Origin of the sequence: Flavobacterium micromati (genome assembly GCF_900129585.1) — a bacterium.
GTDB classification, from domain to species: domain Bacteria; phylum Bacteroidota; class Bacteroidia; order Flavobacteriales; family Flavobacteriaceae; genus Flavobacterium; species Flavobacterium micromati.
The window spans coordinates 1-42,378 of sequence record NZ_FQWF01000018.1; the positions used below are offsets into that span (position 1 = coordinate 1).

The following is a 42,378-nucleotide window of genomic DNA, read 5'->3' on the forward strand; positions in this document are numbered from 1 at the left end:
TCTTATAATTTACAAAACATCGGTCTTTTTTCCTAATATAATGTCGTTTATTTTACTGGTAATCAGTAAAATATATTTTTGTCATGTACTAAAAAGATTTACTATAAAAGTATTTTTGTAATTTTATTGCAATAAGAAACGATTGTATAGGACGGAAACCAATTTATCTGTAGTTGGTTATAAACATCATCTCAACCATATAAATCATTTCTCATTAAAAAATAAATGCAACTACATGAAATTAAAGAAATTCGCAGGTTTGAGTTGGAACTTAATAAAGCAAACTTATTTCGAATTTGAGAAAGATAATGCTATTAAACTAAGTGCTTCCTTATCTTACTATACCATATTTTCATTGCCGCCACTATTGATTATTATTTTATCGATTTTCAGCTTTTTCTTTGGTAGAGATGCTGTAACAGGGCGTTTTTTTGGACAAATAAATGGGATGGTTGGCAATAAAGCGGCAATCCAAATTCAAGAAACGATTAAAAATATTGAGCTGTCAGATAGTAATACTTTTGCTGCGATATTTGGAGGAATTATGTTGCTGATTGGAGCTTCAGGTGTTTTCGCTGAAATACAAAGTTCGATAAATTTTATATGGGGTTTAAAAGCAAAACCTAATAAAGGAATAATGAAATTTATAACAAATCGACTGATGTCATTTTCGATGATCGCTTCCGTAGGCTTCTTGCTCATGGTAAGTTTAATGGTCAACACAGTAATGGATATTATCAATGCAAGGTTGTTATTGTATTTTCCTGACATTGCTATCTATATTTTTTATATCCTTAATATAATCCTGTTATTTGCCACGACTACAATTTTGTTTGCTATTATATTTAAAACCTTGCCAGATGGAGAAATAGCTTGGAAAGATGCTTTTATAGGATCTAGTTTTACTTCCTTCTTTTTTATGTTTGGTAAATTTGCAATCGGATTCTATTTAGGAAGTTCAACTGTGGCATCGGTTTATGGAGCTGCGGGATCAGTAATTATAATTCTAATTTGGGTGTACTATTCAGCTATAATTTTGTATTTCGGAGCGGAGTTTACTAAAGTATATTCTAATGAAAAAGGAAGTAAAATTATTCCAAATTCTTACGCTGTGGGAATAGAGACACAGGTTGTAGAAATAAAGGACAAAAAATAGCTTTATTTTGCTATTATCTACTTAGGTGTATGGAATTACCAATTAACGTATTTTATATCTAAAGACACTCTCAATATTCCCTGTAAAATAGAAGTACTTAAAAACAGTCACAAAAATATTCTTATCGCAAATACAGATTTGGGTGTTATCATTTTATAAAAAAAGCCGTCTCGTTTTGACACGACACGGCTTTTATTTTTAAAATGTTTATTGATGATTAAAAACAATAATCATTTTCTGCAACTAATTTTGATGTTATTGTTTCACGAAGCGCTACGACATTTGGCATATTAGTATATTTTGTAAAACGACGTAAGCCCATCAGCATCATTCGTTGTTCATCACCTTCAGCAAAAGAAATTATACTTTCTTTTCCTTTTTGATTAACAATATCTACTGCTTTATAAAGATATAATTTTGCCATCGCTATTTGCTCCTGTACTTTGTCTTCACCTTCTCTTTTAGCTAATTTTTCAGTTCTTAATATAGTGCTTTCTGCCATATAAACTTCAATTAGCATATCTGCCGCAGCCATCAGTAATTGTTGGTGGCTGTCTAAATCCGGGCCAAATTTTTGTACTGCTCCGCCAGCAACCATAAGAAACGCTTTTTTCAAGTTTATTACTATAGCTTTTTCTTCTGCGAACAATTCGGTAAAATCAGGTGTGTCAAATGATGGAATTCCCATCAATTCCTCTTGAACTTTCGAAGCCGGTCCGAGCAAATCTACATGACCTTTCATTGCTTTTTTGATCAACATTCCTACCGATAGCATTCTATTAATTTCATTTGTACCTTCATAAATTCTTGCAATACGTGCATCACGCCAAGCCGATTCCATTGGGGTATCTTCTGAAAATCCCATTCCACCAAAGATTTGAATACCTTCATCAGCACAATTTTGTACATCTTCGGAAACAGCAACTTTTAATATAGAACATTCTATTGCAAATTCTTCAACACCTTTTAATTCTGCTTCTTGGTGCGAATTTCCTTCTGCAAATCGAGCATTTATTCTATCTTCAATAGCCTTTGCAGCACGATATGTAGCGCTTTCACCAGCATAAGTAGAAGTAGCCATTTCAGCTAATTTATATCTAACAGCTCCAAATTGTGCAATTGCAGTATTAAATTGAACTCTCTCATTAGCGTATTTAACAGCTCCCGAAGTTACTCTACGTTGTGCGTCTAAACATGCTGCTGCAAGTTTAATACGACCAACATTTAAAGAATTCATCGCAATTTTAAATCCGTTTCCTCTTTCAGAAAGCATATTTCCAACTGGAACTTTTGTTTCGTTGAAAAAAACTTGACGAGTAGATGAAGCGCGAATTCCTAATTTGTGCTCTTCTTCGCCCATTGAAATTCCGTTTGCAGAATCATTTTCAACGATGAAACCTGTGATATTTTTATCATCTCCTATTCTAGCAAAAACTATAAATACCGAGCAAAATCCAGCGTTAGAAATCCACATTTTTTGTCCAGTAATCAAATAGGTTTTTCCATCTTCTGTTAATACTGCTTTTGTCTTTCCAGAATTTGCATCCGATCCTGCACCTGGTTCTGTTAAGCAATAAGCACCAAACCATTCGCCTGAAGCTAATTTTGGAACGTACTTTAATTTTTGTTCTTCATTTCCATATAAAGTAATTGGCATAGTTCCAATTCCAGTATGTGCTCCAAAAGCGGTTGAAAATGAACCTGTAGCACCAGAAATATAGTCGCAAACTAGGCAAGTATCTACAAATCCCATTCCTAAACCGCCATAAGCTTCAGGTACTGCAATTCCTAAAAATCCCATTTCTCCTGCTTTGCGCATTGAAGCTTCGGTGTAAGCATAATCTTTTTTCTCGAATTTATCCTTGTGTGCCCACAATTCTTTATCTGCAAATTCCTTTACAGAGTCACGCATCATTAATTGCTCTTCTGTGAAATCTTCTGGTGTGAAAATATCCTCACATTTTGTTTCTTTAACTAGGAATTGACCTCCTCTTATTATTTCGCTCATTTTTTTATTTTTTAATAGTTGGTTGTTATAGTAATTCGAATACTCCTGCAGATCCTTGCCCAGTTCCTACGCACATTGAAACAATTCCGTATTTACTTCCTCTTCGCTTCATCTCGTCAAATAATTGAACCGATAATTTTGCTCCAGTACATCCTAAAGGATGTCCTAATGCTATTGCACCACCGTTCACGTTTATAATTTCAGGATTTAAGTCTAATTCACGGGTAACCGCTAGTGCCTGAGATGCAAACGCCTCGTTTAATTCAATTAGGTCTATATCTTTTAATTGCAATCCTGCTTGTTTTAGCACTTTTGGGATAGCTTTCACTGGACCAATTCCCATTATTCTTGGTTCTACACCCGCCGATGCAAAGTTTACCAAACGCGCGATAGGAGTAAGGTTTAATTCTTTTACCATATCTTCACTCATGATCAAAACAAAGGCTGCTCCGTCACTCATTTGAGAAGAATTTCCTGCTGTAACGCTGCCATTGGCTTCAAAAACAGGTCTTAAACCGGCTAAAGCTTCTTTTGATGTTCCTGCTCTCGGCCCTTCATCTTTATTAACAATATAGGATTTAGTTTCTTTTTTACCGTTTTCGTTTATAAAGGTTTGTTCAACTGTAATAGGAACAATTTGTTTATCAAATTTACCTTCCGCTTGAGCTTTCAATGCTTTCATGTGAGAGTGATAAGCAAACTCATCTTGATCTTCTCTTGAAACCTTGAATTGTTGTGCAACTGCTTCAGCTGTTAGTCCCATTCCCCAGTAATAATCTTCGTTTCCAGCTTTTGCGACAGCGTAATCTGGAGTGGGTTTATAGCCGCCCATTGGAATAAAACTCATGCTTTCGGCGCCACCTGCTATGATACAATCTGCCATTCCTGATTGGATTTTGGCTGTTGCCATACCAATTGTTTCTAATCCTGAAGCGCAATATCTATTAACAGTAACCCCAGGAACATCCTCCACTTTTAATCCCATTAACGAGATTAACCGAGCCACATTTAATCCTTGTTCCGCCTCAGGCATTGCATTTCCTACCATAACGTCGTCAATACGTGTTTTGTCAAAATCTGGCAACTCATTCATCATAAACTGAATAGTCTCCGCTGCCAGTTCATCAGGACGCTTAAATCTAAAAACTCCCTTAGGCGCTTTACCCACGGCTGTTCTGTATGCTTTTACTATATAGGCTGTTTTAATCATCGTTTTTGTTTTTTATGTTATCAAGTTCAAATCGAACTCTGTCTTGGTCAATAATTTGTTTTAGTTCTTCTTCCCTTGGTAAATACAAAACATATTTGGAGGCAAAAAGATTATTTTTGTCATTTAAAACGGAATATTTTACAATCGTTTCATCTTTTTCGGTACATAATAATAATCCAATTGTTGGATTGTCATCATCAGATTTTTTTAAATCATCATACATTCTAACATACATATCAATTTGCCCAATATCCTGATGCGAAAGTGCTGTTGTTTTTAAGTCGATAATTACAAAGCATTTCAAGATGTAATTATAAAAAACCAAATCAACATAAAAGTCAGAGGTGTCAGTTACAATATGTTGTTGTCTTGCAACAAAAGCAAAGCCGTTTCCAAATTCTAGGAGAAATTTCTGAATGTGTTCTAAAATTGAGGATTCAATTTTGTTTTCAGTATTTGTTATATTGCTTTCCAATCCTAAAAATTCAAAAATATAGGGATCTTTGATAATATTTTTTATACTGATTTTTTTAGAAGCATCCTCCTTAGTTTGTAAAACCCTATCAAAACTTAATGTAGTTATCTGTCTCTGTAAGGTTCTACTATTCCAACTTCCAGATACACTTTCGTTTAAATAAAACATTCGTCTTTCCTCGGAATCAACTCTTGAAAGTAATCTATAAGGTGTCCAACTCAATTCGGTACGCATTGCGTTCCAAATTGGAAAAGCCCTATAAAAAGCTCTCATGTTATTCAAATTCCTTTCGTCAAAACCTTTTCCAAATTCTAAAGACAATTCTTTGGAGAGATTCTTCAACATAGCTTTTCCGTAAATAGCTCTCGCACTCCCGTTTTGCTCATCTTCGATAATTAATCTTCCAATGTTCCAATACGTCTCCAATAAAACTGAATTTACCATTTTATACACTCGTTGTCGAGATAGGATGATAATTTCTTTGACAGAAAGTAAAAGATCTGGATTATTAATTTCCATAACTAGTTTCTCAACGGTTTCCCCTTAGTCAACATAAACTGTATTCTTTCTAATGTTTTTCTCTCTGTACAAAGGGATAAGAATGCTTCCCTTTCAATGTCTAATAAGTATTGCTCGCTCACTAATGTTGGTTCGGATAAATCACCACCTGCCATTACGTATGCCAATTTATTTGCAATTTTCTTATCATGTTCAGAGATGTATTTACCTGCTTCCATTTGGTCTGTTCCTACTAAGAACATTCCTAAAGCTTGCTTTCCTAATACTTTTACATCGGTTCTGCGAATGGGTTGCGTGTATCCCGCTTCGGCCATGATTAAAGCATGTTTCTTTGCCTCAGCAATTTGACGGTCTTTGTTTACAACCACAATATCTTTACCGTGTTGTAACAATCCAGTGTCAAATGCTTCGTAAGCCGAAGTCGAAACTTTTGCCATAGCAATTGTCAAGAAGTACTCTTGCAAAACATTCAGCTCAACATCATTTTTGTGGAACAAATCTGAGGCACGCATGGCTAGTTCTTTAGAGCCACCACCACCTGGAATTACGCCAACTCCAAATTCTACTAATCCCATATAGGTTTCAGCCGCAGCAACAACTTTATCAGCATGTAAGCTCATTTCACAACCACCACCAAATGTCATACCGTGTGGTGCAACAATTACAGGAATTCCAGAGTAACGCACACGCATCATTGTGTCTTGAAACATCTTGATTGCCATATTCAACTCATCATATTCTTGCTCTACAGCCATCATGAATATCATTCCAATATTAGCACCTACGGAGAAATTCGCTGCTTGGTTTCCAATAACTAATCCTTGGTATTCTTTTTCAGATAAGTCAATTGCCTTATTAAGTGCAGCTAAAACATCACCACCAATGGTATTCATTTTAGATTGAAATTCTAAATTCAAAATTCCATCACCTAAATCTTGTATAATTGCACCGCTATTACTCCAAACTTTTTTGCTTTCGCGAATGTTATTCAGAATGATAAATGCATCTTGACCCGGAACTTTAGTTTGCGCTTTTGTTGGAATATTGTAGAAAAAAGTGGCGCCCTCTTTTACTGCGTAAAAACTTGTTGTTCCTGAAGCAATCATTTCATTCACCCAGACCGCTGGCTCAAGACCTTCGGCTTTCATGATTTCAATTCCTTTTTCGATACCAATTGCATCCCAAATTTCAAATGGGCCATTTTCCCATCCGAAACCAGCTTTCATTGCATCATCAATCTTGTATAATTCGTCAGAGATTTCAGGAATTCGATTAGAAACATAAGCAAACATTCCAGCAAAACTTTTTCTGTAGAATTCACCTGCTTTGTCTTTTCCGTTTACCAGAACTTTGAAACGATTAATTGGCTTATCAATAGTTTTTGTTAATTCTAAAGTGGCAAAAGAAGCGCGTTTAGCCGCTCTATATTCTAGCGTATCAAGATCTAAAGTCAAGATTTCTTTTCCTTCTTTTTTATAAAAACCTTGTCCTGTTTTACTTCCCAACCATTTATTTTCCATCATTTTGTTGACGAATTCGGGAAGCTTAAACAAATCATGTTGTTCATCATTTGGACAATTTTCATAGATTCCATTCGCAACATGTACTAAAGTGTCTAATCCAACAACGTCAACCGTTCTAAAAGTAGCTGATTTTGGACGACCAATAACTGGTCCAGTTAATTTATCTACTTCTTCGATAGTAAGTCCCATTTCTTTTACCAAATGAAATAAACTCTGAATTCCAAAAATTCCAATTCGGTTTCCAATAAACGCCGGAGTATCTTTGGCAACAACCGAAGTTTTTCCTAAAAATTTCTCTCCATATATAGTAAGGAAGTTCAATACTTCAGTTGAAGTTTTTGGACCAGGAATTATTTCGAATAATTTTAAGTAACGTGCAGGGTTAAAAAAGTGTGTTCCGCAAAAGTGTTTTTGGAAATCGTCGCTTCTTCCTTCGCTCATAAAATGAATTGGAATACCAGAAGTGTTTGATGTAACAAGCGTCCCTGATCTTCTAAATTTTTCAATTTGTTCGAAAACTATTTTTTTAATGTCTAGTCGCTCTACAACAACTTCGATAATCCAATCAACATTAGCGATTTTTGCCATATCATCTGTTGTATTTCCAGTTGAAATTCTGGAAGCAAATTTTTGACTGTAAATAGGCGAGGGCTTTGATTTTAATGAATTGGCTAAGTGCTCATTCACTAATCTGTTTCTCACAACTTTGCTTTCTAAAGTAAGGCCTTTTTTGGTCTCCACCTCAGTTAGTTCCGTTGGGACAATGTCTAACAGTAAGACCTCAACCCCGATATTAGCAAAATGACAAGCAATTCCTGAACCCATAATTCCGGATCCAATTACCGCGACTTTTTTAATGGTGCGTTTCATATATAAGTTCTGTTTGATTTTTGAGTTTTTTATAATTAATCTTTAAGGGTGATTTCCTATTTATTATCTAAACTTTGTATTTGTTCCAATATTTCACTACCAATTGTTGGAACAAAAATGTTTTTATCTAAAATTAATTCATTTATTATTTCGGCTACTTCAACAAAATGCTGTAATTTTTCTTCGGAAATATTTTTCTTTACACTTTCATTAAATCTTAAAACGGTATTTTTTGATAGTTCTCTTTTTTCTTTACCAAATTCAGTTAGATAAATCAAGACACCGCGACCATCTTCAGGATTTTTTTTACGAATAATTAATCCCTTTTCTTCCATTGATTTTAAAGTCCGAGTTAGACTTGTAGCTTCCATTCCCATTTTGGGTCCTAATGATGTTGATGGAGTTCCTTTTTCCTTATCAATACTTAGCAATGCAAATCCTGTTGCCATGGTTGCACCATATTTAGACGCTTCCTCGTTGTACATTCTGGAAACGGCTTGCCATGTTGCACGTAAAATATAATCTATTGTTTTATCTTTCATAAGTAACTATAACGATTTCAAATATAAGACAAAATACTATGCACGCATAATAAATCGTATTATTTTTTTGTTAATAAATAATAAAAATAAAAAAACTCCTCTGAAATGGAGGAGTTTAAGGGAAAAAATTATTTTATGTATTTTAATACAATGACTTGTGTGAATCTATCCATAGATTTTTTGAAATAAATCTTTATATTTTTCCATTATTGGTTTTCTTCGCAATTTTAAAGTTGGAGTTAATTCACCGCCTTCAATAGACCAAATTTCAGGTGTTAATTCAAATCGTTTTAGCTGTTCCCAATGTCCAAATTTCTCATTGTATAAAGTAATTTCTTCTTGAATTCTAGCAATTACTTTTTCATTTGCGATCATAGCCTTATTAGTTTCACCAATATCTATTTTATGAATATTGGCCCATTCTTTAATAAAATCAAAATTAGCTTGAACAAACGCAGCTGGCATTTTTTGTCCATCACCTATTACCATTATTTGGTCAATAAAACGCGATTGCTTCATTGTATTCTCAATAATTTGCGGTGCAATATATTTTCCACCTGAGGTTTTAAACATTTCCTTTTTGCGATCGGTAATCTTTAAAAAACCATCTTTGTCAAATTCGCCAATGTCTCCTGTGTGAAAGTAACCGTCAACAATAGCCTCGTTGGTTAGTTTTTCGTCCTTGTAGTATCCCATCATTACATTAGGACCTTTACACAAGATTTCTCCATCACTAGCAATTTTTACATCGACTCCAGAGATTGTTTTACCTACGGTTCCTACTCTGAAACCTTTATTTCGCATATCATTTACCGAAACTACTGGCGACGTTTCCGTCAATCCATAACCTTCCATCACCGGAATTTCAGCTGCTGCAAAAATTCTTGCTAATCGCGGTTGTAATGCAGCACTTCCTGAAACCATTAGATCTAAGTTCCCGCCTAAACCTTCTTTCCATTTGCTAAAAATAAGTTTACGAGCAATTTTTAGTTGGAATTCGTACCAAAAACCATTTGCCCCGTAGGGCTGATATTCTAAACCTAAATCAATCGCCCAAAAGAATAGATTTTTTTTAATACCTGTTAATTCAGTTCCTTTAGCATAGATTTTGTCATACACTTTTTCTAATAAACGCGGAACAGCAGTTATTACAGTTGGTTTAACTTCTTTTAAGTTGTCGCTAATTTTATCGATTGCCTCACCAAAGTAAACTGAAACACCATAGTATTGATAAAGATATAATATCATTCGCTCGAAAATATGGCAAATAGGTAAAAAGCTCAATGCTCTAGTTGCACCAGCTTGAAACGGTATTCTTGGCGCGCTGTTAATTACATTTGAAACAATATTATTGTGAGAAAGCATTACACCCTTTGGTTTCCCTGTCGTTCCTGAAGTATATATAATAGTGGCTAAGTCAAATGTATCCACTGAATTTTTTCGGTTTTCGACCTCGTCTTGGTTTGCGTTATCTTCACCAAGCTCGAGCAACTCTTTCCAGTTTTTACAACCTTCAATAACATTAAAACAGTAAACTTCTTTCAGTAACGGAACTTTGTGCCTAATTAAATTTATTTTCCTCAGTACTTCTGCATCCGAAACAAAACAGTATGTAGATTCAGAATGATTTAAAATATACTCATAATCATCCTCAGAGATCGTTGGATAAATTGGAACTGTTTGTGCAGCCGTTTGCAAAATTCCAATATCCATTATATGCCATTCGGTTCTATTATTAGTAGATATTATTGCTATTTTATCGTTTTTTTGAATTCCCATCCGTAGCAATGCTCTGGAAATACTGTTGGCTTTCGCCAAATAGTCTTGGGTAGAAGTTTTCTCCCAAATACCGTTTTGCTTTGTCACCAGCGCATCAGGAATATTTGAATATTTTTCCTGCTGATAATATGGGAAATCAAAAAGTCTGGTTACTGAAATCATGTTAGAAAGATTAAATTTTTTCGCAAATTAATTAAAAATAAAATATTTTATTTACTTTTTGTTAATTAAATCTTTTTTTCTTCTATGTTTTACGAAATCGATTTCTTTAAATGGTACTTAATAGGCTGATTATGTATTAATTGTTAATATTTCACAGTGTTTTAATCGGCATTAGATTTTGTGTTTTATAACAGAGACTACTAATTAAAATTTAACTCAATTTTATAATGTATTATACTTAAAAGTGAAATAAAATAAGATCAACAAAAGCGTTATTTATGTTTAAAAAAACCTGCATTTTAAACTTTAGTATTTTTTGAATGATCTTTTTATACTAGGCACGCACAGTAAATTAAGTTACATTTGCTTAAAATAAATTTTAAATTGTTATGATTAAACCGTCGCTGACTTCACTTTTAAAAATTGATAAGCCGCTTATAATTGCTCCGATGTTTCTTGTTTCAAATACAAACATGGTAATCGAGGCAATGAGATCAGGTGTAGCAGGTTGCATTCCAGCTCTAAATTATCGAACATTAGAAGAATTGCGGGCTTCAATTAATGAGCTTAAATCAGCGAAGGTGACTGGAGGTAGTTTTGGATATAATTTAATTGTGAGTAAATCCAATACAAAATATAAAGATCAGCTTGCTGTTTTGTGCGAAGAAAAAGTTGATTTTATAATTACTTCCTTAGGTTCACCTGAAGAAACCATTAGATTAGCTCATAAAGTTGGTATTAAAGTTTTTTGTGATGTGACCGACTTGGCCTTCGCCAAAAAAGTGGAGTCTTTGGGCGCTGATGCTTTGATTGCAGTTAATAATTTAGCTGGAGGTCATCGCGGCAATTTTGCTCCAGCCGAATTAATTAAGGAATTGGATTTAAATACAACTTTGCCTGTAATTTCTGCTGGTGGTGTAAGTACTAAGTCTGATTTAGATAAAATGATAAGTTATGGAGCAATTGGAGTTTCCGTCGGCAGTCCTTTTATAGCTTCATTTGAATCGGGTGTTTCTGATGATTATAAACAAGCGTGCGTTGATTATGGCGCAAAAGACATTGTACTAACTGAAAAAATTTCTGGTACGCCATGCACAGTGATTAATACTCCTTATGTTCAAAAAGTAGGAACTAAGCAATCGTGGATCGAAAGGACTTTAAGCAAAAATAAAAAGTTAAAGAAATGGGTTAAAATGATTCGGTATTTATTAGGGTCAAATGCAGTCACTAAAGCTGCAACAGAAGTTACTTACAAAACGGTTTGGGTTGCTGGACCTACCATTGAAAATACAACGTCAATTCGATCTGTTGCAGAAATTGTTGGTATTATCACAGAATAATTTTTACCTGAGGAAGTAAAGTTAAAATCTGATAAAAAAATCTTGTGACACATCACTTTTTTAAAAAGATGTAATCTCACGAAAACTTTTGTGTTTTTGAACAAAAAAAATAATTAAAAATTTTTAAAGAGGAAGCAAATAGTTTTTTTAGGGTCTAACCTTTGAAAAAACTTATTTGATTGTTATTTAAATGTCCAAAAAAGTAGTTCATTCAGACCCGATTGTAATTCAATTATAAGGTTAAAATTCTATCTCTATCCAAAAAAGATCATTTTAAATGCAACTCATGAGCGTAATTTTTTACTTTAAAAGTTAATAAAGTCATTTCGCCTGCAGTGTGGTCTAGGTCAATAGGAAATTTATGGAATCAGACATCAATTTTTATTTTTTTTGTATTTTCCATGCTTTCCATGATCCTGCTGACCACAAGGCCCATGCAATCAAAACGGGCTGAAAAAATAGTCGAATAAAGCGCGCTTTGTCAGAGTTTAAAGCCCCAAAAGCATCTTTACCGTCTAAATATTGCGCAATGTTACCTGGAAATACTAAAACAAAAAAGAGAGCTAATGCCCAGCCAAATTCTATTCGATATTTTGCCCATGTAGCTAATCCTAAACCTAAAATTAGCTCTACAATACCAGATAGTATTCCTACAATATCTTTGCTAATTGACATCCAATTTGGTACTTGCGCCTGAAATTCAACTCTGTTAAAAGTTAGGTGACTAAATCCTGCAAACATCATAAAAATTGCCAAGAAAATGCGGAAAATATTTTGCGTAGTTGTGGTTTTTGTGTGGTTTGTCATAATTTTAAATATTTTTAAACTGCTTACAATATTCATAAATGTAAAAATATTTTGTAAAAGAGACAACTTTTTAAAACTCCAAACCAACGATAATCGTCAATCTATACATGCATATTTGCAAAAAAGTACTGGTTTAAATGGAGTTGAAATGAGTTTTGAATTTCAAAGTGAATTATTAATAATATAACATCTGATTAAACGTTAAGTAATTTTTTCTATCCAAATAAGAATATAAACTGACATATTTCTATAATTATGAACAGTGTAAACTTGGGAATTATGTCATAATATTCAACTGTTATCCTACGCTTTTTTATAAATTTGAAAGTTTACAAGATTTTTGTACTGCAAATAATTCAATGTTTTAAAAAAATTTCTCAAGTTGATCATAAGTCAAATAATTTGAGTCGTTCGATTTGTCTATCTATTTAATGCTAATAATCGTTAATGATGTGCAAGCAAATATAATTAGTTTAAAAAAAAACTTAAAATTGATATAGTATCGACGTTGACACTGAGGAAATAATTTTTTGTCAAATTGATAAATAATTAGTAAAGTAAGATTGAGGAGAAAATCAAAGTAATAATCTAATTGCAGAAGATTTTAAATGGTAGTAAAAGTTTTACTATTGTAATTTTAAAAAAATAGTAACCTTTTTTTGTTTTTATAAAAGGGAATTACTTCGCTTAATTTTAATATTCTAAAATTAAGCGAATGTAATTAGCTTATAAAAATACTATTAAATTAATATTTGGTTACTAATTCAAAATATCATAAAATGTAAATTTTAGTGCAAATTCCAATGCATTTTGCAACGCGGCAATTCCTCTTTGATAAATTTAAGATTTATTTACATTATTCAACACGCATTATGTTAAAAAAATGTAAATAAATATATTCTACTTACAAAAGTGCATTAAAATTTTAAAATATTTTTATTTACATTTGTTATGATAATCATTAAATAAATTTATGAACTATACTTTACATCAACTTCAGATATTCCTCAAAGTTGTCAAAACGCAAAGTGTCACCAAAGCGGCGGAGGAGTTACATTTAACTCAGCCAGCAGTATCTATACAGCTTAAAAATCTTCAAGATCAATTTGATATTCCTCTCACTGAAGTAGTAGGTAGAAGATTATATATCACTGATTTTGGCAACGAAATTGCAGAGGTTGCAGAAAAAATAATTAGTCAAGTTGAAGCTATTAATTATAAAACAATGGCTTACAAAGGACAATTAACTGGTCGATTAAAAATTTCAATTGTTTCTACTGGAAAGTACGTTATGCCTTATTTCCTAACTGATTTTTTGAAACAGCACCCCGGAATTGAATTACTGATGGATGTAACTAACAAAAGCAAAGTAATTAGCTCTTTAGAAAAAAATGAAGTTGATATTGCCTTAGTATCCGTTATACCAACTACATTGAATATAGAAAAATTAGATTTGCTTCAAAATAAATTATATTTAGTCACTAACTCTAATATAGAATTTAAAAACATTGGAAATTCTAACGAAATATTCAAAGAAATCCCATTAATTTTTAGGGAAAAAGGATCAGGTACCCGTCAAACTATGGAAAACTTTATCGATCGAAACGCTGTGGTAATTCGGAAAAAATTAGAGCTTACATCTAATGAAGCTGTTAAACAAGCAGTAATTGCAGGATTAGGATGTTCTATTATGCCATTAATTGGAATCAAAAACGAGTTGCATAATCACGAATTACAAATCATACCTTACAAGGGGTTACCAATAAAAACTACTTGGAGTTTAATATGGTTAAAGGGAAAAAAACATGCGCCCGCCGCATCTTCTCTTTTAGAATATTTGACAAAAGAAAAAGATAATATCGTAGCAGATAAATTCAGCTGGTATGAGCAATATTAGTTTATTTTCGAAAAAACGATTTACAGGACTGTTTTTTAATTGTAGTGATAAAAGTAATTTATAGAAAATAATAAAAGCACTCTCATTTGAGAATGCTTTTATTATTTTAAGAGAAATAAATTAAGAGTTTTTGATCCATTTCTTAGCATTTACAAAAGCTTCATGCCAAGGCGAAACTTCATCATTTCTATCGTTTGGATAGTGCGCCCAATTCCATTGAAATGTAGAACGCTCAATGTGTGGCATCATTACCAGGTGTCTGCCGGTTCTATCGCACAACATTGCTGTATTGTAATCAGAACCATTTGGATTAGCGGGATAACTTTCGTATCCGTATTTTGCAACGATATTATATTGTTCTTCAGATAATGGTAAATTGAATTTTCCTTCACCATGCGAAACCCAAACTCCTAATGTTGATCCAGCAAGGCTTGACAACATAACCGATTTATTTTCTTGTATAACTACCGATGTAAATATACTTTCGTGCTTATGACTGTCGTTATGCAGCATTTTTCCATGTACTTGATGTTCTGGATTAACCAATTCTAATTCCATAAACAACTGGCAGCCGTTGCAAATCCCCACAGAAAGCGTGTCTTCTCTTTTGAAGAAGTTTTTCAAGGCTGTATTCGCTTTTTCATTGTATTTGAAAGCTCCTGCCCAGCCTTTAGCAGAACCTAAAACATCAGAGTTAGAGAATCCTCCAACAGCTCCTATGAATTTTATATCCTCTAGATTTTCTCTTCCTGAAATCAGATCAGTCATGTGAATGTCTTTGACATCAAAACCAGCTAAATACATCGCATTTGCCATTTCACGCTCTGAATTACTTCCTTTTTCACGGATAATAGCTGCCCTTGGTCTTGCTACCCTCTCCTTTGGAGTGGGGCTGGGGGAGAGGATTCCCATGAAATGTTTTGGAAAAACAAATTTTAATGGTTGGTTTTTATAGTTATCGAAACGCTCTTGAGCCATCCCGTTTTTAGATTGTTTTTGGTCTAATAAAAAGGAAGTTTTAAACCAAATGTCTCTGTATTTTGCAATATCAAACTTTAATTCTTCAATTTTTAGAGTACCAGATTCATTAACAGTTCCAATTTTAAAAAATTCAACTCCTTTTGTATTTAACTTATTTTCAAAAATAAAATCATCTTTAGACTGAATTACAAGTCCGATATTTTCCGAAAATAAAATTTTGACTAAATCTTTTTCTTCAAAATTATTGAAGGAAACTGACATTCCAGTTTCTACAAAAATTGAGTTTGAAAAACTATTTTTCTCCTCTTCTTTGAAGGGGCTTACTGAGGAAGGGCTAAAACACATTTCCAATAATGTTGTGATTAAACCACCGCTGCCAATATCGTGTCCCGCAAGAATTTGATTGTCTAAAATCAACTCTTGAATAGTATTAAAAGCATTTTTAAAGAAAGCTGCGTCTTTGATCGTTGGTGTTTCATTTCCTATAGCATTCATAGTTTGTGCAAATGACGAACCACCTAATTTGAATTCGTCTTGCGACAAATTGATATAATATATTGAACCACCATCAATTTGAAGGACTGGTTCTACTACTTTTCTAATATCAGTACAGTTACCACCAGCTGAAATAATTACCGTTCCTGGCGCAATCACTTCGTCATTTGGGTATTTTTGTTTCATCGAAAGCGAATCTTTTCCAGTTGGAATATTGATTCCCAATTCTATTGCAAAATCCGAGCAACCTTCTACAGCTGCGTACAAACGAGCGTCTTCACCTTCATTTTTACAAGCCCACATCCAGTTAGCCGAAAGTGAAATACCACTCAAACCACCTTTTATCGGTGCCCAAACAATATTCGATAATGATTCGGCTATCGCATTTCTACTCCCTGCAACAGGGTCAATTAAAGCCGAAATAGGGGCGTGACCTATAGAAGTCGCAATGCCTTCAATTCCTTGATAATCCAAAGCCATTACACCGCAATTGTTCAAAGGCAATTGCAAGGGTCCAGCTGTTTGTTGTTTGGCTACTTTTCCGCCCACACAACGATCTACTTTATTGGTCAACCAGTCTTTACAGGCTACGGCTTCTAATAGCAATACTTGCTCTAAATAGGTAGAAATATTTTTTACATCATATTTTAAAGCAGGATAATTGTAAGTAATTGTTTTATCATTCATTACCGTTTTTGGAGAACTTCCAAAGAAATCTTCCAAAGCATAATCCATCGGTTTAGCAGCAGTAGATTTTGAAGCGAAAGTAAAACGGTGGTCACCTGTTACATCGCCTACTTGGTACATCGGAGAACGCTCTCTATCGGCCACTCTTTGTAACAAAGCAATGTCTTTTTGACCAATAACTAATCCCATTCTTTCTTGAGATTCGTTACCGATGATTTCTTTTGCCGAAAGGGTTGGATCACCCACAGGCAATTTATCTAAATCAATTAATCCACCTGTTTCTTCCACTAATTCCGAAAGGCAGTTTAAATGTCCACCAGCGCCGTGATCGTGAATGGAAACAATTGGGTTATAGTCGCTTTCTACCAAACCGCGAATAGCATTTGCAGCACGTTTTTGCATTTCTGGATTCGAACGCTGAATCGCATTTAACTCAATTCCTGAACCAAAAGCACCAGTATCTGCAGATGAAACCGCAGCACCACCCATTCCGATTCTATAATTTTCTCCGCCTAGAATAACGATTTTATCGCCTTCTTGTGGTTTTTTCTTAATTGCTTGATCTAATTTTCCGTATCCAATTCCTCCCGCTTGCATGATTACTTTATCGTAACCAATTTTGCGATTGTTTTCTTGATGTTCGAAAGTTAAAACAGAACCCGTAATAAGTGGTTGTCCAAATTTGTTTCCAAAATCAGAAGCTCCATTTGAGGCTTTGATCAAAATATCCATAGGAGTTTGATAGAGCCATTTTCTTTCTTCCATTCCATTTTCCCATGGTTTATTATCCTGAGCGGAGTCGAAGGATTCTAATCTAGAGTAGGAAGTCATATAAACTGCAGTTCCCGCTAATGGTAACGAACCTTGCCCACCTGCTAAACGGTCGCGAATTTCTCCGCCAGAACCTGTTGCAGCTCCATTAAACGGTTCTACAGTTGTAGGGAAATTGTGTGTTTCTGCTTTTAACGAAATAACCGAATCAAATTCCTTGATTTCGTAAAAATCAGCTTTATCTGCTGATTTTGGAGCAAATTGTTGGACTCGTGGCCCTTTTACAAAAGCCACATTATCTTTGTATGCCGAAACAATATCGTTAGGATTCTCTTGAGATGTTTTTTTGATTAATTTGAAAAGAGACGTTTCTTTTTCTTCGCCATCAATTACAAATGTTCCATTGAAAATTTTATGACGACAGTGTTCTGAATTGGCTTGGGAGAAGCCAAATATCTCAGAATCCGTTAGTTTTCTTTTTAATTTTATAGATAGATTATCTAAGTATTCCACTTCCTCCAGACTTAAAGCAAGACCTTCTTTTTTGTTATAGCCATCAATATCTTCAATTTCCAGAATAGATTCCGGTTGAACATGGATGGTAAAAATTTCCTGATTTAATTCGGAATATTTTTGCGAAAGCATTGGGTCAAAATCCGTAAAATCTTCAGTTACTCTGTGAAATTCTTCAATTCTAATGATTCCAGAAATACCCATATTTTGCGTTATTTCAACAGCATTAGTACTCCAAGGAGTAATCATTGCGGCTCGTGCACCAACAAAAAAATCCGTCAATACGGATTTTTCTATTTTATTTGAGTCTGCAAAAAGCCAGTTGAGTTTTGAAATATCTTGAGCTGACATTTCGATTTCGCTCAATACGTTTTGTGTTTGCTTCAACAGTTCGCTGTCGCTCGTCTGTACTGCAAAAACAGTTTTGCTTTGGTTTTCAAAGTAATGGATCATTGTTGTGTAGTTTGTTGTATTGCGGTGCAAATTTAGTCTAAAAAAGTAGTAAGAGCAAGGATTTAAAATCCAATTTTAAAATTCCAAATTCCAATAGTTTAAATTTTCAGTTCTATTTTTTTTAATTTCAAAATTGGCGGCTGAGTACGTTTTTTACTGGACTTTGGTTGGCATTTTAAATAACTGTGTCTCGGCGTTAGTAAAAGGAAATTATTTATAATTTACAACTTAAATGTAAATTAGCATATCGATTAAATGAAAAGAGCGACAATACTTGCCGCTCTTTATGAATAATTGTATTAAAAAATTAATTTACAATTAATTTTTTGGTTTCGGATTTATTATCCTTTGTTATCTTAACGATGTAAACTCCCGTTGAAAGTGAATTGATAACGGCCGTCGAGCTGTTAGAATATTCTTTTTCAAATACTTTTTGTCCTAAAACCGAAAATATTTGCACTTGATGTTTCTCATTTGAATCCGTAAAATTTATCTTAACATTTCCATTTGATGGATTGGGATAAATTGTAAAGTCATTGGAATTAAAATCAGTAGTAGATAGTGAATTTTCGCATGTCCATGATAGATCATCAAATCGCACACGATTTGATGTGCTACTATTTCCGGTGATAGTTACAATAACGTTTCCTGTTACATTAATTCCAGAGATAGTTGTTGTAGTTAAAGCAGAGCTATATGGTATGGTTCCTACTTCAATTCCATTTACATTTAGTTTAAAGGTTCCTGCACTTCCCGCAAAAATAAGTTGCGTAGTTACTGTTAAATTTTTTATACCATTAGGAACGGTAGAAGATGTTAGTGAACCATTTCGAATTGTTAACGCTCTTAAATTTAAAGTTTGATCTGTGCGCGCATCAGTTGCAGTCCATGTTATGCCGCTATTACTCCAAGTTTGATTAGTATAGGAAGTAGCGTTGCCTGGAATAGTTTGAAAATCCTCAAAAGCGCAAGTTGTAGTGCCTCCCGGAATGGCTGTTGTAGTTCCTGTAGCTGTAGCTGTTGCCACCGATGAGTTTCTTTCGTCGTCTCTCGTAATAATTGAAAAGCCATAAGTTGTCGATGGTAATAAGCCCGTCACTGTCGCTGTTAAACCTGTGTGGGTCGATTTAAAAACACCATCAACATAAAGATCATAACCAGTTACCCCAATATTGTCTGTCGCTGCCGTCCAAGTTAAGGTAGCCGAATTTGAAGTTGTGGTTGTAACTAATAAGTTTGTTGCAGCCGTTGGTGCTTCTGTATCTGCTGGCTCTGTAGTCCAAACCGCAGCAACATAAAGAGGATTATCAATATATGGATTTCTATTATTTTGACGCGCATAAATTGCATTATTGCGTGCTATTTCTCTCGCACTTACTGGGTCTTGATTGTGCCAGGCTATTAACTGACTCAAAAATGCATTAGTAAAAACTTTATTCGTAGAATTGTTGAACATTGGGAAATTGTATCCAGCAACAGTATTTTGATAGCGAGTAGCAAAGTAGAAGTACATTCTTGCAATGTCTCCTTTGAACTCATCTATTGGTTCAAAAACTAAACCTGTGTAACCAGCAGTTGTGCTTGCGCCAAGTTTACTTCCATTTAAAGTAGTTTGAGTTGCTATAGCTACAACAGAGTGCGGGAAGTTAGACCGAATTCCGTTTACTTCTCCATCTGTTGGTGTAATGAAATGAGCATCTGATACCATTGGAGAAGCTTCATTAAATATAGATTGTGGAATAATATGCTCTCTATTGTAACAATCTCCTTCAGCATTGTATCCAGCGTTTCCGCAACGTTGCGCTGGAGCTATACTGTAATTATAAGGATCTGCTCCAGCTGGATTCTCAGAATACATGTCTAATACTGAGCCATCATTTTCAAAGAAATTATCAATATCTGATGTTTCATAAGTTACGTACAAGCCAGCATAACTTTGTACAGTATGGTCTTTAATAATATTGTGCAATTGTGTTTTTAACGTGTAACCACTTCCTGTTGCTGTTGAATAATAATTAGCTGGCGCTTGTGCAAAACCTGCCGTGAAAAGAAATAAAAAGAATAAAGAGTAAATTTGTTTCATGGTTTATTAATAGATTAATATTGGTTAAAGAATTTATTTTGTCAAACTTATCACATATAATTATCAATTAAGTTATTAAATGTTTAATTTTTAACATTAAATGTTACTTTAATCAGTATAATTTAATTTAGTGGAAAAATCATATTTTGATAACCTCCCAAATCCGGCGGCAGCGTTCTCGCTCTTCCTAAAATATCTAGCGGAATGAGAAATGCCGAATTCCCTTTTGCGAAAGCGGCAGAAGTGTCATCGATGTTCAATTTATTATCTGCAATCTTGAAAAATTTAGGGTCTTTATTTAAAATTATTGCATTGTAATGAACTAGATCTGTGGTAAATTGATAATCTGGATTAGTAGCAAATCTCGCGGATGAGTTGTCGAACTTGATTAAGCAATTGTTGAATTGATAATTAAAAATAGCGCCAGTTTTTCTATTTAAACTCATCTCATTCGAATACGAGCCATAAATAATGCAATTATTAAATGTTGCTCTAGTCAAATCTTTTGACTCAGGAACTGCTCCACTAATAAAATTACTAATGAAGACCGCGACCTGATTAGAACTATTCCAATTATTGTTAAAGGTAGAATGCGTAAATTGATAATTGCCGCCATAAGTACAAGCTAAACTTGCTTGTCCTGCGTTATTAATCACCACATTTTCGCCATTTATTTTTGCGGTCTGCGCCAAAATACCGTAGTTCGATGAATTATAAATTTGTGTGTTTTTGATGGAAACTGTTGTTTGATCGTTGTTTTGAATTAAAATTCCTATCGTAGCATTTTTAATTGTTAAATGATTAAAACTATTATTTGTACTTCCGTCTGTAAGCCAAATAGTTCCCCATTGCCCCGGAACATTTGAAAAGTCGGGCTCTAATCGATCACCTTCAAAAACAACTTCGTTCTCAAGTTTTTCTGTTGTAGATAGCGAACCATTAACTTGTATTGAAGCATTGTTACCGACAATGATTCCAGAATTAGCATGAAAATGAACTTTGGTTCCTGCTTCAAAAGTGGCTATTTTATTCGAAGGAACTGCTGCATAACCATAAATTACGTAGGGCTTTGTATTGGTAAACTGTAATTCATTTCCATTGATAGCATCATTTTCATCAAGAAAAAAACCCTCAATTGTTTCGTTTCCAACTGGTAGAATTTCTTTAGTTCCATCGGCAAAACGCTGCGGAAAGAGAAAAACAGCATCTTGGATTAAAGTAACCAATTCTACAGTTTGAAGATTTTGACCACTGTCAAACTGAATTTGATCGGTGTATAAAAAATCGGTCGCGTTAGCATCAGCTATATTTGCGGTGGTTTCGATAAAAATGTACAAACTGTCCTTGGCCAGTAAATCTACATTATTGAAAATCTTACCATTGTTGCCTTGCATACCGTCAACGGTCATTCGGTACTTAGATGTCAAGCCTCTGGCGAGTTGTATTGTGGGAATAGTGATATCATTCTTGCTTTTATTATAAACTTTTAGGCGGTATGTGCTAGAACCAATATTTGTAAAAACAGTATCTAAATAAATGGTGTCTCGAGAAAATTTTAACGTACCGTTGCTTGCTATTGTTTCAAAATCAGAACGACATGAGCTGATAGAAAGTATTATTCCAATTAATAACAATAGTATTTTGGCGCGCATTTGAATGTTTTTTTTGTAAAAATAACAAAAATCTATTTTGAAATTAGAATAACAAATTTAATTACCAACTTCCCCGGTATCTTTTCTTTAATTTTGCGGACTAAAAGCCATTTATATGACATTCGATAAAGATAAAATTTTACAGTATTGCAATCAAGCTTCCGAAAACACTTTGATGCGCACCCTCAATATTACTTACACTGACGCTGGCGAAGACTTTCTAGTTGCAACTATGCCTGTTAATAGTGCGGTGCATCAACCTATGGGATTGTTGCATGGTGGCGCAACAGTTGCATTAGCGGAAAGCGTAGGAAGCGCGGCGTCGATGATTTTCATAAATTCAGAGGTGAGTGAAGTGAGAGGAATAGAAATTTCAGCTAATCATTTGAAAGCCAAACGTAGCGGAATGGTAACAGCAACTGCAAGAATTATTCATAAAGGAGCAAGCATTCACTTATGGGAAATACGAATTGCAGATGAAAACGATAATTTGATTTCGCTTTGCAAACTAACAAATATGATTTTGCCAAAAAGAAAAAGTGAAGACAAGTAATGGAAACTATTGAAACTAAAGTTAAGAATCATATTCACCGCAATCTTCCCTTTGTGTTGTATAGTAAACCAAATTCCGAGGAGATAGTTGGTTTTTTTCAACATAACGACTCTTTATTTGAAGTAAATGATTTTACTGAAAAGGGATTTGTCATGGCGAGTTTTGATGGTTTAAAAACATATCTAATTCCCGAAAGTGAGTCGGAGGTGGTTCATTTTACTTTAGTTAAAAAAGAAGTTAACCTTTCTCAGAAAGAATTGGCGAACTTAAATTCTGCAGCTCAAAATAATTTTGAACGTTTAGTTGCAAAAGGAATAGCAGCAATCCAAAACAACGAATTTAAGAAGGTTGTTTTATCGCGCACTGAATGTGTTGAGGTGCCTGCTTTTGATATGATGGACACTTTTCAGAAATTAGTGCAACTTTATCCATCAACTTTTGTGTACTGTTTTTTTCATCCAAAGTTAGGTAACTGGTTAGGTGCAACACCAGAACAGCTATTAAAGGTTAAAGAATTGAATTTTGAAACCATTTCATTAGCCGGCACCCAAAAGGATACAGGTTCCACAGAAATTATCTGGGGCGATAAAGAAAGAGAAGAGCAACAATTTGTCACTGATTATCTGGTTTCAAAACTAGAAAATGTAGCTTCGCAAGTTCAATTTACAAAACCATATAGCGTAAAAGCGGGAAGTATTTGGCATATCAAAACGGATGTTTCAGGTGTCTTAAATTTAGATTCAAGTTTAAAAAAAGTAATTCAGTTATTGCATCCAACACCGGCAGTTTGCGGGCTTCCAAAAGAAATAGCTAAATTTTTTATATTAGAAAATGAGAATTACGATAGGAGTTTTTACACTGGTTTTCTAGGAGAATTAAATTGCAATTTTACAAATAGCGTTGTTAGTTCTGACTTATTTGTAAATTTACGCTGTATGCAAATAAAGGATTTGCAAGCACATTTATACATGGGTTGCGGTATTACTAAAGATAGTGATCCTAAAAAAGAGTGGGAGGAAAGCGTCAATAAATCCATGACAATGAAAAAGGTATTGTAAGTTTTCGAAATTTATTTTAAGAGCTAGCAAGAAAATAAAATATAGATATTAAAAACATAAAATATTTAGAATACAAATTACATCAAGTTAGCAATCTAAACTTTATAAAATATCGTTTTTTTATTTGTGAAAATTTGTGCAATCGGTGTTGAAAAATAATATAGTTCAAGAAGCGGATAATTATAAAATAAAGATTAAAATATGAAATTAGATATACTCGCTTTTGGTGCACATCCTGACGATGTTGAATTAGGTTGCGCGGGAACAATTTTAAAAGAAGTTTCATTAGGAAAAAAAGTTGGAATTGTCGATTTGACTCGGGGCGAATTAGGAACTCGAGGTTCAGCTGAAATAAGAGATCAAGAAGCGAATGCTGCCGCAAAAATTTTAGGAGTTGTTGCACGCGAAAATTTAGAAATGCGGGACGGTTTTTTTATCAATGATGAAAAACACCAATTGGAGATTATAAAAATGATCAGGAAATACCAACCAGAAATCGTTTTATGCAACGCAATTGATGATCGTCATATAGATCATGCAAAAGGAAGTAAGCTAGTTTCTGATGCTTGTTTTTTATCGGGACTGATGAAGATAGAAACTCAATTAGATGGAATTCAGCAAAATGCTTGGCGACCAAAAATAGTGTATCATTATATTCAATGGAAAAACATCGCGCCTGATTTTGTAGTTGATATCACGGGTTTTACAGATAAAAAGACAGAATCAATATTAGCGTATAGTTCGCAGTTTTATGATCCAAACTCCACTGAGCCCGAATCGCCAATTAGCAGTAAAAACTTCTTAGAAAGTTTAAATTATCGATCTAGAGATTTTGGTAGGTTAGTAGGTGTGGAACACGCTGAAGGTTTTACAGCAGAAAGATATTTGGCAGTCAATAGCTTAGGGGATTTGATCTAATATTGTGCTATTTTTTTAAAAATATTATTTGCAAAAGTAACTTTATATTGTATCTTTGCCACCGCTAAGCAGTATGGTGGTTGTAGCTCAGTTGGTTAGAGCATCGGTTTGTGGTACCGAGGGTCGCGGGTTCGAGCCCCGTCTTCCACCCAGAAAGTCAAAAGCCTCTCAGAAATGAGAGGCTTTTTTTGTGGAGTGAAGATTCAGTAATAAAAAAAGCCTTAAATTTCTTCAAAGCTTGATTTCAACTCTATTTTTTTTGCACAAGGGATAGCAGTGAAAATCCTTTTTATGCGCAGGAACGGAGCATAAAAAGATTGTAACGAATAGCCCGACCACGCCGCTGTAACGTCTCGACCAATCGGGAGTGACAGCGTGGATGTGCCCAAATATTTAATCTCTATTTTTATCGACAATAGGTCTTTCGGCGCGGTTTGCTAGTTCCCAGGCGGTCACGAACGCAAATTGAGCTCTTTTTTCTAAAGCGTCATACTCAATTTTGTCAGCCGTATCGGTGGGTTTATGGTAATCAGCGTGAACACCATTGAAAAAGAAAACAGAAGGTATTCCGTTTTTTGCGAAATTATAGTGATCAGAGCGCTGGTAAAAACGATTGGGATCTTTTGGATCATTGTATTTATAATCTAAATTTAGTTGTGTGTATTTAGCATTAGCCTCTGTACAAATAGTGTCTAAGTCACTCGATAAACGATTTGCACCTATGACGTATACGTAATTATTACTTTCAGCATGAGCAACATCTCGGCGACCAATCATGTCGATGTTAATATTAGCGATTGTATTAGCTAAAGGAAATAAAGGATTTTCAGAATAGAATCTTGAACCGTATAAACCGTGCTCTTCGCCAGTTACATGTAGAAATAAAATAGAACGTTTTGGTCCGTGGCCTGCTTTCTTGGCGATTTGAAAGGCTTGTGCAATTTCTAGAAGTGCTACCGTTCCAGAACCATCATCATCAGCTCCGTTGTAAATTTCTCCGTCTGACATCCCCACGTGGTCGTAATGAGCCGATATTACTAAGACTTCATCAGGTTTCTCAGATCCTTCTATGTAAGCCCAAATGTTTTCTGAATCAGCTAAGTTCTCGTTGCTTTTTGCGTTAAGATAGTTTGCTGAGATTTTTTGATAAAAATCGGTTGCACCATTTGGAAACGGAATTGTGTTTTTCTTGTATTGATTGATGAGGTAAAGACCTGCTTTTTTCTGACCTTCGGAGCCTGTTTCACGACCCTCCATTTCATCTGACGCCACGATGTAAAGGTGCGTTTTTAATTCATCCGCAGTGATTGTTTTCATGTAATTTATAGGGTCAGCGGTACTCGTACTAATTTTTTGAGAAGTACAGCTGCTTGTTAAAACGATCAACAAACCTAATAAAGGGATTTTTTTCATTATTTTAATGTAGATTGATAAAGGTGTAAATAACATATAATGATAAAAGTAATGCAATTATGATGATGTTTATCATAAAAAGCAGGCTACTTTTGATAAAGGAGATGAATCGTGTTTCACCATAAAAACGATGGTGCGCCGGATAGAAATAATATAGCATCCAGCCAATGCCGACGAAGTTGAGTATTATTTGAACAAAGCTAAGTAAAGCAGACTCTATTAAAGCGTCAATACCTTTGTTGATAAGGAATAACAGCAAAAAAAGCAATAATAAAAAGGAGAAATAATGGAGCGTAAAGATACCATGATCAAAGTAATACCATCTTTTTTTACTGTGAAATAACCACAGAAAAAAAGCAAATAGTGGCATGAAAATAAATAAAACTTTGGGTAAGTTATTGTAAAAGGAATTGATGAATTTCTCAATAATTTCGCTTTGTGTATTGTTTTCTACAACGATTTGTATTTTTCTATTTACCCAATAATTCAAATCGGATAACTTATCAGACGCTGGCGCATTTTTTTGAATGGAGTCCAATTGCGCAACAGAGGTGTAGCCAAAATTTAAGATGTTGTCTTGCTCGTTTAAATCCTTTGCATCCTGCTCTTTTTTTTGCGTATTAGATTGCAAAGATTTGTTTTTTGTGGTTATAGTGGTCTCTTTTTTGCTTGTATTTTTAAATAGATTTGTGTCACTCGGGAAAAGGGCAAGCAGTAAAAATGTAATAAAGCTGATAAAGATATACAGTCGAACTGGTGCCAGATAAGACAATCTTTTTCCAGACAGGTATTCTTTAGTTAAGGCAGCTGGTTTGGATAATAAATTTTTTATCGTTCTCCAAAAAGCGTTTTCATAATGGGTGAGATCCTCGAAAAAATGGATAAAAAGATGCTGAAACGTCTTTCGGGTATCGGAGTTTTCTTGGCCACAATTAGGGCAGAACTTATTTTCGACGACAAACCTACAATTCAGGCAGGTTTTATCGCTTCGGATTTTACTTTTAGACATAAAAAACAGTATAAATTCTAGATGTTTTATTAGATCGTAAAATATAAAACTAACAAAAAAACCGCACTTATCCTGTTTTATGAAAATGTTTTTAAAATATTATTTCAATACCTCTATTAGTAACCCATTCATACGTTCCCAAGAACGCTTATCTGCTTTTGCATTGTATGCAGCTCCTTTAGAATTATCATTTCCAGCTTCTGGTTCTGTAAAAGCATGGACAGCATCAGCATAATAAATCATTTCCCAATCCGCTTTTGTATCGCGCATTTCTTGTTGGAATGCAGTAATTTCAGTTACTGGAACATAAGGATCGTCAGCACCATGTAAGACTAAAATTCTCGCATTAATGGGATTGTTAACTCTAGAAGCATCACGACCTAAACCACCATGAAAGGAAACTGCTCCTTGAATTTTCATTCCTGCTCGAGCGGCTTCTAAGACTCCAGTTCCGCCAAAACAGTAGCCAATTACAACAATATTGTCAGGATTTGCGCCAGCTTTGATTAACTGATCTAATGCAAGTTGGATTCGTCTCTGATAATCAACGACATTGTTTTTGTAAAAACCGGCTTGTTTTCCTGCTTCTTGTGTGTTAGTAGGATAATTTCCTTCTCCATAAATATCAGCGATAAACGCATAATATCCCATTTTAGAAAGCTTATTCGCTGATTCTTTTGAATGATTGTCAATGCCTTTCCAAGCAGGAAGAATGAGTATTCCTGGTTTTGTTTTCGATACTTGTAATGGCGCAATTGTTAAACCATTTAATTTTTGATTTCCATCTGAATATTTCACTTCTTTTAATTGTGCGTTTGCAGCAGCGGAGAATAGTAGAAGACCTAAAAAGAGAATAAGTATATTTTTCATTTTTTTAAATTTGTATAAAGATCTCAAATTTTGTGTTACTACAATTTGGTTCTGATTTTTTTATTTTATTGCTGTATTTTTATTATGTACCGAAAGAAAATAAATTACTATTTGCCGGGATGATACGTTCGTTCGGCATTTTTTTGAACATCTTCTTTGTAAAATAGTACGTCTTTGAATTCCCCTTTTTGGTACATTTCTGCTTGATCAGAGAAATGTTTTGAGGAGGGATCACCACTGTTTCCTCCAGCCAGTAAGGATTTGGCTTTTATTTTGGGTCCAAATTCAACTGCACACACAAAACTATTTCCGTTGAATCCATAACGCTTTTTAGTATCTTTTTGATAACTGCTCTTGTACGCAGGTAAACTTCCCCATAATGCTGGTCCTAAACCAATAGGTAAACTTTCGAGTTTGTCACTGTAAGTTAAATTTATGTCACCCGAAGTTCTTTGAAAACGATTAATATCACCCCACGGAATTTTCCACGTTCCAAATTTTGTTTCTAGTTCCTTGATAACCATTTCTAGTTGTGGAAGTAATTGCTCCTGTTTTGCATTTTTAACAAAATTCTGAGTATTTTCTATTTGATCTAGTTCACCCTCGTTCGTATACACTTTTTGGATTATTGGGTCTAATTTATAAGCCCATTCAATGGCTAATGTGGTGGCAATTGAATTTTCCTTTGCGTAATAATTCCAGTTTTTTAATTCTTTTATTGGTTCAAGTAATTCTTTATAATTTGGATTGTCAGCAGTAGTATTGTTCTCAAAACTAGAAATTAAAGCTGGAATAAGAAATTCAAAAGCAGTTAGTTTTGTATCGTATCCATCAGCAATTACTTTGTCTAAGGTGTAATTAGTTCCTTTAGTTAAAAGCCGAACCGCATTTAATCCTCTAAAACTTTCTCCATCAGGAGCCATATATGGTAAATAATTTTCTTCTTTAGGACTGTTTTCACCAGCGACAGAGTAAGGAGTCGCATTGCAGTTTTGTAGCCAGCCGTTTTTAGGATTGTACGAATGTACCGTTTCTGAAACGTTGTGCAAGCCTTTCCATTGCGTTGCTGCAAGTGTGCCATCCATCACTTTTGACCAATTTAAATTTTTGTCCCGAATTGGGATAAAGTTCCCGTGCCAATATGCAATATTTCCTTCTTTATCCGCGTAAACAGTATTATTTGAGGTGTTTGCTTTCAAGTCCATCGCTTTTTTATAGTCTTCAAATCCCGCTGATTTTGTTCGAATCCAACTCTGCTCTAAGCTTTTCATCGAGCGATTATTAGATTTTAAGCTAATCCATTTCCCATCTCTTTTTGCCATTATTGGGCCGTTATGCGTATAATATGTTTTGAAAATTTTAGGAATTAGTTTGCCGTTTTCTAGATATTTGATTGTGATCATTTTTTCGATTAAGGGTAACAATTTTTTATCGTACTCGTAAAACAATTTGTTGTTTTTAGTACTAATTTTTTCTGAATACATATCGGCTACATCTACATTTGACGAAGTGTGCATCCAGCCACAGTTTTCATTGAAACCTTGATAAATAAAAAATTGTCCCCAAGTTACAGCTCCATAAGCGTTTAATCCTTCTTCACTGTTCACTTGTATTTCTGGACGGAAATAAAAAGTAGTATGTGGATTTATATACAAAATGGCATTTCCAGATGCTGTTTTTGACGGAGCAATTGCAAATCCATTAGAGCCAGTTTGCACGTCCTTTTCACGTTCGATATAGGCTACTTTGTCATTGTTCCCAGAATAGAATGCTTTTAATTCTCCAGTTGTAAGATCAGCTGTACTGATGGCACCAATACTGCCATCTGTCCAAAGCAGCGGAAACCAAGGTTCAAAATGAGTGAGTAAAGCGGGTTTTACCTTGGGATTATTATGCAAATAGAAATTGATACCGTCAGCATAGCTATTGAGTAATTTTTTTAACCAAGGAGCTGCTTTTTTGTAATCCGCTTTTGCTTCTTCTACATCAATCAACAATTTAATTTCTAAATCGTTATACAAAACGGCTTGTCCTTTAATTTCTGAAAGACGTCCCAGCTTTTCAATGTAATTCATTTCTACCCTTTTGAAATCATCTTCGCATTGCGCGTACAGCATCCCAAAAACGGCATCAGCATCTGTTTTACCATATACATGAGCAATTCCCCAATTGTCTCTAATAATAGTAACTTGTTGTGCAAGTTTTTCCAGCCTTGTAATTTCTTTTGGCGTTATTTTTTGGGAAAACATTGGAATACTAAAGCAAAAAGCGAAAATAAGCAATGGTAAATAATTCTTGAAATTCTTCATTTTATTTAATTTTAAATTTTTGACCTTCTATGTAAACTGCGATTTGTAGACTTTTAATGCTGGCTAGATTGTCTATTTTGGATTTTTTTATTCCTTTTGGTTTTTTTAAAACAATTACAGCACTTTCGCCGGTAATTTCGATTTCTTTATTTCGCACAATCAAAGCGGTACTTTCGTCAATTCCAATTCCGATGTGATCTGGAAACTCAACCATTGCCGATAATAATCTATTGTATCGACTTCTTTTGAGAAAATGTTGATCAATAATAACATTTTTTACTAACCCTAAACCTTGATTAGTTTCAAGATTTCCGAATCTAATATTATCGAAAGTATTTTGATATTTAGATTCTAATTTTTGATTACCTGTAATCATGTGCTCGCACATCACTGCAGCTCCAGCACTAGTTCCCGCAATCGTGCTACCGTTTTCATAAGCTGTGTGAATCGAGTTGAATAAGGGAGTATTATTGACTATATTCATAAACCGCGTTTGGTCGCCACCACTTATGAATATTAATTTAGCTTTTTGTAAAGAATCATTTAGTACTTTGCTATTTGCAGTATTCGAGTTGAAATTTAGCATAACAATTGGATTCTTAGTTAGTTTTTCCATTTGATTTTTAAAATAGATGTAAGCACTATCTGGCTCTTCACTAGACATAGGTAAAACTACTATGTAGTCCTTTTTAGTTAAATCAGCAACAGTGATTAATTGCGTCATTAATTTATCTGACCTATTTCCGCCACCTATTATAAAGAGTTTACCATTATTTTTTTGTGCTTGTAGAGAGTTATTGCTAAGTACAGTAAAAACAGCAATTATAAAACAACTAAAGATTTTTTTTGAAAATTTCATTGAAAATAGGATTGAAATAATAAATAGTGTAACTGATAAATATTTTTGTAAATCGAATGTACTTTATTTGACTAAATTATATTATTCGAATAAAGCTAAAAAATATTTCATTTTTAAAATTATCTTGAAATACGAATGTTAAGTACAAAGTAATATAATCTTTCACCGTTGTTTAAAAATTATTTTATTCAATTTTAAGTTCACCATTACTTATGTACTGCTACAAGCTAGTAAACTAAAAATTAAAATAAAAGAGGTAGTAATCATTAGGGTATTTAATTTTGGTTTTTTCAAAGAGGTAAATAGCATAGTTTTCAATTTATAAGGTTACATTTCTTTTAAAGGCACATCCTAACTCAATTATTGAATCGGTTTTTGCAATACCCGCAATAGTATCGATTTTTTCATAAAGTACTTTTCGCATGTGCTCGTGGTCTTTAGCAATGATTTTTATATAGAGAGTAAAAGATCCAGTGATGTAGTAGCATTCTGTTATTTCAGGAATTTTTTTGAGCTCTTCAATAATTCGATTTGAATCCTGATCTTTATTTAAAGTGATTCCAGTGAAAGATCCCCAATCGTAGCCTACTTTTTTTTCATTAATAACGGGTTTAATTCCAGTTAGAATTCCTTGCTCCATTAATCTATTGATCCGCTGATGCACCATTGTATTTGATATTTTCAAATTGGATGCAATAGCTGAATAGGCCATTCTCCCGTCTTTTTCCAGTTCTTTGATGATACTGATATCGAATTCGTCAACTATATCCATGTTTTTTAAATAAATGAAACTTTTGCGTTCTTATAAAGTACTTATTTTTAATTTTTTCTAAAGCTAATTTTTTTGATGTAATAAAAAATAAATTGACTTAAAGTGAATCAAATCTAAGTAAAGTTATTCAATATTTGTCTTTTTTAAAGTCAAAATTATAATTTTTATTGGAAAATTAAAAAAAAGAGGTAGTTTTGTATCTTGTAATTTAAATAAAACAATCATGACACATACAGAACCAATCCTTTCTTTAAAATCCGAAGCTTTAATAGCAAAAGAAGATCAATACGGCGCTCACAATTACCATCCTTTGCCAGTAGTGTTAGAAAGGGGAGAAGGTGTTCATGTTTGGGATGTTGATGGAAAAAAATATTATGATTTTTTATCGGCTTATTCAGCTGTGAATCAAGGTCATTGTCATCCAAAAATTGTAGGTGCAATGATCAAACAAGCGCAAACGCTAACGTTGACTTCGCGTGCTTTTCACAATGATCAACTGGGACCTTTTGAAGAATATGTGACAAAATATTTTGATTTTGACAAAGTATTACCAATGAATACTGGTGCAGAGGCTGTAGAAACAGCTTTAAAACTTTGTAGAAAATGGGCGTATGAGGTAAAAGGAATTCCTGAAAATCAGGCGCAAATCATTGTGTGTGAAAACAATTTTCACGGAAGAACAACAACTATTATTTCGTTTTCAAATGATGAAAGTGCCCGTAAAAGCTTTGGTCCTTTTACTGCTGGATTTATCAAAATACCGTATGATGATGTTAAGGCTTTAGAGGACGTATTGAAATCTTCTAAAAATATCGCAGGATTTTTAGTAGAACCTATTCAAGGAGAAGCAGGTGTTTATGTTCCAGCTGAAGGATATTTATCAAAGGCAAAGGCACTTTGTGAACAACATAATGTTTTATTTATTGCCGATGAAGTGCAAACAGGAATTGCTCGCACAGGTAGATTGTTAGCAACTTGTGGAAACTGTGATTGTAAAAAAGGTTGTGAAAATAAACCAGAAGTAAAGCCGGATATTCTAATATTAGGGAAAGCAATTTCAGGTGGCGTTTATCCAGTTTCGGCAGTATTAGCTGATAATCACATCATGAACGTAATTAAACCAGGTCAACATGGATCTACTTTTGGAGGTAATCCCATTGCAGCCGCTGTTGCAATAGCCGCATTAGAAGTTGTACAAGAAGAGAATTTAGCACAAAATGCAGCTTATTTGGGAGAAATATTGCGAACAGGACTAAACGAGATTGCTTCGAGAAATCCTATTATCACTTTAGTTCGCGGAAAAGGATTATTGAATGCTATTGTGATCAACAGTGATGAGGAATCTGACTTAGCTTGGGAAATTTGTATGAAATTTAGAGATTATGGTCTGTTGGCAAAGCCAACGCACGGTAATAAAATTAGATTTGCACCACCATTAGTAATAACCGAATCACAAATTCACGAATGTTTGGCTATTATCGAAAGAGCTTTAAACGACTTTAAATAGATTATTTTAAATGGAGAAATTTATAAAGCTAATAAAAAATCGATCTGACATAGGTGCTGGAACTCGTGGCTCTGATTTAGGAATAGATGCTATCGAAATTGCTGCAATTAATCAAAACAGTGATTATTTCAATCAATTTGAGTTTGAAGATGTCAAAACACATAATGAATCTATCTACGATAAAAACCGAAGTTCCTCTGCCAAAAGAATTGAGCACGTTGTAGAACAGTGTACTCGAGTGTGTAATGCGGTTAAAAAAAACTTAGAAGGAAATTATTTCCCTATTGTTTTATCTGGAGATCATTCATCAGCATTAGGGACATTAAGTGGTGTGAAAGCAGCATTTCCGGAACAAAATATTGGAGTGTTTTGGATTGATGCTCATGCCGATTTGCACTCGCCTTACACATCTCCTTCCGGAAATATTCACGGAATGCCATTGTCAGCTGCTCTTGGAGATGACAATTTGAGTTGTCAAAATAATGATCTTGCTCCAGAAACGCAACAGCATTGGGAGGATATGAAAAATATTGGTTTTAAAGGAGCGAAGGTTTTAGCTGAAAACTTAATCTATTTTGGTGTTCGGGACACCGAAGAGCAGGAGGACAAGCAAATTGAAAAACTAGAAATAAAAAATTATAAAGTTGACGAAGTGCGTTATCGAGGAATGCAAACTTGTGTTTCTGAGGCCTTGGCGAAAGTAGCACATTGCGAAGTACTTTATATTTCATTTGACGTAGATTCAATGGATTGCGATATGATATCGTATGGAACAGGTACTCCAGTTTCTAAAGGGTTTGATCAATATGAAATCATTGCAATTATCAACCAAATTATAATGTCAAAAAAAGTTGTTTGTATCGAATTTGTTGAGATTAATCCATTGTTAGATACCAAAGGCAATAAAATGGCAGAAACGGCTTTTGAAGTATTAGAATCGATTACAGCAACGTTGATTCTTCCGATAGAATAATTTTTTTAATTAAAATAGAAAAGCCCGAAATCAAATTAAGATTTCGGGCTTTTACGTTTAACACTGTTTTTTAACTACTTTTAATAGGTAGGATTTGGGGTTATTTTTTTATTAGTATTTAATTCTCTTAACGGAATAGGAAATACTAACTTTGGATCAGTGAACAGAAAAGTTCGCGATTGTCCAACAATACTAGTTTTATTTCTTTTTAAATCGTGAATCCAAAATCCTTCGAAAGCTAATTCTAATTGTCTTTCGTTTAAAATTTGCGCTAGCGTTACAGTGATAAAATTGCTTGCACCAGCTCTAGTTCTTATTCTGTTGATATCAGTGGCCGGTGTGGCACCAAGCGTGCTAGTTAATCTTGTATTGGCTTCTGCACGGATTAATAATAATTCAGCAAAACGTATCACAGGTACATCGGCAAATTGATTGGTATATTTTAGCGTTAAAGCGTCTCCTAAATTATTTTCATAGAAGAATTTACTTCGCTGATCATTTGGATCTATAAATCTTGAAAAATAACCACTTCCTATTGCAATATCACCACCGCGACCACCTAAAGTAGTTGATGCGTGTGAATTATTTACTTGATTATCTCCTGTTTGCGAGGTAATCGCAATCGAAAAAACATCTTCGGGTTGTTTAGTGTCATGATTGTAGGCACTTAATAAAGTTGATGATAGAGAATACCCACCAAAAGTTATCGCATCATTAGCCGCGGTTAAAGCTGCGGGATAGTTTTGCTGTTGCAAATAAACACGCGCTAGTAAAGCTTGCGCTGCATACTTATCAGCAAATTCTCCATTGGATACAGGTAAATCGGCATAGGCATCTCGTAAGCTAGAAATGACTTTTATATAAACTTCAGCAACTGTATTACGTTCCGCCGACAAATCAACACCTTGATATTCTAAGATAGCTTTTGGTCTAATAATAACACCTAATTGAGTATTTGGGGTTAAAGCATCAAAAGGAAGCGCAAAAAATCGAACCAAATCAAAATATACTAAACCTTGAATGAATTTTGCTTCTGCAACTGCTATTTTACGATCATTTGCATTGGTAATTAGAGCTGCGTTTTCTATGACAATATTAGTTGCATTAATGACGTCGTAACTTTCTCGATATAAATCTTCTGCGAAACTATTATCGCTAGTCATATTTTTAGCATAAATATCTCCAAAACCAGCAAACGTTCCGTACCATTCTATGTGCGTTGTGCTCGACCTACCAGTAGCACCTAATAAATCTGCCATGATTTGAGTTCTTCCACCATATAATGAGCCGTTTGCTAAGTTGGCGTAAGCACCAACTAAGACTTGTTTTACACCACTCTCCGAAGTTAGCACAGTACTACTATCTAAACTTTGTTTAGGATTAAGTTCTAACTCCGACTCACAACTAATAAATAATGTTGTTAGCAAAGCAAAAAGGAATATTTTTATATTTTTCATCTTTAAATTTATTAAAATGTTAGATTAACGCCCAATGCTACGGTTTTTGCTGGTGGAACAGAGTAAAACTCTTCGCCAATTCTGTCACCTTGATCGGCTCTTGCTTCAGGATCATACCCAATATAATCCGTAAATGTTAATAAATTTACTCCGGTAAGGTAAATTCTCACTCTGCTTAATCCCGATTTTTCAATTGCAGATTTTGGTAAAGAGTATCCTAAAGTTAAGTTTCTTAATCGTACAAAATCTGATTTGTCTAAGTACCTTGTAGAGGCCTGCGTACCATTTCCAGCTAAATAGCGAGCTTGGGGTACGTTAGTAATATCACCAGGTTGTTGCCATCTATTTAACTGATCTATAGTTTGGTTGTCCCAAAAATCTCCATTTGCAGATTGAAATAAACCACCAGAATTGTATATACTTGCTCCCCATTCGCCCTGAAAGGTGAAAGAAAAATCAATTCCTTTATAGTTTATGGTATTTGTAAAACCGCTCATTAATGTGGCAAATGGATTTCCTGAAACTACCCTTCTTGCCTCGCTATAATCATTTGTTGTTGTTTTGTCTAAAGATCCATCAGCTAATTCCGTATTCCTCACAAATAAGGCATCCCCATTTGCAGGATCTACACCGGCATATTCCACTAAATAGAAAGAGTTAATGTTTTCTCCAACTCTTCTGATGGTAAACGTATTTACAATATCCGTCCCATTGTCTGGCAATTCTCGTACCTTAGATTGGTTCGTTGTAACGTTTAAAGAGGCGTTCCACTGGAAGTCTTCCTGATCTATTATTTTACCATTCAATACAAATTCAAAGCCTCTGCTGTTAGACAAACCAGTGTTTTGGGTGATTGTTGATGCTCCTGAGCTAATAGCTAAAGGTACATCAAATAATAATCCATCAGTATCTTTGTTATAATAATCAATTTCTCCAGAGATTCTATTATTTAACAAACCAAATTCTATACCTAAATCAAATTGTGTCGACTTTTCCCAACTTAAATTATCATTTCCTGGTTGAGAGGGTAATAATCCAGATTTTAAATTATAGGAAGCTCCGGCAAATAAAGAACGAGAACTGAAGTTTCCAATTTCTGCGTTTCCTGTTTGACCATAAGAAGCTCTTAATTTTAGATTAGAAAGTGTGCTATTGTCTTTCAAGAAAGCTTCTTCAGAAATAACCCAACCAGCTGAAACTGCTGGAAAAATTCCATATTGGTTATTTTGCCCAAATCTTGATGAACCATCTCTACGAATAGAAGCTTTAAAAAGATATTTGTTAGCATAGCTATAACTCAATCTGCTAAATAATGAATCAAAAGCATAATCTGTCTCATTTCCTGATCCTGCGTTGACTTCAGCACCACTATCTATGGTTTGCAATGCATCACTAGGAAAAAAAATGGAAGTTACACTTTGAAAACGACTAGCAAAACTGGTGAATTCTTGACCTGCAACTATATTTAAATTGTGATCACTAAACGATTTATCAAATGTAAAATAATTTGAAATTACATAGGATTCATTGTTTACGGATGAAGCAAATACCTCTCCATTTGTTGCAATAAACGGATAATTAGCGCCAAACCAGCGATCTTCAGTTTGAGCGTATAAGTCATAAGAAATGTCAGAGTTAAATTTTAAAGGTTCTATAATTTTAAACTCGCCAAAAAACTTACCAGTTAATCTTCTAATTAAAGTTTGATTAGTTCCATTGTCTTGCGCTGCTAAAAAGTTTACATATTGCGTGGCTGTATTTGCTGTTCCATCATCATTCCTTGCTGGAGATAGCGGTGATTGTGCAATAGCCTGCATAGGAGTTGTAAATGAATTGTCGTTCGTATTTCGCAATATTGAAGTCCTTGAAAAAGCCATATTCATACCTGCTGTAAAACGATCAGAAATTTTTGTGGTTATATTATTTCTAAAATTGAAACGTTCTAATTCATTGAATGATAAAATCCCTACATTTTTTGTATATGCCCCAGAAAAGTAGTATTGTGTTTTATCAGTTCCGCCAGAAGCAGAGAAATCAGCATCTGTAACGTAACCCGTTCTCAAAGCCTGTTTAGTCCAATCAGTATCAACCTCGCCATTTCTCCAGTCTTTACCTGCTGCCAATTGATCAAATTTGCGTCCTGGACCTGTTGGGTCGCTAAAACCTTCATTCAAACGTGCTTCTGTAAATAATTCAACGTATTGTGCACTATTTAAAAATTCTCTTGTATTAGTGGCTTCACTCACACCTTGTGAAAAATTAGCTGAAAAAGTTGTTTTTCCTACTTTTCCTTTTTTAGTTGTGATGATTACAACTCCATTAGCGCCTCTGGCACCGTAAATAGCTGCTGATGAAGCATCTTTTAAAACGTCAATTGATTCAATTTCGTTAGGACTTAATGTCAATAATGGATTTAGTGGAGCACCATTTGTTGATTCATCTTGATTAATTAAAATCATGCCGTCTAGTACATACAAGGGTTGAGTTCCCGCAGAAATACTAGCCTGTCCGCGGACACGAATATTCATACCGCCTTCTACTTTACCGTTGGTTTGTGTAATTTGTACTCCCGCAAGTTTACCAACTAACGCATTTTGAATGTTAGAAACTGGAATATTCTCAATATCTTTTGCAGTAACTCTAGAAACAGCATCTGTTGATCTCTTTTTTAGCTGTGTTCCGTATCCCATTACTAAAACTGTTTCTAGTTGGCTTGCGTCATCATTTAGTTTTACCACCATTGAATCTGAGGCAGTGATTTCAATAGTTTTCAATCCTAAAAAACTGATGACTAAAGTCTGTCCCTTCTTAGCTTTGATCACAAACTCACCATCAAAATTACTTTGCGCACTAATTGTTGTTCCTTTTATTATTACGTTCGCCCCTGGAACTGGAAGTCCAGCCATGTCGGTAACTTTACCGCTTATTGAACTTTCTTGAGCACTGATCAATTGCACCGCTAGTGCAAAAATCAAACTCAATAATAATTTACATTTAATTTTCATATTTTAATTTTTTGTGATTAGTTTAACCAAAGATCTAAAAAATATGTTAAATATAAATATTTTGAAAGGTTTTTTATGAAAAAAAAGTTTTCACCTTGGTTATTTTGTGAAATAGTGATTTATTTTTGCAAAAATTATTTTATAATTATATAATTGATAATCCTAATTTCTTGTCATAACTTTCAATATCACTTAGTGCTAATTGCCTAGAGAATAAATAATCATTTTTTTCTTTTCAGAGTTTTACATAGCGCAATCAGTCCAATTATTGTATAATTATTGTAATAAATATTTATTTTGTAATGTGATAATTGCTGTATTATCTAGTAGCAAAAAAAAAATTTAAAAGTGCAATAAATAAAGAGGTCGATGGTACACTTATGATAAATCTGGGTCAAGACGGTATGACAAAATATTTTTTTCTAATCCAAAAAGAAACATTCACTAAAATGATCAATGCTGGAACTTCGACCAAAGGTCCAATAACTGCTGCAAACGCTTGCCCGCTATTAATTCCAAAAACACCTATAGAAACAGCAATTGCTAGTTCAAAATTATTACCAGAAGCAGTAAAGGAAAGCGCCACAGCATCTCGATAGTTAGCTCCAATCTTTTTTGAAACAAAAAACATTAGGAAGAACATAATAGTGAAGAAAATTATCAGTGGAATTGCAATTCGAAATACGTCAAGAGGTAAACCAACAATCATATCTCCTTTTAAACTGAACATAATTACAATTGTAAAAAGTAAAGCAATCAACGTAATGGGCGATACAAAGGGAATAAATTTTTGATTGAACCATTTTGCACCAATGAATCTCCTGATCGAATACCGACTTATGATCGCTAATGCAAATGGAATTCCTAAATAAATTCCAACTGTTGCAGCAATATCCGTAATAGAAATATTCAACTCTAAACCTTTTATCCCAAATAATGGCAACATGATTTCCAAATAAAAATAGGCATATAAACTAAAAAAGAAAACTTGAAGCAAGCTATTCAATCCTATTAAACCTGCTGTTAATTCCCTATTTCCTTCGGCTAGTTCGTTCCATACAATTACCATAGCGATGCAAGGCGCAATTCCTATTATAATGAGACCAGTCATATATTCCGGATAATCTTTTAGAAAGAATGTTGCTAACAAAAACATTAAAAAAGGACCTACAATCCACGTAATTAAGAAAGAGGCAGTTAGTAATTTTGGTTTTTCAAGCATTAAAGGAATTTTTGAAAAATCAATTTTTGTTAAAGGTGGATACATCATTAAAATCAATCCAATTGCTAAAGGAATATTTGTAGTTCCGCTTGAGAAGGAATTGATAAAACCGCTGCTTGACGGTATAAAGTATCCGATAGAGACGCCAATTGACATAGCCAAGAAAATCCAAAGTGTAAGATACTGATCGAGAAAATTTAATCTTTTTTTATGTAATGCCATTTTATGATTTTATTTGGGAGAACACGTAGCACATTTCAGTTGCAATCTGCAAACTGCGTTCCTTATATTGGTCCTGCTGTTGAGGTGTATGATCAAAAACTTTAGGATCTTGATAAGTGACAATAATTCTTTTTTCAGCACCCGCTATAAAAGGGCATCCTCCATCAGCCTGCGAACAAGTTAAAACTGCTGCAAATTCACTTTTTGGATTAAAATCATCATCGTAAGTTTTAGAAAAACCAATAATAGGAAGCTCATTTTCAGAATAGTTTATCGCATAAATAGGATTGTTTCCTACACATATAGTTTTAATTTGAAATCCTATTTGCATTAAAGTTGTTGCAACCGCAGGGAATAATGCCGTAGATTCAGTTCCACCTGAATAACAAGTAACGTTTTTAATGTTATAATAGTAAGCCGCAGTTTGCGCCCAAATTTGGGAAAGGTGACTTCTTCTAGAATTATGAGTACAAATAAAATTCAGCCTTATTTGTTGATCGTTAGTAGTTTTATTTTGGATAAAATCAACTATTGGTTGTAAAGTGGTTTTACGTTCTAAAGATATATTTTCCACATCGAGTGATCGGATTGTGTTTTCAATCTTCGAAAATAGTTTTGTTTTAAATGACATCATTTAATTTGTATAAATTTAGCAACATCCTCCGCCTGGAGTACAACTAATGGTTTGATTTGAAATTTCAGATAATTTTACTTTTTGTTTACTTGCGGTAATGCCACATTCATCTTCAGCCAAACATGCAGTTTATTGTTGATTAAGGTAAATGCTGAGCCATTAAAACCCAAGTCATATTTGCCAATCGTTTCTCCTTGAAATTCTACTTCAACATTATAATTTTCAATCCCCAGTATTTTTTCAGATAATGCAATAATATCTAGTAGTTTTTTGGGTTTAAGACGGTGATCAAAATCATTGGCATCCCACAACTGGAAATTAACAACGGTTTCTTTACGTACTTTTCCGCCGCAATCGATGAAGTTTTTGGTTATTAAACCTACTTCGGTTACGTGAAAATGTTCTGGCACAAAAGTTCCATTTGGTAATATAAAAGCAACGTTTTCTAACGTTCTCAATTCTTTTTTAACTTGTGATAAGTTCATTTTGTTTTTGTTTAAAAATTAACAACATTGATTATTTTGATTTTCAAAATATAAGTTTAAGTGTTCGGTAAACGCTTTAATCTTGCTAAATCCAGCTTCGTCAAGGCAATAACATATTGTATTTCCTTCAACAGTGCCTTTTATCAAACCGGCATTTTTTAATTCCTTTAAGTGCTGCGAAATAGTAGGTTGTGATAACGGTAACTTGTTAACAATATCGCCGCATACGCAACTTTTTACTTTAATTAAATATTGAATGATTGCTATACGCGCTGGATGTCCTATTGCCTTGGCTAATATTGCCAATTCATTTTGCTCGACTGTAAAATTTTCTGATTTGGTAACTCCCATATTATTTATTTGTATATTGCAATATTACGATATAAATAATTATATAGTTCAACCTTTATTATTTTTTTTACTTGACTATCCAAAATAGCAGACAAAAATTGAATAGATCATCGAAAATAATTATCTTAATTTTAAGGCTGCGAGTTTTTCGAAGGTCGTTTTCAGTTATTAATATTTTTAGAACGTTCCTTAATAAGAGTGGTTACTAAACGAGACAAGACCTTTAGTTTTGCTTTGCGTCGCCTAAAGCGGTTTGATGCAATTAATCTAACTCTAACATTACGTGCAATTTTTGAATTTTAAAATCTAATTCAGTTAGGATTATTTCTCAATTTTCATTTAACTTTTCCCCACCATACCCCACGGTTTCAACCGTGGGATTGCAAACGCGATGATTAAAGTTTAAATCCTCCGCAGCCTCTTCGCGTTATCCGTTTCAATCTCTCGCTTATTTGCCTTTTTTTCTATCCTTATAAAAGGAGCTTCTTTTAGTCGCTCTTTTATAAGCGAGAAAAAATGGGCAACTACGCTCGAGGATTTCCACTACTACCACGGCTAGGGCAGTGGAGTTAAAAACAAAACTTGGTTTTCAAAAAAAAACAAATGGCAACACACACAACACCAACGCATTAAAAAAAACATTTAAAATAATCAAATAAAAAGCTTGTAGAAGCCAATAAACGCTCTACTTTTGCACCCGCAACAACGCAGACGTTCTTACTACATTATTGAAAAGCGAAACAAAATTAGGTTGAAAGATTTAAAAAAAGATTTGCCAGATATAAAAGAAGTAATTACCTTTGCCACCCGCTTTGCTGGGGCAAGTTCTTAGACAAAT

29 protein-coding genes, 1 tRNA gene and 1 pseudogene are annotated in these 42,378 nt (G+C 34.0%); 9 read left to right on the plus strand and 22 right to left on the minus strand.

All coding sequences use genetic code 11. The annotated features are described in order from the left end of the window. Window positions 1-235: 235 nt before the first annotated feature. On the plus strand, window positions 236-1,156 hold the full coding sequence (locus BUB42_RS15270; protein ID WP_073021933.1) for a YihY/virulence factor BrkB family protein: 921 nt from the start codon (window positions 236-238) through the stop codon (window positions 1,154-1,156). Between the two features lie 217 nt (window positions 1,157-1,373). Here the strand turns inward: BUB42_RS15270 and BUB42_RS15275 are convergent, their stop codons facing one another. The 6 genes from BUB42_RS15275 to BUB42_RS15300 form a co-directional block, all read right to left on the minus strand. After that, window positions 1,374-3,164 (minus strand): acyl-CoA dehydrogenase family protein, encoded by a 1,791-nt coding sequence (locus BUB42_RS15275; protein ID WP_073021935.1) that lies wholly within the window; start codon window positions 3,162-3,164, stop codon window positions 1,374-1,376. 25 nt (window positions 3,165-3,189) lie between these two features. Continuing rightward, window positions 3,190-4,371: an acetyl-CoA C-acyltransferase gene (locus BUB42_RS15280; RefSeq protein ID WP_073021978.1), complete on the minus strand. Its 1,182-nt coding sequence runs from the start codon at window positions 4,369-4,371 to the stop codon at window positions 3,190-3,192. Beyond that, window positions 4,367-5,368: a PDDEXK nuclease domain-containing protein gene (locus BUB42_RS15285; protein ID WP_073021937.1), complete on the minus strand. Its 1,002-nt coding sequence runs from the start codon at window positions 5,366-5,368 to the stop codon at window positions 4,367-4,369. The genes BUB42_RS15280 and BUB42_RS15285 overlap by 5 nt, the downstream gene beginning before the upstream one ends. 2 nt (window positions 5,369-5,370) lie before the next feature. Beyond that, complete coding sequence (locus BUB42_RS15290; protein WP_073021939.1) at window positions 5,371-7,761, minus strand: 3-hydroxyacyl-CoA dehydrogenase/enoyl-CoA hydratase family protein; 2,391 nt, start codon at window positions 7,759-7,761, stop codon at window positions 5,371-5,373. A gap of 56 nt (window positions 7,762-7,817) precedes the next feature. After that, a complete protein-coding gene (locus tag BUB42_RS15295; protein WP_073021941.1) occupies window positions 7,818-8,303 on the minus strand; it encodes a MarR family winged helix-turn-helix transcriptional regulator in 486 nt (161 codons plus the stop codon). Between the two features lie 165 nt (window positions 8,304-8,468). Next, complete coding sequence (locus BUB42_RS15300) at window positions 8,469-10,244, minus strand: AMP-dependent synthetase/ligase (protein WP_073021942.1); 1,776 nt, start codon at window positions 10,242-10,244, stop codon at window positions 8,469-8,471. A 389-nt stretch (window positions 10,245-10,633) separates the two neighbouring features. On the opposite strand from BUB42_RS15300, the gene BUB42_RS15305 reads away from it, so the two are divergent. After that, a complete protein-coding gene (locus tag BUB42_RS15305) occupies window positions 10,634-11,584 on the plus strand; it encodes an NAD(P)H-dependent flavin oxidoreductase (protein ID WP_073021944.1) in 951 nt (316 codons plus the stop codon). A 381-nt stretch (window positions 11,585-11,965) separates the two neighbouring features. Here the strand turns inward: BUB42_RS15305 and BUB42_RS15310 are convergent, their stop codons facing one another. Then, the gene (locus BUB42_RS15310; RefSeq protein ID WP_073021979.1) at window positions 11,966-12,391 is read right to left on the minus strand and encodes a DoxX family protein; all 426 of its coding nucleotides are present in this window, start codon (window positions 12,389-12,391) and stop codon (window positions 11,966-11,968) included. 973 nt (window positions 12,392-13,364) lie between these two features. On the opposite strand from BUB42_RS15310, the gene BUB42_RS15315 reads away from it, so the two are divergent. Next, a complete protein-coding gene (locus BUB42_RS15315) occupies window positions 13,365-14,288 on the plus strand; it encodes a LysR family transcriptional regulator (protein WP_073021946.1) in 924 nt (307 codons plus the stop codon). Between the two features lie 120 nt (window positions 14,289-14,408). On the opposite strand, the gene purL is transcribed toward BUB42_RS15315, so the two are convergent. From purL to BUB42_RS15330, 3 genes are all read right to left on the minus strand, one after another. Then, a complete protein-coding gene (purL, locus tag BUB42_RS15320) occupies window positions 14,409-18,188 on the minus strand; it encodes a phosphoribosylformylglycinamidine synthase (RefSeq protein WP_073021947.1) in 3,780 nt (1,259 codons plus the stop codon). Between the two features lie 307 nt (window positions 18,189-18,495). After that, a complete protein-coding gene (locus BUB42_RS15325; RefSeq protein WP_073021949.1) occupies window positions 18,496-20,271 on the minus strand; it encodes an endonuclease in 1,776 nt (591 codons plus the stop codon). A 122-nt stretch (window positions 20,272-20,393) separates the two neighbouring features. Then, a complete protein-coding gene (locus tag BUB42_RS15330; RefSeq protein WP_073021951.1) occupies window positions 20,394-21,923 on the minus strand; it encodes a hypothetical protein in 1,530 nt (509 codons plus the stop codon). Between the two features lie 115 nt (window positions 21,924-22,038). On the opposite strand from BUB42_RS15330, the gene BUB42_RS15335 reads away from it, so the two are divergent. From BUB42_RS15335 to BUB42_RS15350, 4 genes are all read left to right on the plus strand, one after another. Further along, window positions 22,039-22,476, plus strand: coding sequence for a PaaI family thioesterase (locus tag BUB42_RS15335; protein WP_073021952.1), 438 nt, complete (start codon window positions 22,039-22,041; stop codon window positions 22,474-22,476). Continuing rightward, on the plus strand, window positions 22,476-23,534 hold the full coding sequence (locus tag BUB42_RS15340; RefSeq protein WP_073021954.1) for a chorismate-binding protein: 1,059 nt from the start codon (window positions 22,476-22,478) through the stop codon (window positions 23,532-23,534). Before BUB42_RS15335 ends, BUB42_RS15340 begins: the two co-directional genes overlap by 1 nt. Window positions 23,535-23,735: 201 nt before the next feature. Continuing rightward, on the plus strand, window positions 23,736-24,452 hold the full coding sequence (gene bshB1, locus BUB42_RS15345; RefSeq protein WP_073021956.1) for a bacillithiol biosynthesis deacetylase BshB1: 717 nt from the start codon (window positions 23,736-23,738) through the stop codon (window positions 24,450-24,452). 75 nt (window positions 24,453-24,527) lie between these two features. Further along, a tRNA-His gene (locus BUB42_RS15350) sits at window positions 24,528-24,603 on the plus strand. A gap of 242 nt (window positions 24,604-24,845) precedes the next feature. On the opposite strand, the gene BUB42_RS15355 is transcribed toward BUB42_RS15350, so the two are convergent. The 6 genes from BUB42_RS15355 to BUB42_RS15380 all read right to left on the minus strand — a co-directional run bounded on the left by BUB42_RS15355 (window position 24,846) and on the right by BUB42_RS15380 (window position 31,684). Next, window positions 24,846-25,865 (minus strand): M28 family metallopeptidase, encoded by a 1,020-nt coding sequence (locus BUB42_RS15355; protein WP_073021980.1) that lies wholly within the window; start codon window positions 25,863-25,865, stop codon window positions 24,846-24,848. A 4-nt stretch (window positions 25,866-25,869) separates the two neighbouring features. Continuing rightward, window positions 25,870-26,874, minus strand: coding sequence for a DUF3667 domain-containing protein (locus BUB42_RS15360; protein ID WP_073021958.1), 1,005 nt, complete (start codon window positions 26,872-26,874; stop codon window positions 25,870-25,872). A gap of 99 nt (window positions 26,875-26,973) precedes the next feature. After that, a complete protein-coding gene (locus BUB42_RS15365) occupies window positions 26,974-27,744 on the minus strand; it encodes a dienelactone hydrolase family protein (protein WP_073021960.1) in 771 nt (256 codons plus the stop codon). A 107-nt stretch (window positions 27,745-27,851) separates the two neighbouring features. Then, a complete protein-coding gene (locus BUB42_RS15370) occupies window positions 27,852-30,053 on the minus strand; it encodes a penicillin acylase family protein (protein WP_073021961.1) in 2,202 nt (733 codons plus the stop codon). 1 nt (window position 30,054) lies between these two features. Further along, complete coding sequence (locus BUB42_RS15375; RefSeq protein ID WP_073021964.1) at window positions 30,055-30,912, minus strand: cyanophycinase; 858 nt, start codon at window positions 30,910-30,912, stop codon at window positions 30,055-30,057. 319 nt (window positions 30,913-31,231) lie between these two features. Beyond that, window positions 31,232-31,684: an Lrp/AsnC family transcriptional regulator gene (locus tag BUB42_RS15380; RefSeq protein WP_073021967.1), complete on the minus strand. Its 453-nt coding sequence runs from the start codon at window positions 31,682-31,684 to the stop codon at window positions 31,232-31,234. A gap of 223 nt (window positions 31,685-31,907) precedes the next feature. Here BUB42_RS15380 and rocD point away from each other — a divergent pair, with 223 nt between their 5' ends. Together rocD and BUB42_RS15390 are read left to right on the plus strand one after the other, a co-directional pair. Further along, the gene (gene rocD, locus BUB42_RS15385; protein WP_073021970.1) at window positions 31,908-33,191 is read left to right on the plus strand and encodes an ornithine--oxo-acid transaminase; all 1,284 of its coding nucleotides are present in this window, start codon (window positions 31,908-31,910) and stop codon (window positions 33,189-33,191) included. A 10-nt stretch (window positions 33,192-33,201) separates the two neighbouring features. After that, the gene (locus tag BUB42_RS15390) at window positions 33,202-34,164 is read left to right on the plus strand and encodes an arginase (protein WP_073021971.1); all 963 of its coding nucleotides are present in this window, start codon (window positions 33,202-33,204) and stop codon (window positions 34,162-34,164) included. Window positions 34,165-34,244: 80 nt separating this feature from the next. Here BUB42_RS15390 and BUB42_RS15395 read toward each other — a convergent pair whose 3' ends face one another. The 6 genes and pseudogenes from BUB42_RS15395 to BUB42_RS15420 form a co-directional block, all read right to left on the minus strand. After that, window positions 34,245-35,621, minus strand: a complete 1,377-nt coding sequence (locus BUB42_RS15395; protein WP_073021972.1) for a RagB/SusD family nutrient uptake outer membrane protein — start codon at window positions 35,619-35,621, stop codon at window positions 34,245-34,247. A gap of 11 nt (window positions 35,622-35,632) precedes the next feature. Beyond that, window positions 35,633-38,626 (minus strand): SusC/RagA family TonB-linked outer membrane protein, encoded by a 2,994-nt coding sequence (locus BUB42_RS15400; protein ID WP_073021973.1) that lies wholly within the window; start codon window positions 38,624-38,626, stop codon window positions 35,633-35,635. A 394-nt stretch (window positions 38,627-39,020) separates the two neighbouring features. Next, window positions 39,021-40,070, minus strand: a complete 1,050-nt coding sequence (gene arsB / locus BUB42_RS15405; protein ID WP_073021974.1) for an ACR3 family arsenite efflux transporter — start codon at window positions 40,068-40,070, stop codon at window positions 39,021-39,023. Window position 40,071: 1 nt separating this feature from the next. After that, on the minus strand, window positions 40,072-40,704 hold the full coding sequence (locus tag BUB42_RS15410) for a low molecular weight phosphatase family protein (protein WP_073021976.1): 633 nt from the start codon (window positions 40,702-40,704) through the stop codon (window positions 40,072-40,074). A gap of 78 nt (window positions 40,705-40,782) precedes the next feature. After that, window positions 40,783-41,189 (minus strand): annotated as a pseudogene (locus tag BUB42_RS15415) (DUF6428 family protein); the annotation flags it as partial. An 18-nt stretch (window positions 41,190-41,207) separates the two neighbouring features. Continuing rightward, window positions 41,208-41,540 (minus strand): ArsR/SmtB family transcription factor, encoded by a 333-nt coding sequence (locus BUB42_RS15420; RefSeq protein WP_073021977.1) that lies wholly within the window; start codon window positions 41,538-41,540, stop codon window positions 41,208-41,210. Between the last annotated feature and the right edge of the window lie 838 nt (window positions 41,541-42,378).

Bases quoted from the DNA above. Each gene is read 5' to 3' on its own strand.
- BUB42_RS15340 (WP_073021954.1), top strand. From the start codon at position 22,476: ATGGAAACTATTGAAACTAAAGTTAAGAATCATATTCACCGCAATCTT.
- BUB42_RS15295 (WP_073021941.1), bottom strand. From the start codon at position 8,303: ATGAAAGATAAAACAATAGATTATATTTTACGTGCAACATGGCAAGCC.
- BUB42_RS15335 (WP_073021952.1), top strand. From the start codon at position 22,039: ATGACATTCGATAAAGATAAAATTTTACAGTATTGCAATCAAGCTTCC.
- BUB42_RS15410 (WP_073021976.1), bottom strand. From the start codon at position 40,704: ATGATGTCATTTAAAACAAAACTATTTTCGAAGATTGAAAACACAATC.
- BUB42_RS15400 (WP_073021973.1), bottom strand. From the start codon at position 38,626: ATGAAAATTAAATGTAAATTATTATTGAGTTTGATTTTTGCACTAGCG.
- BUB42_RS15270 (WP_073021933.1), top strand. From the start codon at position 236: ATGAAATTAAAGAAATTCGCAGGTTTGAGTTGGAACTTAATAAAGCAA.
- BUB42_RS15310 (WP_073021979.1), bottom strand. From the start codon at position 12,391: ATGACAAACCACACAAAAACCACAACTACGCAAAATATTTTCCGCATT.
- BUB42_RS15375 (WP_073021964.1), bottom strand. From the start codon at position 30,912: ATGAAATTTTCAAAAAAAATCTTTAGTTGTTTTATAATTGCTGTTTTT.
- arsB (WP_073021974.1), bottom strand. From the start codon at position 40,070: ATGGCATTACATAAAAAAAGATTAAATTTTCTCGATCAGTATCTTACA.
- BUB42_RS15330 (WP_073021951.1), bottom strand. From the start codon at position 21,923: ATGCGCGCCAAAATACTATTGTTATTAATTGGAATAATACTTTCTATC.
- BUB42_RS15380 (WP_073021967.1), bottom strand. From the start codon at position 31,684: ATGGATATAGTTGACGAATTCGATATCAGTATCATCAAAGAACTGGAA.
- BUB42_RS15275 (WP_073021935.1), bottom strand. From the start codon at position 3,164: ATGAGCGAAATAATAAGAGGAGGTCAATTCCTAGTTAAAGAAACAAAA.
- rocD (WP_073021970.1), top strand. From the start codon at position 31,908: ATGACACATACAGAACCAATCCTTTCTTTAAAATCCGAAGCTTTAATA.
- BUB42_RS15395 (WP_073021972.1), bottom strand. From the start codon at position 35,621: ATGAAAAATATAAAAATATTCCTTTTTGCTTTGCTAACAACATTATTT.
- BUB42_RS15390 (WP_073021971.1), top strand. From the start codon at position 33,202: ATGGAGAAATTTATAAAGCTAATAAAAAATCGATCTGACATAGGTGCT.
- BUB42_RS15305 (WP_073021944.1), top strand. From the start codon at position 10,634: ATGATTAAACCGTCGCTGACTTCACTTTTAAAAATTGATAAGCCGCTT.
- purL (WP_073021947.1), bottom strand. From the start codon at position 18,188: ATGATCCATTACTTTGAAAACCAAAGCAAAACTGTTTTTGCAGTACAG.
- bshB1 (WP_073021956.1), top strand. From the start codon at position 23,736: ATGAAATTAGATATACTCGCTTTTGGTGCACATCCTGACGATGTTGAA.
- BUB42_RS15290 (WP_073021939.1), bottom strand. From the start codon at position 7,761: ATGAAACGCACCATTAAAAAAGTCGCGGTAATTGGATCCGGAATTATG.
- BUB42_RS15300 (WP_073021942.1), bottom strand. From the start codon at position 10,244: ATGATTTCAGTAACCAGACTTTTTGATTTCCCATATTATCAGCAGGAA.
- BUB42_RS15360 (WP_073021958.1), bottom strand. From the start codon at position 26,874: ATGTCTAAAAGTAAAATCCGAAGCGATAAAACCTGCCTGAATTGTAGG.
- BUB42_RS15315 (WP_073021946.1), top strand. From the start codon at position 13,365: ATGAACTATACTTTACATCAACTTCAGATATTCCTCAAAGTTGTCAAA.
- BUB42_RS15355 (WP_073021980.1), bottom strand. From the start codon at position 25,865: ATGAAAAAAATCCCTTTATTAGGTTTGTTGATCGTTTTAACAAGCAGC.
- BUB42_RS15365 (WP_073021960.1), bottom strand. From the start codon at position 27,744: ATGAAAAATATACTTATTCTCTTTTTAGGTCTTCTACTATTCTCCGCT.
- BUB42_RS15370 (WP_073021961.1), bottom strand. From the start codon at position 30,053: ATGAAGAATTTCAAGAATTATTTACCATTGCTTATTTTCGCTTTTTGC.
- BUB42_RS15285 (WP_073021937.1), bottom strand. From the start codon at position 5,368: ATGGAAATTAATAATCCAGATCTTTTACTTTCTGTCAAAGAAATTATC.
- BUB42_RS15420 (WP_073021977.1), bottom strand. From the start codon at position 41,540: ATGGGAGTTACCAAATCAGAAAATTTTACAGTCGAGCAAAATGAATTG.
- BUB42_RS15325 (WP_073021949.1), bottom strand. From the start codon at position 20,271: ATGAAACAAATTTACTCTTTATTCTTTTTATTTCTTTTCACGGCAGGT.